Origin of the sequence: Hydrogenophaga flava NBRC 102514, assembly GCF_001571145.1 — a bacterium.
In the GTDB taxonomy this organism is placed as follows: domain Bacteria; phylum Pseudomonadota; class Gammaproteobacteria; order Burkholderiales; family Burkholderiaceae_C; genus Hydrogenophaga; species Hydrogenophaga flava.
On record NZ_BCTF01000002.1, the window covers coordinates 169,728 to 224,366 of the forward strand.

General features: G+C 68.4%; 57 protein-coding genes (2 of these 57 running past the window's edge). 29 read left to right on the forward strand and 28 right to left on the reverse strand.

What is annotated here, in order from left to right; genetic code table 11:
* Positions 1–152, reverse strand: the 5' portion of a protein-coding gene (locus tag HFL01S_RS02540) for an ABC transporter ATP-binding protein (protein WP_066254209.1). Its footprint begins 601 nt before the window's first position; the window shows 152 of its 753 coding nt (coding positions 1–152); it begins with the start codon at positions 150–152; its stop codon lies off the left edge, out of view.
* Complete coding sequence (locus HFL01S_RS02545; RefSeq protein WP_245644724.1) at positions 149–1,117, reverse strand: tripartite tricarboxylate transporter substrate binding protein; 969 nt, start codon at positions 1,115–1,117, stop codon at positions 149–151. Before HFL01S_RS02545 ends, HFL01S_RS02540 begins: the two co-directional genes overlap by 4 nt.
* Positions 1,118–1,325: 208 nt before the next feature.
* Here HFL01S_RS02545 and HFL01S_RS02550 point away from each other — a divergent pair, with 208 nt between their 5' ends.
* The 8 genes from HFL01S_RS02550 to HFL01S_RS02585 all read left to right on the forward strand — a co-directional run bounded on the left by HFL01S_RS02550 (position 1,326) and on the right by HFL01S_RS02585 (position 9,276).
* A complete protein-coding gene (locus HFL01S_RS02550) occupies positions 1,326–2,330 on the forward strand; it encodes a PQQ-dependent catabolism-associated beta-propeller protein (protein WP_066254214.1) in 1,005 nt (334 codons plus the stop codon).
* Between the two features lie 128 nt (positions 2,331–2,458).
* Complete coding sequence (locus HFL01S_RS02555) at positions 2,459–3,616, forward strand: type 1 periplasmic-binding domain-containing protein (protein WP_066254218.1); 1,158 nt, start codon at positions 2,459–2,461, stop codon at positions 3,614–3,616.
* The gene (locus HFL01S_RS02560; protein ID WP_066254221.1) at positions 3,598–4,443 is read left to right on the forward strand and encodes an ABC transporter permease; all 846 of its coding nucleotides are present in this window, start codon (positions 3,598–3,600) and stop codon (positions 4,441–4,443) included. The genes HFL01S_RS02555 and HFL01S_RS02560 overlap by 19 nt, the downstream gene beginning before the upstream one ends.
* Before the next feature lie 21 nt (positions 4,444–4,464).
* Entirely contained in the window at positions 4,465–5,262 is a 798-nt protein-coding gene (locus tag HFL01S_RS02565; protein WP_066254224.1) for a quinoprotein dehydrogenase-associated SoxYZ-like carrier, read from the forward strand.
* Positions 5,259–6,254 carry a quinoprotein relay system zinc metallohydrolase 1 gene (locus HFL01S_RS02570; RefSeq protein ID WP_066254228.1) on the forward strand — a complete coding sequence of 332 codons (996 nt, stop codon included), beginning with the start codon at positions 5,259–5,261 and terminating at the stop codon, positions 6,252–6,254. The genes HFL01S_RS02565 and HFL01S_RS02570 overlap by 4 nt, the downstream gene beginning before the upstream one ends.
* Positions 6,255–6,551: 297 nt before the next feature.
* Positions 6,552–8,243, forward strand: coding sequence for a PQQ-dependent methanol/ethanol family dehydrogenase (locus tag HFL01S_RS02575; RefSeq protein ID WP_066254659.1), 1,692 nt, complete (start codon positions 6,552–6,554; stop codon positions 8,241–8,243).
* A gap of 164 nt (positions 8,244–8,407) precedes the next feature.
* Positions 8,408–8,734, forward strand: a complete 327-nt coding sequence (locus HFL01S_RS02580; RefSeq protein WP_066254230.1) for a c-type cytochrome — start codon at positions 8,408–8,410, stop codon at positions 8,732–8,734.
* The gene (locus HFL01S_RS02585) at positions 8,710–9,276 is read left to right on the forward strand and encodes a hypothetical protein (RefSeq protein WP_066254233.1); all 567 of its coding nucleotides are present in this window, start codon (positions 8,710–8,712) and stop codon (positions 9,274–9,276) included. The genes HFL01S_RS02580 and HFL01S_RS02585 overlap by 25 nt, the downstream gene beginning before the upstream one ends.
* A 42-nt stretch (positions 9,277–9,318) precedes the next feature.
* On the opposite strand, the gene HFL01S_RS02590 is transcribed toward HFL01S_RS02585, so the two are convergent.
* Positions 9,319–10,035 carry a DUF5666 domain-containing protein gene (locus HFL01S_RS02590; protein ID WP_066254236.1) on the reverse strand — a complete coding sequence of 239 codons (717 nt, stop codon included), beginning with the start codon at positions 10,033–10,035 and terminating at the stop codon, positions 9,319–9,321.
* Between the two features lie 253 nt (positions 10,036–10,288).
* Between HFL01S_RS02590 and HFL01S_RS02600 the strand changes: the two genes are divergently transcribed.
* Positions 10,289–10,927 (forward strand): hypothetical protein, encoded by a 639-nt coding sequence (locus HFL01S_RS02600; protein ID WP_157538742.1) that lies wholly within the window; start codon positions 10,289–10,291, stop codon positions 10,925–10,927.
* A gap of 21 nt (positions 10,928–10,948) precedes the next feature.
* On the opposite strand, the gene HFL01S_RS02605 is transcribed toward HFL01S_RS02600, so the two are convergent.
* The 9 genes from HFL01S_RS02605 to pqqA form a co-directional block, all read right to left on the reverse strand.
* Positions 10,949–11,641 (reverse strand): hypothetical protein, encoded by a 693-nt coding sequence (locus tag HFL01S_RS02605; RefSeq protein ID WP_066254243.1) that lies wholly within the window; start codon positions 11,639–11,641, stop codon positions 10,949–10,951.
* Positions 11,638–12,162 carry a hypothetical protein gene (locus HFL01S_RS02610; RefSeq protein ID WP_066254245.1) on the reverse strand — a complete coding sequence of 175 codons (525 nt, stop codon included), beginning with the start codon at positions 12,160–12,162 and terminating at the stop codon, positions 11,638–11,640. The genes HFL01S_RS02605 and HFL01S_RS02610 overlap by 4 nt, the downstream gene beginning before the upstream one ends.
* 20 nt (positions 12,163–12,182) lie before the next feature.
* On the reverse strand, positions 12,183–12,794 hold the full coding sequence (locus HFL01S_RS02615; protein WP_066254248.1) for a DUF2135 domain-containing protein: 612 nt from the start codon (positions 12,792–12,794) through the stop codon (positions 12,183–12,185).
* Complete coding sequence (locus HFL01S_RS02620) at positions 12,769–13,494, reverse strand: hypothetical protein (RefSeq protein WP_174525219.1); 726 nt, start codon at positions 13,492–13,494, stop codon at positions 12,769–12,771. Before HFL01S_RS02620 ends, HFL01S_RS02615 begins: the two co-directional genes overlap by 26 nt.
* Before the next feature lie 4 nt (positions 13,495–13,498).
* A complete protein-coding gene (gene pqqE, locus HFL01S_RS02625) occupies positions 13,499–14,731 on the reverse strand; it encodes a pyrroloquinoline quinone biosynthesis protein PqqE (RefSeq protein ID WP_084383054.1) in 1,233 nt (410 codons plus the stop codon).
* Positions 14,715–14,987, reverse strand: a complete 273-nt coding sequence (gene pqqD / locus HFL01S_RS02630; RefSeq protein WP_066254250.1) for a pyrroloquinoline quinone biosynthesis peptide chaperone PqqD — start codon at positions 14,985–14,987, stop codon at positions 14,715–14,717. The genes pqqE and pqqD overlap by 17 nt, the downstream gene beginning before the upstream one ends.
* Positions 14,978–15,709: a pyrroloquinoline-quinone synthase PqqC gene (gene pqqC / locus HFL01S_RS02635; RefSeq protein ID WP_066254252.1), complete on the reverse strand. Its 732-nt coding sequence runs from the start codon at positions 15,707–15,709 to the stop codon at positions 14,978–14,980. The genes pqqD and pqqC overlap by 10 nt, the downstream gene beginning before the upstream one ends.
* Before the next feature lie 7 nt (positions 15,710–15,716).
* Complete coding sequence (pqqB, locus tag HFL01S_RS02640; RefSeq protein WP_066254257.1) at positions 15,717–16,634, reverse strand: pyrroloquinoline quinone biosynthesis protein PqqB; 918 nt, start codon at positions 16,632–16,634, stop codon at positions 15,717–15,719.
* 72 nt (positions 16,635–16,706) lie between these two features.
* A complete protein-coding gene (pqqA, locus tag HFL01S_RS24550) occupies positions 16,707–16,781 on the reverse strand; it encodes a pyrroloquinoline quinone precursor peptide PqqA (protein ID WP_068167214.1) in 75 nt (24 codons plus the stop codon).
* Between the two features lie 31 nt (positions 16,782–16,812).
* Here pqqA and HFL01S_RS02645 point away from each other — a divergent pair, with 31 nt between their 5' ends.
* Positions 16,813–17,919, forward strand: a complete 1,107-nt coding sequence (locus HFL01S_RS02645) for an alpha/beta fold hydrolase (RefSeq protein ID WP_245644725.1) — start codon at positions 16,813–16,815, stop codon at positions 17,917–17,919.
* Between the two features lie 8 nt (positions 17,920–17,927).
* Positions 17,928–18,920, forward strand: a complete 993-nt coding sequence (locus tag HFL01S_RS02650) for an MBL fold metallo-hydrolase (RefSeq protein ID WP_066254261.1) — start codon at positions 17,928–17,930, stop codon at positions 18,918–18,920.
* Between the two features lie 17 nt (positions 18,921–18,937).
* Here HFL01S_RS02650 and HFL01S_RS02655 read toward each other — a convergent pair whose 3' ends face one another.
* A complete protein-coding gene (locus HFL01S_RS02655) occupies positions 18,938–20,989 on the reverse strand; it encodes a sigma-54-dependent Fis family transcriptional regulator (RefSeq protein WP_084383056.1) in 2,052 nt (683 codons plus the stop codon).
* Positions 20,990–21,393: 404 nt separating this feature from the next.
* Here HFL01S_RS02655 and pedF point away from each other — a divergent pair, with 404 nt between their 5' ends.
* Both pedF and HFL01S_RS02665 read left to right on the forward strand, forming a co-directional pair.
* Positions 21,394–21,879 carry a cytochrome c-550 PedF gene (gene pedF / locus HFL01S_RS02660; RefSeq protein ID WP_066254265.1) on the forward strand — a complete coding sequence of 162 codons (486 nt, stop codon included), beginning with the start codon at positions 21,394–21,396 and terminating at the stop codon, positions 21,877–21,879.
* Between the two features lie 53 nt (positions 21,880–21,932).
* The gene (locus HFL01S_RS02665) at positions 21,933–22,823 is read left to right on the forward strand and encodes a substrate-binding periplasmic protein (protein WP_066254267.1); all 891 of its coding nucleotides are present in this window, start codon (positions 21,933–21,935) and stop codon (positions 22,821–22,823) included.
* Between the two features lie 119 nt (positions 22,824–22,942).
* Here HFL01S_RS02665 and HFL01S_RS02670 read toward each other — a convergent pair whose 3' ends face one another.
* From HFL01S_RS02670 to HFL01S_RS02705, 8 genes are all read right to left on the reverse strand, one after another.
* Positions 22,943–24,049, reverse strand: a complete 1,107-nt coding sequence (locus HFL01S_RS02670) for a helix-turn-helix domain-containing protein (protein WP_066254271.1) — start codon at positions 24,047–24,049, stop codon at positions 22,943–22,945.
* A 133-nt stretch (positions 24,050–24,182) separates the two neighbouring features.
* Positions 24,183–25,256 carry an XdhC family protein gene (locus tag HFL01S_RS02675; protein WP_066254272.1) on the reverse strand — a complete coding sequence of 358 codons (1,074 nt, stop codon included), beginning with the start codon at positions 25,254–25,256 and terminating at the stop codon, positions 24,183–24,185.
* Positions 25,257–25,297: 41 nt separating this feature from the next.
* Complete coding sequence (locus HFL01S_RS02680; RefSeq protein ID WP_066254275.1) at positions 25,298–25,906, reverse strand: SRPBCC family protein; 609 nt, start codon at positions 25,904–25,906, stop codon at positions 25,298–25,300.
* 41 nt (positions 25,907–25,947) lie between these two features.
* Positions 25,948–27,132, reverse strand: coding sequence for a vWA domain-containing protein (locus HFL01S_RS02685; protein ID WP_066254278.1), 1,185 nt, complete (start codon positions 27,130–27,132; stop codon positions 25,948–25,950).
* 11 nt (positions 27,133–27,143) lie between these two features.
* On the reverse strand, positions 27,144–28,076 hold the full coding sequence (locus HFL01S_RS02690) for an AAA family ATPase (protein WP_066254281.1): 933 nt from the start codon (positions 28,074–28,076) through the stop codon (positions 27,144–27,146).
* A gap of 70 nt (positions 28,077–28,146) precedes the next feature.
* Complete coding sequence (locus HFL01S_RS02695) at positions 28,147–28,935, reverse strand: FAD binding domain-containing protein (protein ID WP_066254283.1); 789 nt, start codon at positions 28,933–28,935, stop codon at positions 28,147–28,149.
* Positions 28,936–28,951: 16 nt separating this feature from the next.
* Positions 28,952–31,324, reverse strand: a complete 2,373-nt coding sequence (locus HFL01S_RS02700; protein ID WP_066254286.1) for a xanthine dehydrogenase family protein molybdopterin-binding subunit — start codon at positions 31,322–31,324, stop codon at positions 28,952–28,954.
* An 11-nt stretch (positions 31,325–31,335) separates the two neighbouring features.
* The gene (locus tag HFL01S_RS02705) at positions 31,336–31,806 is read right to left on the reverse strand and encodes a (2Fe-2S)-binding protein (RefSeq protein ID WP_066155692.1); all 471 of its coding nucleotides are present in this window, start codon (positions 31,804–31,806) and stop codon (positions 31,336–31,338) included.
* Positions 31,807–32,247: 441 nt separating this feature from the next.
* Between HFL01S_RS02705 and HFL01S_RS02710 the strand changes: the two genes are divergently transcribed.
* The 11 genes from HFL01S_RS02710 (at position 32,248) to HFL01S_RS02760 (ending at position 43,954) form a co-directional block, all read left to right on the forward strand.
* Positions 32,248–32,721 (forward strand): 4Fe-4S dicluster domain-containing protein, encoded by a 474-nt coding sequence (locus HFL01S_RS02710; protein ID WP_066254289.1) that lies wholly within the window; start codon positions 32,248–32,250, stop codon positions 32,719–32,721.
* A gap of 28 nt (positions 32,722–32,749) precedes the next feature.
* Positions 32,750–34,597 carry an aldehyde ferredoxin oxidoreductase family protein gene (locus tag HFL01S_RS02715; RefSeq protein WP_066254292.1) on the forward strand — a complete coding sequence of 616 codons (1,848 nt, stop codon included), beginning with the start codon at positions 32,750–32,752 and terminating at the stop codon, positions 34,595–34,597.
* A 3-nt stretch (positions 34,598–34,600) separates the two neighbouring features.
* A complete protein-coding gene (locus HFL01S_RS02720) occupies positions 34,601–35,956 on the forward strand; it encodes an NAD(P)/FAD-dependent oxidoreductase (RefSeq protein ID WP_066254294.1) in 1,356 nt (451 codons plus the stop codon).
* Positions 35,957–35,963: 7 nt separating this feature from the next.
* The gene (thiS, locus tag HFL01S_RS02725) at positions 35,964–36,218 is read left to right on the forward strand and encodes a sulfur carrier protein ThiS (RefSeq protein ID WP_066254298.1); all 255 of its coding nucleotides are present in this window, start codon (positions 35,964–35,966) and stop codon (positions 36,216–36,218) included.
* Between the two features lie 22 nt (positions 36,219–36,240).
* On the forward strand, positions 36,241–36,540 hold the full coding sequence (locus HFL01S_RS02730) for a hypothetical protein (protein ID WP_066254301.1): 300 nt from the start codon (positions 36,241–36,243) through the stop codon (positions 36,538–36,540).
* Between the two features lie 158 nt (positions 36,541–36,698).
* Entirely contained in the window at positions 36,699–37,157 is a 459-nt protein-coding gene (locus HFL01S_RS02735; RefSeq protein ID WP_066254304.1) for a hypothetical protein, read from the forward strand.
* A gap of 39 nt (positions 37,158–37,196) precedes the next feature.
* The gene (locus HFL01S_RS02740; protein WP_066254307.1) at positions 37,197–38,153 is read left to right on the forward strand and encodes a LysR substrate-binding domain-containing protein; all 957 of its coding nucleotides are present in this window, start codon (positions 37,197–37,199) and stop codon (positions 38,151–38,153) included.
* A 58-nt stretch (positions 38,154–38,211) separates the two neighbouring features.
* The gene (locus HFL01S_RS02745) at positions 38,212–39,960 is read left to right on the forward strand and encodes an NADH-ubiquinone oxidoreductase-F iron-sulfur binding region domain-containing protein (RefSeq protein ID WP_066254311.1); all 1,749 of its coding nucleotides are present in this window, start codon (positions 38,212–38,214) and stop codon (positions 39,958–39,960) included.
* Positions 39,957–42,776 (forward strand): formate dehydrogenase subunit alpha, encoded by a 2,820-nt coding sequence (fdhF, locus tag HFL01S_RS02750; RefSeq protein ID WP_066254314.1) that lies wholly within the window; start codon positions 39,957–39,959, stop codon positions 42,774–42,776. The genes HFL01S_RS02745 and fdhF overlap by 4 nt, the downstream gene beginning before the upstream one ends.
* 64 nt (positions 42,777–42,840) lie before the next feature.
* Positions 42,841–43,287, forward strand: coding sequence for an OsmC family protein (locus HFL01S_RS02755; protein WP_066254316.1), 447 nt, complete (start codon positions 42,841–42,843; stop codon positions 43,285–43,287).
* A gap of 109 nt (positions 43,288–43,396) precedes the next feature.
* A complete protein-coding gene (locus HFL01S_RS02760; protein ID WP_066254319.1) occupies positions 43,397–43,954 on the forward strand; it encodes an RrF2 family transcriptional regulator in 558 nt (185 codons plus the stop codon).
* 52 nt (positions 43,955–44,006) lie between these two features.
* Here HFL01S_RS02760 and crcB read toward each other — a convergent pair whose 3' ends face one another.
* Both crcB and HFL01S_RS02770 read right to left on the reverse strand, forming a co-directional pair.
* On the reverse strand, positions 44,007–44,390 hold the full coding sequence (gene crcB, locus HFL01S_RS02765; RefSeq protein ID WP_066254322.1) for a fluoride efflux transporter CrcB: 384 nt from the start codon (positions 44,388–44,390) through the stop codon (positions 44,007–44,009).
* Positions 44,391–44,412: 22 nt separating this feature from the next.
* Positions 44,413–45,408 carry a recombination-associated protein RdgC gene (locus HFL01S_RS02770; protein ID WP_066254324.1) on the reverse strand — a complete coding sequence of 332 codons (996 nt, stop codon included), beginning with the start codon at positions 45,406–45,408 and terminating at the stop codon, positions 44,413–44,415.
* A 200-nt stretch (positions 45,409–45,608) separates the two neighbouring features.
* Between HFL01S_RS02770 and HFL01S_RS02775 the strand changes: the two genes are divergently transcribed.
* On the forward strand, positions 45,609–46,313 hold the full coding sequence (locus HFL01S_RS02775; RefSeq protein WP_066254327.1) for a hypothetical protein: 705 nt from the start codon (positions 45,609–45,611) through the stop codon (positions 46,311–46,313).
* Complete coding sequence (locus HFL01S_RS02780; protein WP_157538743.1) at positions 46,310–47,677, forward strand: Tle-like phospholipase domain-containing protein; 1,368 nt, start codon at positions 46,310–46,312, stop codon at positions 47,675–47,677. The genes HFL01S_RS02775 and HFL01S_RS02780 overlap by 4 nt, the downstream gene beginning before the upstream one ends.
* Positions 47,678–47,714: 37 nt before the next feature.
* Here the strand turns inward: HFL01S_RS02780 and HFL01S_RS02785 are convergent, their stop codons facing one another.
* The 4 genes from HFL01S_RS02785 to HFL01S_RS02800 are packed head-to-tail and all read right to left on the reverse strand — an operon-like array spanning position 47,715 to position 50,825.
* Entirely contained in the window at positions 47,715–48,482 is a 768-nt protein-coding gene (locus tag HFL01S_RS02785) for a LamB/YcsF family protein (RefSeq protein WP_066254333.1), read from the reverse strand.
* A complete protein-coding gene (locus HFL01S_RS02790; RefSeq protein ID WP_066254335.1) occupies positions 48,479–49,531 on the reverse strand; it encodes a 5-oxoprolinase subunit C family protein in 1,053 nt (350 codons plus the stop codon). The genes HFL01S_RS02785 and HFL01S_RS02790 overlap by 4 nt, the downstream gene beginning before the upstream one ends.
* Positions 49,528–50,271 (reverse strand): 5-oxoprolinase subunit PxpB, encoded by a 744-nt coding sequence (gene pxpB, locus HFL01S_RS02795; protein WP_066254339.1) that lies wholly within the window; start codon positions 50,269–50,271, stop codon positions 49,528–49,530. The genes HFL01S_RS02790 and pxpB overlap by 4 nt, the downstream gene beginning before the upstream one ends.
* A 5-nt stretch (positions 50,272–50,276) precedes the next feature.
* Positions 50,277–50,825 (reverse strand): winged helix DNA-binding protein, encoded by a 549-nt coding sequence (locus tag HFL01S_RS02800; RefSeq protein WP_066254342.1) that lies wholly within the window; start codon positions 50,823–50,825, stop codon positions 50,277–50,279.
* A gap of 168 nt (positions 50,826–50,993) precedes the next feature.
* Here HFL01S_RS02800 and HFL01S_RS02805 point away from each other — a divergent pair, with 168 nt between their 5' ends.
* Genes HFL01S_RS02805 through HFL01S_RS02815 form a run of 3 tightly spaced genes read left to right on the forward strand, consistent with a single transcriptional unit; the run spans position 50,994 to position 53,777 of the window.
* Positions 50,994–51,968 carry a TRAP transporter substrate-binding protein gene (locus tag HFL01S_RS02805; protein ID WP_066254345.1) on the forward strand — a complete coding sequence of 325 codons (975 nt, stop codon included), beginning with the start codon at positions 50,994–50,996 and terminating at the stop codon, positions 51,966–51,968.
* A 14-nt stretch (positions 51,969–51,982) separates the two neighbouring features.
* Positions 51,983–52,489 (forward strand): TRAP transporter small permease, encoded by a 507-nt coding sequence (locus HFL01S_RS02810; RefSeq protein WP_066254347.1) that lies wholly within the window; start codon positions 51,983–51,985, stop codon positions 52,487–52,489.
* Positions 52,482–53,777, forward strand: a complete 1,296-nt coding sequence (locus tag HFL01S_RS02815) for a TRAP transporter large permease (protein WP_066254350.1) — start codon at positions 52,482–52,484, stop codon at positions 53,775–53,777. The genes HFL01S_RS02810 and HFL01S_RS02815 overlap by 8 nt, the downstream gene beginning before the upstream one ends.
* Positions 53,778–53,786: 9 nt before the next feature.
* Here the strand turns inward: HFL01S_RS02815 and HFL01S_RS02820 are convergent, their stop codons facing one another.
* On the reverse strand, positions 53,787–54,639 hold the 3' portion of the coding sequence (locus HFL01S_RS02820; protein ID WP_066254352.1) for an NAD(P)/FAD-dependent oxidoreductase. The gene runs 416 nt beyond the window's last position; 853 of the gene's 1,269 nt are visible here — the last part of the coding sequence; its start codon lies off the right edge, out of view; the stop codon is at positions 53,787–53,789.

Consider the following 54,639-nt stretch of genomic DNA (forward strand, 5'->3'; position numbering starts at 1 on the left):
TTGCCGGCGCCGTTGGGACCGAGCAGGGCCACCATCTCGCCGGCTTGCATCGACAGGGTGACGCCCTTGAGCGCGGGTTTGCCGTTGTAGGCCTTGTGCAGGCCCTCGGCCTGCAGCACGGAGTCGGAGGCGGGCGATGTGGGGTCGGTCATGAGGCGGTCTTGGCCAGCAGGTTCATGCGCGCGAGCAGCTTCTTCTCGCGCTCGACAGTGGCGAGCACCGCCTGGCGGTAGTCGCGCGTGCCCAGGTAGTCGAGCGACTGATCGTACTTGGCAAGCGCGCCCGCATGGCGTTCGCTGAACATGGCCTTGTGGAACACGTCGTGCAGCTTCTGCACCACCGCGGGTGGTGTGGCGGCCGGTGCGGCCAGGCCCCAGGGGGAGGTGTAGACCGCCTGCGGGTAGCCCAGCTCGCGCATGGTGGGCGCGTCGGGCCAGCGCGGGTTGCGCGCGGCGTTGAAGGTGGCGAGCACGCGCATCTGGCCTTTCTCGACCCAGGGTGCGAAGCCGGTGGAGTTGACGCCCGCCATGATCTGCGCGCCCGCGATGGCGAGCATCTGGTCGGCCGTGCCCTTGTAGGGCACGTGCACGTACTTCACGTTGTGCTGCAGCAGGATCTCTTCCATCGCCAGGTGGGCGGTGGTGCCGACGCCGGTGGAGCCCAGGATGAGTTCGCCGGGGTGCCTGGTGGCCCAGTCGATCAGCTCGGTGACGCTCTTGAACGGGCTGTTGGCCGGCACCAGCAGGCCGAAGCTCACGCCCGAGACCTGCAGGATGGGTGCGAGGTCGGTCACCGGGTCCCAGGGCACGTGGTTCATCAGCGCGTGGCGGTAGACGGTGATGGGCACCTGGCCGATGGTGTGACCGTCAGGCTCGGCCGCCTTGAGTGCGGGCGCCACCAGCGTGCCGGCCGCGCCGGGCTTGTTGACCACCAGCACCGGCTGGCCCAGCAGCGGCTCGGCCTCTTCGCACAGGATGCGGATCGTCAGATCCGTCTGGCCACCCGCGGGCCAGGGCACGATGAGCTGCAGCGGCTTGCTGGGGAAGGGCGCCTGGGCCCTTGCCAGTGGTGCTGCGGCCAGTGCCACACCCCAGCCCAGCCATTGCCGGCGTGTCACACCAGGGTGTGTCGGAATGGAACAGCGAGGGACAGGGGTGTTGCGTCTGGCCATGGCGGCGGGTGTGATGTCTCAGGGTTTTCCCCGGCGCAGAGGGGTGTCACAGGCCGGTTTGGAAGGTCAGGAGGCAATATCCATTCCCAGGGTGGACTGGCATCGAACTTGCGCATTGCAGGCGGTTCGCCAACCACTTCAAGGAGACAAAGACATGGCCCTTCGTGCCACCGCATTCCGCCGTTCCCTGCGCCCCCTCACCGCGGCCCTGTGCGCCGCCGGCGCCTCGCTCGCCTTCAGCCTGCCTGCCCATGCCGAAAGCAAGGTCTACGTGTCCAGCGAGAAGGACAACAAGCTCTACGTGTTCAACACCGCGGGCGAGCGGCAGGGGGCCATCGACGTGTGCAAGCGCCCGCGCGACATGTCGTTCAACGCCGATGGTTCGCAGATCTACGTGATCTGCGGCGACAGCAACGCCATGGGTGTGGTGGACGTGGCCGGCGGCAAGCTGGCCGGCACAGTGCCGCTGGGCGAGAGCCCGGAGATGTTCGACCTCAGCCCCGACGGCAAGACCGCCTACGTGTCGGTGGAAGACGACAGCGTGCTGGGGGCCTACGACATCGCCACCAAGAAGCCGGTGTTTGAAGTGAAGACCGGTGGTGAGCCCGAAGGTGTGCTGGTCACGCCCGATGGCAAGACGGCCTACGTCACGTCCGAGGTGGCCAACGTGGTCCACGTGATCGACCTGGGCACGAAGAAGGTCACCAAGAACATCAAGGTCGGCAAGCGCCCGCGCCGCTTCGTCATGTCGCCCGACGGCAGCGAGCTGTGGGTCACCAACGAACTCGATGCGACCGTGAGCGTGGTCGACACCAAGACCCACACCGAGAAGCAGAAGATCAAGTTCGAGGTCAAGGGCATGCGCCCGGCCGACATCACGCCCGTGGGCATGGCGATCAGCCCCGACGGCAAGAGCATGTGGGTGGGCCTGGGGCGCGCCAACCACGTGGCCGAGGTGGACGTGGCGAGCAAGGCGGTGAAGAACCAGGTGCTGGTGGGCAAGCGCGCCTGGGGCCTGGGCTTCACGCCCGATGGCAAGACCCTGTTCGTGGCCAACGGCCTGTCGGACGACATGACGCTGGTGGACACCGCTGCGGCCAAGGCGATCAAGACCGTTCCCGCCGGTCGCGTGCCACACACCATTCTTGTGAGCAAATGACAGAGTCTGTGGCCCACCCCCATCGCTTGCCCACTTCGTGTGGCCGCTCCGCCCCTCAAGGGGCAATGCCTGCGGCCCGGCAAAGCCGGTTCCGCGGCATTCTGGGCTTGGGTTTGTGGTGTGCCTGCGTGTGGGCGTCGGTGCCTGCTCCAGCGCTGGCCGCCACCAAGGTCACCATCGCGGTGGTGTCGCTGGACGGCGACCCGCGCCACGCGCCGAGGTGGCTGGAGAAGGCCTACCCCGGCCACCCGACCGGGCGCGCCATCGACGGCGTGACGCTGGCGGCCGAAGACTCGGCGTTCGAGCTGGACGCCGCCGGCATCGCGCTGGAGGTCAAGGACGTGGTGCTGCCCAACGCAGCGGGCCTGAACAAGGCCCTGGCCGAGCTGAAGGCCGCCAAGGTGCAGCATGTGGTGGCCGACCTGCCGGCGGCCGAACTGCGTGCGCTGGTGCAGGCCGCGCCGGCCGCGCTGGGCGGGGCCATCGTGTTCAACGCCGCGGCCGACGACGACGCGCTGCGCGGCGCGCAGTGCGCGGCGCACCTGCTGCACACCATCCCCAGCCGCGCGATGCTCAGCGACGCGCTGGCGCAGTACCTGGCCGCGCGCAACTGGCGCAAGGCCCTGGTGCTGCAGGGCCCGCTGCCGGGCGACGCGCCCATGCTGGAGGCCTTCAACCGCGCGGCCAAGCGCTACGGCATCAAGGCCACGTCCACCAAACCCTTCAAGCTGACCGGCGACCCGCGCGAGCGCGACCTGGGCAATGTGCGCCTGCTCACCGGCAGCGACCGTGAACACGAGGTGGTGGCGGTGCTGGACAGCGACGGCGAGTTCGCGCGCACCGTGCCCTATGCCACGCAACTGCCGCGGCCGGTGGTGGGTGCCAATGGTCTGGTGGCCGTGCCCTGGCACCCGCTTTGGGAGCGCAATGGTGGCCCGCAGCTCTCGCGCCGCTTTGCCAAGGACCACAAGCGCCCCATGACCGGCCACGACTGGGCCGCCTGGATCGCGGGCCGTGCAGTGGCGACCGTTCTGGTCGATCTGCCCAAAGCGCCCATCGCGCAGCAGCTCAAGGCGCTGCGCGGCGGGCCGGTGGCGGTGGACGGCTTCAAGGGCCCGCGCCTGTCGTTCCGCGCCTGGGACGGGCAGCTGCGCCAGCCGATCTTCCTGAGCCATGTCGACGGTGTGGTGGGTGTGGCGCCGCTGGACGGCGTGCTGCACCCCAAGGAAGTGATGGACACGCTGGGCGTGGACGAGGCGGAAAGCGCATGCAAACAGCGACCCTGAACGCCCCTGACCCGGCGCCCGCCCTGCTGCCCCACCTGCTGCGCGCCCTGCGCGCAGTGGTGGGCCGCGAGATCGGGCGCTTCCTGCGCCAGCCCTCGCGCCTGGGCTCGGCCCTGGTGCGGCCGCTGCTGTGGTTCGTGGTGTTTTCCGCGGGCTTCCACAACGTGTTCGGCGTGGCGATTGCGCCGCCCTACGAGACCTATGTGGAATACAAGGAATACATGGTGCCCGGCCTGCTGGGCATGGTGGCGCTGTTCAACGGCATGCAGAGCTCGCTCTCCATGGTCTACGACCGCGAGATGGGCGTGATGCGCCTGCTGCTCACCGCACCGCTGGCGCGCGGCTGGCTGCTGGCCTTCAAGCTGCTGGCGGGCACGGCGCTGTCGGTGTTGCAGATGGTGGTGTTCCTGGCGATCGCGTGGGCCTTCGGCGTGGAGCTGCCGCTGCTGCACCTGCCTGCCGCCCTGCTGGCGATGGTGTGTGGCGCGGTGATGCTGGCCTCGGTCGGGCTGGTGCTGTCGGTGTATGTGAAGCAGCTGGAGAACTTCGCCGGCACGATGAACTTCGTGATCTTCCCGATGTTCTTCATCAGCCCCGCGCTCTACCCGCTGTGGAAGCTCGAAGAGTCGGGCGCCTGGTGGCTGCTCAAGCTGGCGCAGGCCAACCCCTTCACCCACGCGGTCGAGGCGATCCGCTTTGCGATGTACGGGCAGTTCAACGCCACGGCCTGGGCGGTGGTGCTGGGCTGCACAGTGGTGTTTTTTGTGGCCGCGCTCTGGGGTTACGACCCTCAGCGGGGTTCGATCAGCAAGAAGCCTGGCGGCTGAGCCAGGCCCGGAGATCCAGTCATGCGCCTTGCTTCCAACCGCCGCCAATGGTTGCTGTCGACCGCCGCGCTGATCGGTGGGTCTGCGCTGGCGCAGGAAGACCAGACCGGCGGCGATCCGCTGGGCTCGATGCAGTACCCCAGCCTGCGCGAGCAGACCATCGGCAAGGCCACAGCGGTGTTCAGCGACGCGGTGATCGTCAAGGGGCCGGCCTTCGCCGACGACGCGATGAACGTGCCGCTGCTGGTGGACGCGCGGGCGCTGTCCGCGGTCGGTGGCGGGGTGGCGCGCATCAAGGTGGCGGTGGACCGCAACCCGGTGCGCCAGGTGCTGGACTTCGAACCGCTGCGCGCGCTGCCCATGCTCGCCTTCCGCATCCGCATGGAACAGGCATCGCCGGTGCGCGCCTTCGTGCAGACGAAGGACGGGCAGTGGCACGTGGGCAGCACCTGGGTGCAGGCAGCGGGCGGCGGCTGCACGGTGCCCGGCCTCACCCGCGCCGACGGTTCGTGGAGCAAGACCCTGGGCCAGGTGCAGGCGCGCTTTTTCAACAACGTGATCGAAGGCAGCCGCCGCCTGCGCCTGCGCGTGATGCACCCGATGGACACCGGCCTGGTGGCGGGCATCCCGGCCTTCTACATCGAGCAGATGGAGCTGCAGGACCCGGGCGGCCAGGCGTGGTGGCGCATCGCGCTGCACGAACCGGTGTCGGAGAACCCGCTCATCACCTTCGAGCTGCCGCCCGCGTCACCACCGGCCTTCCGTCTGCTCGGGCGAGACAACAACGGCAACCGCATCGACGCGGAGGTAAGGGCGTGAAGCGCCTGTCTTGGATGCTGCTGGCGCTCGCAGCGGGTGCGGTGCAGGCGCAGCCGGTGGCCGTGCCGCCGTTCGCTTCAAAGCCCGACCTGGCGCGCGCAGACTACGACCTCAAACCCCGCCAGATCGCGCCAGGCACCTGGGTGATCGAGGGTGAGGTGGCCGATTTCTCGCGCTCCAACGGCTGCAACATCATCAACACCGCCTTCATCGACACTGGCGACGGCGTGGTGGTGATCAACACCGGGCCGTCGCGGCTGTACGGCGAGCAGCAGCGCCGGGCCATTGAACGGCTGACCAAAGCGCCGGTGCGCAAGGTGCTGCAGCTGAACCTGCACCCCGACTACTTCTTCGGCCACCAGGCCTGGGCCGACCGGCCGACCGAAGCGCTGACCGGCACCATCGCCGGCGCGCGCGCCGAGGGTGGCGCCTACGCCGACAACCTCTACCGGCTCTGCGGCGACTGGATGCGCGGCACCGAGTCCACGCCCTCGCGCGAAGCCATCGATCCCAAGGCACTGCCGCAGACGCTGCCACTCGGAACGCACAAGCTGGAGCTGATGCGCCTGCACGGCCACACCGCCGACGATCTGGTGGTGCTGGACACCACCACCGGTGTGCTGTTCGCAGGTGGCCTGGTGTTCACCGAGCGCGTGCCGACCATGCCGCACGCCGACTTCGCCGCGTGGCTCGCGAGCCTGGACACGCTGGAGCAGCTGCTGGCCAGCGGCAAGGCCAGAACCGTGGTGCCCAGCCACGGGCCGGTGCACGAGGGCGCGGCAGGTGTGCGCCAGACGCGCGACTGGCTGCAGTGGCTCACCACGCTCATGCAGTCGTCGGCCGAGCGTGGGCTGGACCTGGGCGAGGTGCTGCGCACGCCGGTGCCCGAGCGCTTCGCGAAATGGGCCGCGCAGCCTGCGGAACTGCAGCGCTCGCTGACCCAGTGGTACCCGCGCTACGAGCAGCGCGTGCTCGCTGCGCCGCCGCGGTGACACATTTTTGAACAGTGTCACAAGGGTGTCCCGGCCACTGTGCCGCGGTTGGCGCAGTTGAGGCCTTCGAGGGCCGCTCCCGGGGCCTTCAGCGGGTCCAAACGTCGGTGTAAACCCTAGGCCTTTCGGGGCCAGCCTGCTGGCACAGATGTTGCCCTTTCCTGCCTGTGATGTGTACGCCAGGCACCGGAGGGTCGGAGCCACGAGCGGTCCGGCGGCACCCACCACAGAAAAGCCATCAACCCTCGAACGAGCAGGAGACCCACAGTGAAACGCACCCTACTGAGCCTTTTGGTCATGGCCGCCACGGCCCACGTCAGCGCCCAGGGCGTGACCGACGCGATGATCGCCAACGACGCGGCCACGCCCGACAACGTCCTGAGCTGGGGCCTGGGCACGCAAGGCCAGCGCCACTCCACCCTGACGGGCATCAACGCCAAGAACATCAACAAGCTGGTCCCGGTGTGGTCCATGTCCTTCGGCGGCGAGAAGCAGCGCGGCCAGCAGAGCCAGCCGCTGGTGCACAAGGGCAAGATGTTCGTCACCGCGTCCTACTCGCGCATCTACGCGGTGGACAGCAAGACGGGCAAGAAGCTCTGGAAGTACGAGCACCGCCTGCCCGAGGGCATCATGCCCTGCTGCGACGTGATCAACCGCGGCGCCGCGCTGTACGACAACCTGGTCATCTTCGGCACGCTGGACGCCCAGCTCGTGGCGCTCGACCAGGACACCGGCAAGGTGGTCTGGCGCGAGAAGATCGACGACTACTCTGCGGGCTACAGCTACACCGCCGCTCCGCTGATCGCCGAAGGCCTGCTGATGACCGGCGTGTCCGGTGGTGAATTCGGTGTGGTCGGCCGCGTGGAAGCGCGCGACCCCAAGACCGGCAAGATGGTCTGGACCCGCCCCGTGGTCGAAGGCCACATGGGCTACAAGGACGGCAAGGAAAACGGCATCACCGGCACCACCAACGCATCGTGGCCCGGCGAGACGTGGAAGACCGGCGGCGCGGCCACCTGGCTGGGTGGTACCTACGACGCCAAGACCGGTCTGGCCTACTTCGGCACCGGCAACCCCGGCCCCTGGAACAGCCACGTGCGCAAGGGCGACAACCTGTACTCCGCCTCCACCGTCGCCATCGACGTGAAGACCGGCCAGATCAAGTGGCACTACCAGTCCACCCCGAACGACGGCTGGGACTACGACGGTGTGAACGAGTTCATCACCTTTGACATGGACGGCAAGCGCGTCGGTGCCAAGGCCGACCGCAACGGATTCTTCTATGTGAACGACGCCGAGACCGGCAAGCTGCTCAACGCGTTCCCGTTCGTGAAGAAGGTGACCTGGGCCACCGGCATCGACCTCAAGACCGGCCGCCCGAACTACGACCCGGCCAACCGCCCGGGCGACCCGACCGCCGCCGGTGGCGACGGCACCAAGGGCAAGTCGGTGTTCTCGGCGCCGGGCTTCCTGGGTGGCAAGAACCAGATGCCCATGGCCTACAGCCCCAAGACCGGCCTGTTCTACGTGCCCACCAACGAATGGGGTATGGAGATCTGGAACGAGCCCATCACCTACAAGAAGGGCGCGGCCTACCTGGGCGCCGGCTTCACCATCAAGCCGCTGTTCGACGACCACATCGGCTCGCTGCGCGCGATCGATCCGAAGACCGGCAAGGTGGCCTGGGAAGTCAAGAACGAGGCCCCGCTCTGGGGTGGCGTGCTGACCGCGGGTGACCTGGTGTTCTGGGGCACGCCCGAGGGTTACCTGAAGGCCGCCGATGCCAAGACCGGCAAGGTGGTGTGGCAGTTCCAGACCGGCTCTGGCGTGGTGGCACCTCCCATCACCTGGACGCAGGACGGCGAGCAGTACGTCTCGGTGGTTTCCGGCTGGGGCGGTGCGGTGCCGCTGTGGGGCGGTGAAGTGGCCAAGAAGGTCAACTTCCTGGAGCAGGGCGGCTCGGTCTGGACCTTTAAAGTGATGAGGTGACCCCCCTGCGCCGCTGACGCGGCTTCCCCCCTGGAAGGGGGGACCACACCTGAGGCCCGGCGGAGCCGGTTCCTCGGTGTGTGCTGGATGGGGCACTTCCTCCTCCGTTGTGCTGGAGAGGGCCCTGTCCATTTTTTCGTCTGTCGTTTTTCTGGTTGTTGATCATGCGCACTCTCCTTCTCCTCCTCTCCTCCGGTGTTCTGCTTGCTTCCGGTGCCGTACACGCGGTCGATGAAGCGGCCGCGATCGAGCTGGCCAAGAACAACGGTTGCCTGTCCTGCCACTCGGCCAAGGAAAAGATCGTCGGCCCCGCTTACAGCGATGTGGCCGACAAGTACAGGAACGACAAGGACGCCGTGGCCAACCTGGTCCAGTCGATCCAGTACGGCAGCAAGGGCAAGTGGGGCCGCATTCCGATGCCACCCCATCCCAGCATGAGTGCGGCCGACATCAAGACCCTCGCGCAATGGGTCATGACCGCCCAACACTGACCGCGCTGGCTGCGGCGCTCTGCATGGGCGCCGCGGTGGCCCAGCCGGTCTTGCCCGAGGGCGAGAAGTCCCTCGTGGTGGTCACGCGCGACGGCCAGCGCACCCGCATCGGCGCCGTCACCTTTGGCGCTGCCAGCGGTGGCCGGTCGAGCTTCCAGGTGAAGATGGACCACGCGGTGATGCGCGACCACTTCCTCTCCATGCGCGAGTTCAAGTGCCTGCCGGCGGCGCAGGAGATCACCTGCTTCGTGCCCTACCCGTACCCACACCCGGGCACGGTGAGCGCCAGCGACCTGGGCTGGCTGGAACACAACCTGCTGTTCTTCTTCAAGCAGCCGGCCGACTTCGGGGCCAAGCTGTGGAACGGGATCATCTTCCGGTTCGTGCCGACACCCACCGGGCTGGTGGGCACGCCGCAGGCGGTGGATCTCAACCGCATCGGTGTGCCACCCGAAAAAGCCGACGAGCCGCCCTACGGCCGCTTCGACCGCGACGACTTCGCACCCGGCGCGCGGTGGGTGCAGGAACTGCGGATCGAGTGACGGTGTGGTGCCGCGAGCGGACCCGAGTCCGCTCGCTGGCGCTCAGTCCTTCTTGCAGTCCGACTTGCCCGCGGTCGCGCAATCCTCGTCATCGTCCCCGTGGTCCCGGTCGTCGTCGCTGCTGCCGTCGTCGTTGTGGTGATCGTCGTCGTTCGCGTCGTCATCGTCGTGGCAGTCGGACTTGCCGGTGGCCGTGCAGTTGTCGTCGTCCGCGCCGTCCTCCCGGTCGCTGTCTTCGATCTTGACCCGGCTGGCCACCAGGACGCCGTTGGCCATGGTGCCGTAGACCTCGACACGCATGCCGACGCTCACGGTGCGCGGGGCGGCGCTGGCGTCGACGGGGATGCCGTCCACGCTGAAGCTGGTGGGGCTGGTGTAGGCCGTCACGCGGCCTTCCAGTTCGTTCGGGTTGGCGTTGTCATCGTCGCGGTCGTCGCTGTCATCAAGTTCGACCTTGTTCGCCTGCAGCGTGCCATTGACCATTTCGCCATGGACTTCCACGCGGCTGCCGGTGCTCATGCCCTGGGGCGTGGCGCTGGAGCCGCTCGCATCCACCGGAATGCCGTCGACGCTGAAGCTCTGCGGGCTCTCGTAGCTGGTCACGGTGCCGGTGAGGGAACGGCCGCTGGCGGTGGTGGTGCTGCTGCTGTCTCCGCTGCCGCCACCACAGGCGGCCAGGCCTGCGACCAGCAGGGACGTGGTGATCAGCCGCCATGCGGACAAGGACAAACGGGTGGGCGTGGTGGGGGCGTGCGTCATGGTGAAGGGTCCTCGGTGTTGTTGTGAATGACGGCCGTGCAACGCGCGCCAGCCGGGTGCGGCGCAGTCGCTCGCGTCGGCGCACAAGATCACCGGCGGGCATTAAGGAAAGCTGAAATGGCAAGGGGTTTTTCAAGGCTTACCTTTGGTTGCGCGGCATCCGGTCGGGGCGCCGGCCTGTAACAAACGGACACCCCGGGCGGTACCCGGGTGGGTAGCATTTCTGCGCCGTCAAAGACACAGGACAACGAACATGAAGACACCCCGCACCACCTCGCTGACCAGTGGCCTTCTGGCCGTCGCCGCGGTGGTCGCCATGGGCGCAGCCTCGGCAGCCGACGTGACTGTGAGCGTCGGGACAACACCGACACCGACCCCCACTGCGCCGACGACCTCGCCATCGGTCCGCCAGCAGGACTTCGTCATGCAGCTGGCCAAGGCCGATCTCAGCAAGCAGGGCATCACCGAGCCGACCACCGAGCAGCTGGCCCTGGCGGCCAGCAATGTGCAGGCCCTGCGCGACAAGGGCCTGGGCTGGGGCGCGATTGCGAACAGCCTGGGCCTGCGGTTCGGGGCTGTGGTCAGCGCGGCCAACCGCGCGGATCAGGCCGAGCAGGCCGCCTTGCGCAAAGCGAAGCCGCACGACACGGTGAGCACCGATGCGCCCGAACAGGGCCGCGTGGGCCTGGCGCTGGGCCGCCCGTCCGACGAGGGCAAGGGCCGCAGCGACGGCGCCGGCTCTTCGGGCAACGCAGGTGGTGGCAAAGGCGGTAGCAGCGCCAGCGGCGGCGGCAACAGCAGTGGAGGCAAGGGCGGAGGCAACGCTGGCGGGAATGGCGGCGGCAACAGTGGTGGCAAGGGGGGCGGCAACGGCGGCAAGGGCAAGAACTGACCCTGAAGCGGGTCGTCCTGCTCAGCGCTGCAGTTCGGCCCGCAGCACGCCGCCGGTCATGAAGCCCTGCGGCACCTTTTCCTCGCGTTCGAGTTTCACCAGCCCCTGGCCCTTGCAGTACCACTCCCGGCTGATCAGGGGCACGTCGGTGAAACCGTGGACCGGGTCGGTGTAGAGGTTCAACCGGGCCTGGCCGACCACGCGCAGACAGGGCTTGAGCTCGCTGCCATCGGCCCGCGTCACCACATCGTCCACCGACTCGATGCGCCAGGTCATCTGGGCCTTGTGCGTGTACTTCAGGTCGCGCGGGTGCTCGTTGCGGCGTTGCAGCAGGTAGGGCACGGTGGCCGTGGTCCATTCGGTGCCCACTGCATAGGGCGCCTTGAGCACCCACAAGGGTTCGGCATCGGCCGTGGGTTGTTCGTCGATGTCGGTGCGGGTCGCGATGCGGCGCACGCCCTGGTCGTCCACCTTCAGGTAGTAGCTCACACCGGCCGAGTGGTGGCGCACTGCGACCGGCTGGTCCTGGAACACCGCAGGCTCGTCCACGCGCATCACCCATTCTTCGGCCTCGCGCGGCTCGTCCATCTGGTACGTGACCGCCAGCGTCTGCTCGTCGCCCGAGCGCAGCGGAAACCATTCGTTGCCCAGGTCGCGGCCACCGCAGGCGGTCAGCAGCGCCAGAGGTGCGCAGAGGAGGAGGTGACGGCTCATTTTTCAGGCAACTGCGCGCGTGGCAAATCTCTGAGCTTGATCTCGACCTTGTCGTTGCTCGCCGGGCGCAGCCAGGGCAGGCTGCCGGTGCCGCGCCTGGGTTCGGTCTCGCCCAGCTGCGTATTGCCGTCGCGCGCCTTCTTGATGCCGTCGCCCAGGATGCGGTGCAGATCTTTTTCGTAGGGCAGCTTGAACTGGCGCGGCATGGCCAGCGGCGCATCGTCCTTCATCGGGTGAACCCAGAGAAAGATCGCGCCTTCGTGGCCACGACCGGGGCTGGGTTCGTCGAACACGGCCGACAGCAGCACGAACTGGCGCGGCAGCTCGTCCTCGGCGGGCCAGCCGGCCAGACCGCGGAAGGTCTGGAACGAGAACACATAGAAGCCACTGACCATCACCACCAGCGTGGCCTTCAGGCCCCAGTGCCAGCGCGTGCCCAGACACAGGATCAGCAACAGGAAGGCCAGCAGCGCGTAAGCGATGGACAGCAGCAGCAACTGGGAAGAGACGGCAGGGATCATGGTTCTTGTTGTGGTGGGGTTCAGAGCCCGGCGCGCTGCACGATGGTCTTGGGCGTGGTGCTCAGCGCCAGCACCTGACCCGCGTCGTCCAGCGTGAAGCGCACCAGGGTGCGTTCGTCGCCCTTGCGTGGGATCTGCTGGGTGCCGGTGTAGACGATCTCGGCCTGCGGGTTGACCTTGACCACCATCACCGTCACCTCTACGGGTTGCTGGTCGCCGCTGTCGTAGTAATGGGCGTTGACCACGTACTCGCCGGGCACGATGCCGCGCAGGGTGACGATCTCCTGCCGGATGGCGCTGCTGATCAGCTTGCCGTTGACCAGCACGCTGTTGTTCTTGGCGCCGCGGTCGTCGCGGTCCAGATGCAGCATGCCGGCGTCGCGCTGGCGGAACCACAGCGTCTTGCCGCCGGGTTCGAGCACCCAGGTGTCCACGTCGTTGGGGTTGTTGTCGGGCCAGGACACCGTGACCATGAACTCGGCCTTGGCCGGCACGTCGCCCGCCTTGCGGGCCTGCGGGTTGAAGGCCAGGATGGCGATGACGAAACAGAAGACGAAGGCGATCAACATGTTGAACAACATGTCGTAGAACGGGTCGGCCTCGGTGTCACGTACCGGCCGGCCGATCGCCATCGTCAGGCTCCGTGGGTTGCAGGGACAGGGCCAGCGCATCGGCCACCAGCGCGTCAGCAAACCGGTCCAGCCGCATCAGCTGCATGCCCAGCAGGATGTTGCCGGTCAGCCCGGTCACCGTCGTCAGCAGCGCGATGCCCAGGCCGCCGGTGAGGCTCCTGAGCAGCTGCGCGCTCTGGCTGGGGTCGAAGCTGTCCATCTGGCCCAGCTCCAGCGCGAGGATGGAAAAACCGATCACTTTGCCCAGCAGGCCCAGCTTGAGCTGGATGCCGTTGAGCCACCAGGCCATCTCGTGCGGGCCGTGCGCACGCTCGCCCAGCACCTGGAGCCAGGACGCGCGGTCGGCGCCGGGACGCGCGGTGCCCTGCAGGAACTCGCCGCTCCAGCCGTGGGGCTGTCCCGCGTCGAGCGCGCTGCGCTGGCGGCCCAGATCCCAGGCGCGGCGCCCGGCCCATAGCGAGCAGCCGATGAACAGCACGACGATCACCAGCGTCAGGTGCGTCGGGTCGGCCTCCACCAGACGGTGCCAGGCGCCTGCGCGCCAGAGCAGCCAGGCCGCGAACACCAGCAGACCCATGTAGGCCAGCCAGAGCAGGAACAGGCCCTGGTCCGCGCGCTCCACGTTCAGCGTGGGCCGCGCGGCACCCGGCAGGCGCCGCACCAGAAGGGCCCCGAACATGCGGTGGGTGGAGGTGTTCATGGGTTCACGGCGCACGGCCGCCCGAAGCCGTGAACGCGCCCTCTTGGGGGGCAGCGACCGCCGCAGGCGCGGAGCGTGGGGGCTCGTTCGGATGCAATGCCTTCGATTCCGCATCGCTGCGGAACACGATGGGGATGTTGCGGCGCTTGGGCGCGTCGCGCACCACGGCCACCACCTTCTGATGGTGGGCCGACTTGCTGCACACCGGGTCGGTTTCGGCCGGATCGCCGGTGAGCAGGAAGGCCTGGCAGCGGCAACCACCGAAGTCCTTGTGGCGCTCGTCGCAGCTGCGGCAGGTCGGCTTCATCCAGGCGTCGCCGCGGTAGGTGTTGAAGGCGTTGCTGCGCTGCCAGATGTCGGCGATGGACACTTCCTTGACGTTGGGGAGCGCCAGGCCGGGCAGGTCGCGCGCGTTGTGGCAGGGCATGGCCAGGCCGTCGGGCGCGATGGAGAGGAACACCGCACCCCAGCCGTTCATGCAGGCTTTGGGGCGCTCTTCGAAGTAGTCGGGCACCACGAAGAGCACGCGGCACTTGTGGCCGTCGGTTTTGGCTTCCTGCTCGGCGCGGAAGGCGTTGACCTCGGCCTCGGCCACGGCCAGTTCCTCGCGCGTGGGCATGAGGTGGTCGCGGTTGATCCAGGCCCAGCCGTAGTACTGGGTGTTGGCCAGTTCCAGGTACTCGGCCTCCAACGCCACGGCCATGTCGATGATCTTGCGCACATGCGGCAGGTTGTGCCGGTGCAGCACGCAGTTCATCACCATGGGCCAGTCGTGTGCCTTGATGAGCTTGGCCACGCGCTGCTTGAGGTCGAAGGTCTTGGTGTGGCTGAGGAAGTCGTTGAGCTCCTTGGTGGAGTCCTGGAACGACAGCTGCACGTGGTCCAGCCCCGCGTCCTTGAGCTTCTGCGCACGGGTGGGCGTCAGGCCCACACCCGATGTGATGAGGTTGGTGTAGTAGCCCAGGCGGTGCGCTTCCTGCACCAGCTCTTCCAGGTCGTCGCGCAGCAGCGGCTCGCCGCCGGAGAAGCCCAGCTGCGCCGCGCCGAGCTTGCGCGCCTGTGTCATCACGTCGACCCACTGCGCCGTGCTCAGCTCGTCACGCACCTGCGCGTGGCTCGTCGGGTTGTAGCAAAAGACGCAGTGCAGCGGGCACTGGTAGGTCAGCTCCGCCAGCAGCCACAGCGGCGGGCCAGCGGGGATGGGGGAGGCGCTCAGAAGATCAGTCGATCCAGCCACGGCGTTGGCCCTCTTCGAGCAGGTTGCGGACTTCAGGGCCGATGCCTTGTGCGTTGAACGCGGCTTCCAGCTCGCTCACGATGGCGTCCACCGTGTGATCTCCATCGCAGCGCTTGAGGATCTCGGCTGCGCTTGGGTTGAGCTGCACCATGCCTTCGGGGTAGAGCAGCACCCAGCGCGACTGCGCCTCTTCGTACTGCAGCCGGAAGCGGCGCGAGAGCTTGGGGTGGTCGGGCAGGGCGGCGCTCATTGACATGCCTTTTCAATCGCATCCAGCATCGTCCAGAGGATGTCCAGCTTGAACTGCAGGATGTCCAGCGCGTGGTGCTGCTGCTCGCGGGTCTGGAAGTGCGCCAGCGTCACGCGCAGGCCGTGTTCCACGTCGCGGCTGGCCAGTGGAATGCGGCTGCGGAAGTAGGCCAGGCCGTTGGATTCGATCCAGGGGTAGTGCGTGGGCCAGGTGGCCAGGCGGTCCTTGTGGATCTGCGGCGCGAACATCTCGGTGAGCGACGAACACACCGCTTCCTGCCAGGGCGCCTTCGCCGCGAAATTCACATAGGCGTCGCAGGCAAAGCGCACCGCCGGCACCACGTGCTGCAACGACCACAGTTCTTCGCGCGAAATGCCCACGGCTTCGCCCAGGCGTGTCCAGGCCTCGATGCCGCCTGCGGCCGAGCCTTGGTGATCACCGTGGCCATCGTGGTCGAGGATGCGCTCGACCCACAGCCGGCGGTGCTCGCGGTCGGGCATGTTGGCCAGGATGGCGGCGTCCTTGCGCGGGATGCAGATCTGGTAGTAGAAGCGGTTGGCCACCCAGCAGCGGATCTCGTCCGGTGTGCAACCGCCCGAGTTCATGCGCACGTTGAACGGGTGGTGGATGTGGTAGCTGCGGCCCTTGTCGCGCAGCTGGGTTTCGAACTCCTGTGCGCTCCACGCGGACAGGCCTTCGTGGGGGCGGTGGTGGCGGGCGATCTCCATGGCGTGCTCAGAAAGAAATGTCCATGCCGTCGTGGGACACCTCGATGCCGTGCTGCGTCAGCAGTGCGCGTTCGGGCGAGTCTTCCACCAGCATCGGGTTGGTGTTGTTGATGTGGATGAGAACCTTGCGCACGCCGGCGGGCAGGCGGTCCAGCTGTTCGATCATGCCGCCCGGTCCGCTCTGCGGCAGGTGGCCCATGTCGAGTGCGGCCTTGGACGAGAGGCCCAGGCGCTGCATCTCGTCGTGGGTCCAGAAGGTGCCGTCGACCAGCACCACGGCGCAGCCGCTCATGAGGTCGATCAGTTCGTCGGTGACCTCGGCCAGGCCGGGCGCGTAGAAGGCCTTGGCGCCGGTGGCCGGGTTGGTGATCAGCAGGCCGATGTTGTCGCCCGGCCGCGGGTTGCCGCGGAATGGTGAGTACGGCGGCGGCTTGGACGAGAGCGAGACGGTGTGCAGCTGCAGGCCGGGCAGGGCGGCGATGTGCACCGCGCTGCCGTCGATGGGCAGCTCCTGCCGCTCGGTGCCGCAGTAGTGCGAGAGGATGCCGGTGATGGGGAAGCCGCTGCCGATGTCCGAGAACACCTCGGGCGTGGCCAGCAGCGGCAGCGGCGTCTTGCGCTCGCGCAGCATCAGCAGGCCGGTGACGTGGTCGATCTGCGCGTCCATCAGCAGCACGGCGGCGATACCGCTGTCGCGGATGGCGCGGGCGGGCTGCAGCTCCGGGTTGTCGCGGATCTGCGTGAGGATGTCGGGTGAGGCGTTGACCAGCAGCCAGTCCTGGCCGTTGTCACTTACCGCAATCGACGACTGGGTGCGGGCGCGCGCCTTGAGCGTGCCGCGGCGCAGGCCGCTGCAGTTGGGGCAGTTGCAGTTCCACTGCGGGAAACCGCCACCGGCGGAAGAACCAAGAACGCGGATGCGCATAGACTGGATTGGGAAGAAAAAAGGCGCACGTGTGGGAGCACCCGTGCGCCTGAGGTCGCTCGTCGCCGGTGGTCAGCGGTTGGCGATGTACATCGTGATTTCAAAACCGAAACGCAGGTCGGTGAAGGCGGGGGTTGTCCACTGCATGTCTTGTCTCCAGTTGGGGTTGGCATGAATCGTGACTGCTGACCTGCCTGCACTGTTGCAGTTCAAGCCGCACCCGATGATCAGCAAAAACGATGCCACCGGACAAGGCCCCTGGCGACGCCAGCGCGACTTTGACGTCGGGTCGCCGCACCGCATGGCTTGGCACCTGGGTGGAAACCCTGAGGGCGAGCCCTGGCTGCTGATACACGGCGGTCCGGGCAGCGGTGCGAACCCGGGCCTGCTGGCGCCGCTGGATCTGCACCGGCAGCGCGCGATTGCGCCCGACCAGCGCGGCAGCGGCGGCAGCCGCCCGCGCGGCAGCACGCTGCGCAACCACACGGCGGCGCTGGTGTCGGACCTCGAAGCCCTGAGGCGCCACCTGGACCTGGAGCGCTGGTCGCTGCTGGCCGGTTCGTGGGGCACGGTGCTCGCGCTGGCCTACGCGCAGGCCCATCCGCAGCGGGTGCAGCGGCTGGTGCTGCGCGGGGCCTTTGCGCTGTCGCGGCGCGAGATCGGTGGTCTGCTGCAGGGCGTGGCATCAGGGAAGACCCTGAGTGTTCCTGGGGCCGTCTGGCCTGCCTCGCGCAGCGTGGCACTGCCCGCGCTGCTGGCCCGTCTGCGCCAGTTGCTCCAATCCGGTACACCCGCTGTTGCAGGTCTGCGCGCGGCGCGGCGCTGGGCCCTGCTCGAATCGCGCGCGGCGGCCCGTGGCATGTGGCGCGCGCTGCTCCGTACCGAACGGCCCGCGGCTGGGGCCCGTGCGGTCTGGGCCAGCCAGCGGCGGCGCGAGCGGCGTCTGGCGGCCGGGTTCCAGCGCAGGGGCGACCGCGCCGACCGCACGGACCGGGCGCTGCGGCGCAAGTTCAGCATCCAGTCGCACTACCTGTTGCGGCGCGGCTTTGTGCGTCCGGGTGGCCTGGACCGGGCGGTGCGCGGGCTCGCGCTTGCGGGTGTGCCGGTGAACTGGGTGCACGGTGCGTTCGACGCGGTGTGCCCGCCGCGGAACAGCCGGCGCTGGCAGGCGCTGATGGAGCGCCTGTCGCCCGGTCTGTCGTCGCTCACGCTCACCCGGGCCGGCCATCTGGGGCACGAGCCACAGACGCTGGCGGCGCTGCGCGAGAAAGTGAGGCGGTCGTGACGGTTGGCATGAAGGCGTGGTGTCGCCGGGCGCTGGCCGCGCTGCTGCTGGGGCAGGCGGTGTCTGTGCTGGCGGCCACGGATTGCAGCAGCCTGGAACCCGTGCCCTGGCGCGCCGTGGCGCCGGGCGCCTGGGTCTGGCTGCCGCCGGACGGAGGCGATGTGTCACCCGCCAACGCCGGCCACGTGGTGCCCACCAGCGTGCTGGTGTCGGGGCGCCAGGCGCTGGTGATCGACCCCGGGCCCAGCCACCGGCACGGCGAGCGTGTGCGGCGTTCGCTGGCCTGCCGCTTTGGCGCGCAGGTGCGCTGGATCGTCAACACCCATGCGCATTCCGAGAACGTGCTGGCCAACTCGGCGTTTGCCGCGGACGTTGCGGCCGGGCGCACGCAGATACTCGCGACCGCCCCGACCCGCGAAGGCATGGCGCTGCGCTGCCCGGACTGCCTGGCGAGCCTCACGCAGCGTGTGGGCGAAGGGGCAATGGCCGGCACGCGCATCGTGCTGCCCACGCGCACGCTGTCCGAAGGCGAGGTGCTGCGCCTGGGCCGCTGGCGGCTGCGCGTGATGCGGGTGGAGCATGCGCACACCGAGGGCGATCTGGTGCTGTGGGATGCGCAGCACCGCGTGCTGTGGGCCGGTGGGCTGGTGTACCAGGGCCGTGTGCCGGAACTGGCACAAGGCCACCTGGACGGCTGGATCGCGGCGCTGGACCGCCTGCAGGCCCTGGGTCCCAGGCAGGTGATCGCCACCGCATGGTCGGTGGCCGACGGATCGGCAGGGCCTTCCGCACTGCAGGACACCCGCGCCTACCTCGCCGCGCTGCGCGAGAAGACCCTGCAGGCCATGGACGCCGGCGCCCAGCCGCAGGAAATCGACCGCGTCGCCTTGCCCGCCTTCCGCTCCTGGGCGGGCTACGAGGCGCGGCACGGCTTCAACGTGCTTCGCGCCTGGCGCGAACTGGAGCCGGTGTGGATGGACCAGGCGAAACCCGCCAGATGATCCAGCGGCGCAGGGGGTCAGCCCAACAGATCTGGAGGCAGCAGGTGCTTCTTGCGGTAGATCGTGTTGCGCGAGACGCCCAGCGCCTTGGCCGCGGCGGACACGTTGCCGCCGTGCAGGCGCAGCATCTGCGCCATGGCGCTGATCGCCACGTCCTGCAGCTTCTGGCCGTCCAGCGTGGGTTCGGGCATGGGCGGCGCGCTGGGCACTTCCGGCAGGGACATGTCGATGGTCGGCACCGGTTTGCTCAGGCGCTGCGCCACCGGGTGCGGCAGGCCGTGTTCCAGCTCTTCGAGAAAGTCGTCCGGCAGGTGCTCCATGTCGATCATGCCGGCGCAGCCGACCATCACCACCGCCGTGCGCAGCAGGTTGTGCAGCTGGCGGAAGTTGCCCGGCCAGTGGTAGCGCTTGAAGATGTCCATCACCCGCGGCGCAATGCCGATGTTCTGGCCGTTCTCGCACAGCGACTTGACGATCTTCTGCACCACCAGGTCGAAGTCGGTGCGCTCGCGCAGCGCCGGCAGGCGCACCACCAGACCGTTGAGACGGTAGTAGAGGTCTTCGCGGAAGTCGCCACGCGCGATCATGTCCTTGAGGTTCTTGTGCGTGGCGCTCACGATGGCCACGTCCACATCGACCTCCTTGCCAGCACCCAGCGGGCTGACCCGCCGCTCCTGCAGCACGCGCAGCAGCCGCGCCTGCAGGTGCTTGGGCATGTCGCCGATCTCGTCGAGGAACAGGGTGCCGCCGTTGGCCTGCAGGATCTTGCCGATCGAGCCCTTCTTGCGCGCGCCGGTGAAGGCGCCTTCTTCGTAGCCGAACAGCTCCGACTCGATCAGGTTGTCCGGGATCGAGGCGCAGTTGACCGACACAAACGGCTGGCCCGAGCGGTTCGAGTCACCGTGGATGGCCTGTGCCAGCAGGTCCTTGCCGGTGCCGGTCTCGCCCAGGATCATCACCGGGATGTCCTTGCCCGAGACCATGCGCAGCTTGTGGATCACGGCCGAGACCTGCGGGTCGCCGGTGTCCAGGTACTGCAGCGTGGAGAGGTGCGGCTTGCGCGGCACCACCTTGGCCACCGCAGGCGACGGTGTGGCGGCCGCCTGCTCCTCGGCCTGCTGCGGCGTCACCGGCATGGGCCGGCCCGCATTCCAGGGGTTGGCCGCCTTGATCTTGACGCGGCACCACACGGCCACGCCGTTGTGCAGCACCAGTTGTTTGGGCGTGGGCAGGGTGCCATTGAACAGGTCGACCAGCGAGGAAATCGGGATGCCGAACAGGGAGGAGAAGGTGTGGGCCTTGAGCGCAGCAAACGGCAGCCCGATCTGGGACTGCGCGCTGCGGTTGGCCGAGATGAAGCGGCCCTCGGGCGAAAACACCGCGATGCCTTCGACCAGCGTGCCCAGGAATTCGGAGCGCGTGTGGAAATGCACCCGGATCGCCTTCGGGAAGATGTCGGCGAACATGTGGTTTTCGATCATCTGCGCCGACATGCGCACCAGCGCCAGCGTGTGCTGGTGGAAGCTGCGCTGGTCGCCCGTCACGTCCAGTGCACCGATCACCTGGCCGTAGGGGTCGAAGATCGGCGAGCACGAGCAGGTGAGGAACTTGTTGGCGTTCAGGAAGTGCTGGTTGCCGTGGACGGTGAGTGCTTCCTCTTCGGTCAGCGCGGTGCCGATCGCGTTGGTGCCCTTGGTCTGCTCGGACCAGTCCATGCCGGGCATCAGTGCCACGCGCGAGGCTTTTTCCAGGAAGTCGTTGTCGCCCAGCGAGTGCAGCACCATGCCCTTGGCCGAGGTCAGCAGCACCATGCTGTGGGTGTTGGCGATCTGGTCGTACAGCGTCTCCATGACCGGTGCCGCGTGCTGGAACAGGAAGCGGTTTTCGTCCAGGGCGCTGGTCAAGTCGCCACGCAGCGGGCTGGAAAAGTCGGGTTCGCTCTGTTCGGTGATGCCGAATGCACGAGAGCGCTGATGCGACTGGCCGATCGGATCATGTCCGGCCTCGTGCGGGGCAGAAGGCATGTTGACACGCTCTTGGCCGGGTGGCGTGTACATGGCGGCATTCATGTTGTCTCCAGGGTCCGGGGGAAGGCCTCCCCAGTAATCCATCGACCAGTGTGGCTCGATGGGGCCGAACTGAAGGGGATCGTGGTCGTTGCTATCCTGACTCATGTGATTTTCTTCATATCTGTGCCACGAATCAACAGTGGGAAATCCCTGAATGAAACAAGCTGTGGCGGGTGCCTCCTTCCGGTACATAGCAAGTCCCCGGCCAGCCCGCTGCGGCCCGGTGTGCCCGTTCGGAATGGGACAGTGGTGGGGGTGTGGGACAACGGGGTGGTTCAATTTGGAACACATGGGCGTTGCAATCGGGTCAGGATGCGGGTGGCACAAGGGCGGTTCTTTTTGTGGCCCGCTTATTGCTGACCGGGTGTCAGAAGCCTCTTTTTTCTGAACCTGGAGACAAGCCCATGAACATCCGTTTTTCCCTCGCATCCCGACGCGCCGTCGCCCTGCTGCTGGCCGGCCTGACCGCCACCGCGGTGTACGCCCACGGCGACGTGGTCCCGCAGGCCGTGGACACCAGCACCCTGCCTCAGCTGGGTGCCAAGTGGCTCGATGCCAACCCCTACAACGAGCAGAGCCCGGCCCGCAAGGAAGCGCTGCGCATCGGCACTTCGGCCTACAACCAGAACTGCGCCCGCTGCCACGGCCTGGAAGCCATCTCCGGCGGCATCTCGCCCGACCTGCGCAAGATGGACAGCGACTGCTCCGGCCTGGCCGACGCGGCCAAGAAGGCCTCCTGCATGAAGGAGATGGACGACTACTTCATCTCCACCGTGCGCCGCGGCCGCGTGCGCGACGGGCGCGTCTACATGCCGCCGTTCGAAGGCACGCTGACACAGGAAGCGATCTGGACCATCCGCACCTACATCGAGACCCGTCGCGAACCCTGAGCCCGGGCCATCGGCCGGGCCGTCAGCCACAACATCACAGAGAGACAAGACCCATGACCGATTCCACACAGAAGCTTTCCAGGGGCCTGCGCCGCCGCGAAGCCCTGGCGCTGCTGCCGGCCGCGCTGGCCATGCCCTGGCCGGTGCTGGCGCAGACCGACCTGAGCGACCTGGCGCGCATCCGCGCGAACGGGGCGCTCAAGGTCGCGGTGTACAAGGACAACGCGCCGTTCTCCAGCGGCCCGGCCACGGACATGACCGGTCTGGACGTGTCGCTGGCCGAGGGGCTGGCCCGGCAGATGAACCTCAAGCTCTCGCTGCTGCCGTTCGACGCGGGCGAGAACATGAACGACGACCTGCGCAACATGGTCTGGCGAGGCCACTACCTGGGCTACGGCCCGGCCGACGTGATGCTGCAGGTGCCAGCCGACCGCTTCCTGGCCAACGGCAATCCGCAGGTGACGATCATGGCGCCCTACATGCGCCAGTCGAATGTGCTGCTGCACGACAGCCGGCGCCTGGCCTCGGCCGCCACGCCCGAAGACCTCAAGGGCCTGCCGCTGGCGGCCGAGCGCGGCGCGGGCGCGGCCAGCGTGCTCATGGGCTATGGCGGTGGCCTGCTGCGCAACCAGGTGTCGATCTACCCCTCGGGCGTCGAGGCCGCGCAGGCGGTGATCGACGGCAAGGCCGCGGGCGCGTTCGTGCTGCGGGCGCAGGCCGAAGCCGCGCTGTTCCAGCGCAAGGCCTCGGTGGAGCAGTTCCCGCTGTCCAAGCTCAACTTCAACAACGGCATCGCCGACACCGGCTGGCCGGTGGGCATGGCGATCAAGGCCGCCCACAAGGACCTGGCGGCCGCGCTGGACACAGCGATGAAATCGCTGCGCGAGAGCGGTGAGCTGCTGGCCATGTTCAAGCAGCACGGCTTGACCCTCACGGCTCCTTGAGGGCAACGCAGCCGGAGCTCGTGCCCCAAGTCCAGTCGCCCCGTGGGACCGGCTTTGCCGGACCACAGGGGCGGTCCCCCCGCGAAGCAGGGGGGAAGCCGCGCAGCGGCGCAGGGGGGTTACTTCTTTTTCGTCAACTTGCGGTAGACGGTTGCGCGGCTGATGCCCAGCGCGCGGGCCGCTTCCATCACGTTGCCGCGGGCGTCTTCCACCGCGCGGCGGATCAGGGCGGCTTCCACGTCCTTGAGCGGCACGCTGTGGCTGGCCGGGCGCGGCGAGCCGGAGACCCGGCCCGGTCCCTGGGCCAGCAGCTGCAGCCGCAGGCCAGACCACAGCGGCACCTCGAAGGCGGGACGCTGCCCGCGGGCAGCGTCGAACAGGCTGTCGGTGGGCACCGCGAAGACTTCGCTGCAGTGCATCGCGCCCTGCTGCGGCATGAGGCCCAGCATGTCGGAGGCGGCGCGGTTGGCGCCGGTGATGCGGCCGTCGTCGTCCACACACACCAGGCCGTCGTTGTCGTCGCCCAGCACGCGGCCCGGCCAGTTCAGGCGCAGCAGCATGCGGTGCGGGCGCGAGGTGGTGAGCGCGTTCTCGATGCTGCGCGCCGACTGCGTCACCAGGTGCTTGAGGGCGGGTTGTTCCGCCACGTCGATGCCGGTGAGGTCCAGCATGCCGACGCAGTGGCCGTCCGGCCCCCAGATCGGCGCACCAGCGCAGCTGAAGGCGCCGTTGTCGTGGAAGAAGTGTTCGCCGCGGTGCAGCCACACGGGCTCGTGGTCGGTCAGCGTGGTGCCGATGGCGGTGGTGCCGACGGCCCGCTCGGAGAGGTCGACCCCCACGCGCGCGATGGCCGCGGCCCGCGGGTTGTTGCGGTCGACCGGGCCGTCCACGTCGATCACCGTGCCGCGCGCGTCGGTCAGGATGGCGAAGTAGCGGGTGTGCACCATCGCTCGCGAGAGCGACCGGATCACCGGCGCGGCGGCCTGGATCAGGGGCTGGCTCGCTTCAAGCGCCTGGCGCACGGAACCGGCCGACACCGGCTCGAAGGCCACGCGCTGGTGCGGGTCCTGTCCCATGGCCAGACAGCGCCGCCAGGAGCGCTCGATGGGTGCGGCCAGCCAGGGTGAGGGGGCGCTGTCGCGCGCCTCCAGCACCGACAGGCGTGCACGTTCGATCAGGGCCAGACGCTGGTCAGGGAGCAGGGGGGCATGGACGGTGGTGGTCACATTGGCCTCGGCGTTCGTGGGCGGAACAACAGTGTTGCAGATTGAGACAGCGCCCGGGAAGGCCCCCGGACAATGCACCTCTTTTGCAGTCAACCGCAAGTCACATGCCACGCCGCGGCCGGGACGGCGGCGCTCAGGCCACGCGCGACGCGCTGAAGCAGACGGCGCCGCCTTCGTCCGCGCTGCGGGGCTGGAGCTGGTCCTTGGCCGGGCCGACCTGGGCATCGCGCGGCAGCGCCACGCCGTTCTTCACCGCCAGCACCTCGGCCATGATGCTGACCGCAATTTCCGACGGCATCTTGCTGCCAATGTAGATGCCGATGGGGCCGCGCATCGCGGCCAGGCTCTCTTCGGTCTGGTCGAAGTGTTCGATCATGCGCGCGCGCCGGGCCTCGTTGTTGCGGCGCGAGCCGATGGCGCCGACGTAGAAGGCCTCGGTGCCCAGGGCTTCGAGCAGGGCCAGGTCGTCCAGCTTGGGGTCGTGCGTGAGCGCGATGACGCAGGTGCGGCGGTCGACACCGAAGGCCTGCACCACGTCGTCGGGCATGCCGGTGAGCAGCTTGGCGCCGGGCACGTTCCAGCTGCCGCGGTACTCCTCGCGCGGGTCGCAGACCGAGACCGAGAAGCCGCAGAAGATCGCCATGGTCGAGAGGTACTCGGCCAGCTGGCCGGCGCCGATCAGCAGCATGCGGTATTCGGGCCCGAAGGTGTTGCGCAGCACGCGCCCGTCGTCGCTCAGCGCCTCGGGCCGCTCGCAGGGCGTGACCGTGACCCGGCCGGTGGCCAGGTCGGTGCTGCGCTGCATCAGCCGCCCCTCGCCCAGCGCGGTCACCAGCGCCGCCAGTGCGTCGGTGTCGGGGTTGAACTCCAGCATCAGTTCCAGCGTGCCGCCGCAGGGCAGGCCGAAGCGGTGGGCCTCGTCGGCGCTGACGCCGTACTTCACCCGCTCGGGCGGTCCGTCCGGGATGTCGTGGGTGGCCGGGCCGGCCGCACCGGCCGCGCGGCGGTAGCGGTAGATCAGGTCGTCCTCGATGCAGCCGCCCGAGACCGAACCGATCACGGCGCCGGTCTCGCACAGCGCCATGATCGAGCCGACCGGGCGGGGCGAAGACCCCCAGGTGCGGATCACCGTGGCCAGCAGCGCGCGCTGCCCTTGCTGGCGCCACTGCAGCAGCTGCCGCAGCACCGTGATGTCGAGGTTTTCCATGGCTTCTCCAGTACAGGCGGCAATTGTGAGCGGAGCAGGCCTCAGCGGCTGAACCACCACAGGGCCAGCAGCACGACACCACCCGCGATCCAGACCCAGGTGGGAATGCCCCCCCCGCTGGGGGCAGTGGTCTCGGCCACGGCCACCGGTGCCTCGCCCGCCGCAGCGGCCTGCGCCGCGGCATCGCGTGCGGCGTAGGCCTCGGGGTGGGCCTGCTGCATGGCTTCGTCGAAGCGCTTGAAGAAGTCTTCGGCCATCGACTTGGCAGTGCCGTCGATCAGGCGCTGGCCCAGCTGCGCCACCTTGCCGCCGACGGTGGCGTGCACGGTGTAGTCCAGCGTGCAGCCGCTGCCGTCGGGCGTGAGCTTGACCGCAGCGGTGCCTTTGCCGAAGCCGGCCACGCCGCCCTGGCCTTCGAAATTGATCTTGTAGGACTCGGGCGCGACGATGTCCGAGAGCAGGATCTTGCCGGCGAACTTGGCCGCCACCGGCCCGATCTTGACCGCCATGCCCACCGCGTACTGGTTCTCGCCCGTGGCCTCGACCTTGTCGCAGCCGGGGATGCAGGCCTTGAGCACGGCGGGGTCGTTGAGTGCGTCCCAGGCCTGCTGCTGGGTGACGGCCAGGGAGCGGTTGCCTTGCATGTCCATGGTGGTGTGTCCTCTTTCTTGTGGGAGTCTGAATGAAGGGGTCAGCGCCGCAGCACGGCCGCGATGCTGGCGGCCAGGTCTTCGAGCTTGCTGAGGTTGTGCACGGCGAGCATGCCGTGCGCGTTTGAATGCAGTGCGGCGGCACCCCGGGCGAGCGGCGCGTAGCCCTCGAAGCGCAGCAGCGGGTTGAGCCAGAGCAGGCGGCCGCAGCGCCGGCGCAGCCAGGCCAGCGATTCGGACAGCGCCTCGGGCTCGCCGGTGTCCAGGCCGTCGCTGACGATCAGCACCAGGGTGCGGCGGCCGACCAGGCGGCGCGCGTGGTCCTGCTGCAGCGCCTGCAGCGAGGCGCCGAGCTGGGTGCCGCCGGCGAAGTCGGCGATCAGTTCGTTGGCGGCCACCAGCATGTCGTCGGTGTCGGCGAGCCGGAAGGCCGGCGTGAGGTCGGTCAGCCGGGTGCCGAAGGCGAACACGTCGCGGCGCCGGTGGTGGCGCGTGGCCGCGTGCAGGAAGGCCAGCAGCAGCCGGGTGTAGCGCTCCATCGAGCCCGACACATCCACCAGCACCATCAGCGGCAGCGGCTGCTCGCGGCGCGAGAGCTGCGGCAGTTCCATCAGCTCGCCGCCGTGGCGCACCGCGCGGCGCAGAGCGCGCTGCCAGTGGGGGCGTGTGCCGCCGGGACCGGGCCGCGTGCGGCGCGAATCGTAGGTCGGCAGCGGCAGGTGGATGTCGCGCGCCAGCCGCTCCACCAGCCGGTACTCGGTGCCCGACAGCGTGTTGAAGTCCGCGTGGTGCAGGCGCCGGATGTCGCTGGCCGTCATGGCGGCGTCGAACTCGACCTTCTGGTCTTCCTGTTTCGGCTTGGCTTGTTGCCCGAAGCTCTTCTGCGGCGACAGCGCTTCGCGCACGCGCGGCCGGCGCTTGCTCGGCTCGGCCTTGCCCTCGGCGCTGGGCAGCAGCTGCGACAGCAGCTTCTGCGCGATCTCGGGGTTGCGGAAGTAGGAGTCGAACAGCTCGCGGAACACCATGCGGTCCTGCTCGCGGGTCACGAACACCGCCTCCATCGCCGCGCTCACGTCCTCCTTGCGTTCCAGGCCGACCGCCATGGCGGCGCGCGTGGCCAGGGCGATGCGCGAGCTGTCCACGCGCACGCCGGCGCGTCGCAGCGCGCGGCCGAAGCCGGCGATGTTGTCGGCCAGTTTGCCGGTGCGGGAATCTCCGAGCTGCATGAGCGGCGAAATCAGGCGGGCGTGTCGGCCGGCTTGAGCAACTCGGCGGCCATGTCGCGCGTGAGCGCGGCCACGTCCTCGCGCTGCTTGAACAGGATGCCGGCGGTGTCGCTCAGCACCTCGGGGTCGACCGCCAGCGTGTCCAGGGCGACCAGCGCCTTGGCCCACTCGACACTTTCGGCGATGCCGGGTGAGCGCTGGAAGGCGTTGGCAAAGGGCTGGCTGCGCAGGCGCTGCACCACGTCGGCCACCTGGGTCGCCAGTGCGGCCGAGGCCTGCGGCACCTGGGCGCGCACGATGTCCAGCTCGCGTTCGCGCTCGGGGTAGTCGAGCCAGTGGTAGAGGCAGCGGCGCTTGACGGCGTCGTTGAGTTCGCGCGTGCGGTTGCTGGTGAGGATGGTGACCGGCGGGCAGGCGGCGCGCACCGTGCCGAACTCGGGGATGCTGACCTGGTACTCGCCCAGGTACTCCAGCAAAAAGGCTTCGAAGGGTTCGTCGGCCCGGTCGACCTCGTCGATCAGCAGCAGCGCGCCGGGCTCGGGAGCCTGCAGCGCCGCCAGCAGCGGCCGCTTGATCAGGTAGCGCTCCTGGTAGACCTCGCGCTCGATGCGCGCGACCTCGTCGTTGCCGCCATCGATGTGGGCGGCCTCCAGCCGGGTCTGTGCCGCTCGCATGTGCAGCAGCTGCGCGGCGTAGTTCCATTCGTAGAGTGCCTCGCGCTGCTCCAGCCCGTCGTAGCACTGCAGGCGCAGCAGGGCGCGGCCCAGTGCCACCGAGAGCGCCTTGGCCAGCTCGGTCTTGCCCACGCCCGGTTCGCCTTCGAGCAGCAGCGGGCGCTGCAGCTTCAGGGCCAGGAACACGGCGGTGGCCAGGCGGCGGTCGGCGTAGTAGCCGGCCGACTGCAGGGCTTGCATCAGGGCGTCGATCGAGGCGAAGGCACTCATGGGAATGTTCTGTGAAGGAAAAAGGGCCCCGGGTCGGTGAACGCGGGGCCCTGGCGGTGACAGCGGGAAATCAGGCCAGCTGGGCCACGGCGCGCTGGGTCAGCACGCTGATCAGGTTGGCGCGGTAGGCCGCGCTGGCGTGCAGGTCGGCGCTGCAGTCGTCGGCACTGATCTTCACGCTGGCGGCCGACTGCGGCGTGAAGCTGGCGTTCAGCGCGGCTTCCAGACCGGCGTGGCGGAACACGCCGTTGCCGGCGCCGGTCACGGCCACGCGCACGCCGCCGTCGGTCTGTGCCACGAACACGCCGATCAGCGAAAAACGCGAGGCCGGCTGGTTGAACTTCACGTAGGCCGCCTTCTTCGGAATCGGGAAGCTGATCGCGGTGATCAGCTCGCCGTCTTCCAGTGCGGTGGTGAACATGCCCTGGAAGAAGTCGTCGGCGGCGATCTTGCGCTTGGTGGTGTGCACCGTGGCGCCCAGGCCGAGCACGGCGCTGGGGTAGCAGGCGGCGGGGTCGTTGTTGGCGACCGAACCACCCATCGTGCCCATGGCGCGCACCTGCTTGTCGCCGATGTGGCCGGCCAGGTGGGTGAGGGCGGGAATGGCGGCGGCCACTTCGGCGCTGGTCGCCACGTCGATGTGGCGCGTCATGGCACCGATGACGAGGGCGTTTCCTTCGCGGCGGATGCCGGCCAGTTCCTTGACGCCACCGAGGTCGACCAGGGTGCCCGGGTCGGACAGGCGCAGCTTCATCGAGGCCAGCAGGGTCTGGCCACCGGCCAGGGGCTTGGCGCCCGCGGCAGCGGCTTTCTGGGCGTCGGCGAGGGAAGCGGGTTTGTCGAGCGTGAATGCGTACATGGTGTCCTCCTCCCGGTCAGGCCTTGGCGGATTGAATGGCTTCCCACACGCGCCCCGGAGAGGCGGGCATGTCGAACTCGGTGACGCCCAGCGGTTTCAGGGCGTCCAGCACGGCGTTGATGACGGCCGGTGGCGATCCGATGGCGCCGGCCTCGCCGCAGCCCTTGGTGCCCAGCGGGTTGTGGGTGCAAGGGGTGCAGATGGTGCCGATCTTGAATTCGGGGAAGTCGTCGGCGCGCGGCATGGCGTAGTCCATGAACGAGCCGGTCAGCAGCTGGCCGCTTTCCTTGTCGTAGACGCAGTTCTCCAGCAGCGCCTGGCCGATGCCCTGCACGATGCCTCCGTGCACCTGGCCCTCGACGATCATCGGGTTGATGATGGTGCCGAAGTCGTCGACCGCGGTGAACTTGTCGACGCGGGTCTTGCCGGTGGCGGGGTCGACCTCGACCTCGCAGATGTAGGTGCCGGCCGGGAAGGTGAAGTTGGTCGGGTCGTAGAACGCGGTTTCGTTCAGGCCCGGCTCCAGCTTGTCCAGCGGGTAGTTGTGCGGCACGTAGGCAGTGAGCGCGACCTGGCCGAAGGTGACCTTCTTGTCGGTGCCCTTGACGGTGAACTCGCCGTTGGCGAACTCCACGTCGGCGTCGCTGGCCTCCATCAGGTGGGCCGCGATCTTCTTGGCCTTGGTCTCGATCTTGTCCAGCGCCTTCATGATGGCGGCGCCGCCGACCGAGATGGAACGCGAGCCGTAGGTGCCCATGCCGAAGGGCACGCGGCCGGTGTCGCCGTGCACCACATCCACCGCTTCGACCGCGATGCCCAGACGGGCGGCCACGACCTGCGCAAAGGTGGTCTCGTGGCCCTGGCCGTGGCTGTGCGAGCCGGTGAACACGGTCACGCTGCCGGTGGGGTGCACGCGCACCTCGCCGCACTCGAACAGGCCGGCGCGCGCACCGAGCGCACCCGCGATGTTCGACGGCGCGATGCCGCAGGCCTCGATGTAGGAGCTGTAGCCGATGCCGCGCAGCAGGCCCTTGGCCGCGCTGGCGGCCTTGCGCTGTTCGAAGCCTGCCACGTCGGCCATGTCTTCGGCCTTGGTCAGCGCGCCCAGGTAGTCGCCCACGTCGTACTGCAGGGCCACCGGCGTCTGGTACGGCCAGCTGTTGATGAAGTTGCGCTTGCGGATCTCGGCCTGCGACAGGCCCAGGTCCCAGCCGCAGCGGCTGACCAGGCGTTCCAGCAGGTAGGTGGCCTCGGGGCGGCCGGCGCCGCGGTAGGCGTCGACCGGCGCGGTGTTGGTGAACCAGGCGTCCACTTCCACATAGATCTGCGGGCAGGTGTACTGGCCGGCCAGCAGGGTGGCGTAGAGGATGGTCGGCACCGCGGACGCGAAGGTCGAGAGGTAGGCGCCCATGTTCGCGTCGGTGTGCACCCGCATCGCCAGGAACTTGCCGTCCTTGTCCATCGCCATCTCGGCGTGGCTGATGTGGTCGCGGCCGTGCGCGTCGGTCAGGAAGGACTCGCTGCGCTCGCAGGTCCACTTGATGCTGCGGTTGGTCTGCTTGGCAGCCCAGGTCAGGGCAACGTCTTCGGCGTACAGGAAGATCTTCGAGCCGAAGCCGCCGCCCACGTCGGGCGCGATCACGCGCACCTTGTGCTCGGGCAGGCCCAGCACGAAGGCCGTCATCAGCAGGCGCTCGACGTGCGGGTTCTGGTTGGCGACGTAGAGCGTGTATTCCTCGGTCGCGCGGTTGTAGCTGCCGATGGCCGCGCGCGGCTCCATGGCGTTGGGCACCAGGCGGTTGTTGGTCAGGTCGATCTTCGTCACGTGCGCGGCCTGCGCGAACGCCGCGTCCACCTGGCCCTTGTCACCGATGGCCCACTTGTAGCAGTGGTTGTCGGGCGCGGCGTCGTGCAGGGCGGGGCCCTTGCTGGCTTCGCGCATGTCGATCACGGCCGGCAGCACGTCGTAGTCCACCTCCACCGCCTCGGCGGCGTTCTTGGCCTGCTCCAGCGTGTCGGCGATCACCATCGCCACCTGGTCGCCCACGTAGCGCGCCTTGCCGATGGCGAGGATCGGGTGCGGCGGCTCCTTCATTGGCGTGCCGTCGGTCGAGGTGATGAGCCAGCCGCAGGGCAGGCCGCCCATCTTGCCGTCGATGTCGGCGCCGGTGAACACGGCCACCACGCCCGGCATGGCCTTGGCGCGGCTGGTGTCGATGCCCTTGATGGCGGCGTGCGCGTGGGGGCTGCGCACGAAGACCGCGTAGGTCTGCGCGGCCTGCGTGATGTCGTCGGTGTACTGGCCGGCGCCGGTGAGGAAGCGGTAGTCCTCCTTGCGGCGGACGGCGGCGCCGATGTGCGGCAGGTTGCTGAAGTCGGATGCACCCATGTCGTGTCTCCTCAGGCCGAAGCCATGTCGGCCTTGCCCTTGAGCACGGCCTTGACGATGTTCTGGTAACCGGTGCAGCGGCACAGGTTGCCTTCGAGCAGCTCGCGGACTTCCGTCTCGCCGGCCTTGGGGTGGTGCTTGCACAGGTCCACCGCGCTCATGACCATGCCCGGGGTGCAGAAGCCGCACTGCAGGCCGTGGCATTCCTTGAAAGCCGCCTGCATCGGGTGCATGGCGCCGTCGGCGGCGGCCAGGCCTTCGATGGTGGTGATCTCCGAACCGCTGACCTGGGCGGCCAGCACGCTGCACGACTTGATGGCGCGGCCGTCCTTGATGACGGTGCACGCGCCGCACTGCGAGGTGTCGCAGCCGACGTGGGTGCCGGTGAGCTTGAGGTGCTCGCGGAGCACCTGGACGAGAAGGGTGTTGGGCGGAACGTCGACCGACCGTGCCTGGCCGTTGACCGTGAGCTGAACCTGCATCTGTGTCTCCTGATGGTTGGGGCCTCTTGGGGTCCTCAAACAGTGAAACATCGCGCCGCCGCCGTGATTTGAGTGTTAACCCTCAAATGGAAATTCCGGCCTGAAACATTCTCAAATTGAGACGCCAAAAAAGGCGTTGAAATGCATTGATTTCAAAAGAAATTTGTGAAATCAAGTGTATTTCTAGCCTATGTATTCACTTTCCCATCTGAGGGCGATGGGTTCGGTGGAATCTGGGCGCTTGTTTCAACAATTCCGTTTGAAATCAAGGTGTTGTGCACAGCAGCATGAGCCCGTCTCAATCTGAGACTTTCTGTGGGTGGGGTGAGGCTTTCCGGGTTAACCCTGAAGAAGTGGTTGTGCTTCACGTCAACAATCGTATGAACACATGGTCATAAGCCTGCCGATAGCCCATGTGTGCCCCACCACCGGAGAAACTACATGCAGAAAACACTCCACATCAACGCCGACAAGTGCACCGGCTGCCTGCCGTGCGAAATGGCTTGCTCTTTCGAGAACTACGGCACTTACGCCACCTCGAAGTCGCGCATCAAGGTCTTCGACTTCCACCACACCGGCAAGAAGGTGCCCTACACCTGCACGCAGTGCGACGAGGCCTGGTGCCTGCACGCCTGCCCGGTGGAAGCGATCACGGTGGACAAGGCGACCGGCGCCAAGGTGGTGAACGAAACCACCTGCGTGGGCTGCAAGGTCTGCACCATCAGCTGCCCCTTCGGCACCATCAACTACGTGCAGGAAACCGGCAAGGTCCAGAAGTGCGACCTCTGCGGTGGCGAGCCGGCCTGCGCCGACGCCTGCCCGACCGGCGCCATCACCTTCGTGGACGCCAACTGGACCGGCATGGACAAGATGAAGCAGTGGGCCGACAAGCTGGGCAACCAGGCGGCCGCCTGATCCCCCAACACATACAAGGAGCATCAACATGTCTTGGGCTGGAAAAATCCTCCGCGTCAACCTGACTGCGGGCACCGTCACCTCCGAACCGCTGAACATGGAGTGGGCCAAGGCCTACCTGGGTTCGCGCGGCCTCGCCACCAAATACCTCACCAGCGAGATCGACCCCAAGGTCGACCCGCTGTCGCCTGAGAATAAGATCATCTGGGCCACCGGCCCGCTGACCGGCACCATGGCCTCCACCGGCGGCCGCTACACCGTGGTCACCAAGGGCCCGCTGACCGGCGCCATCGCCTGCTCCAACTCGGGCGGTTACTGGGGTGCCGAGCTCAAGATGGCCGGCTGGGACATGGTCATCTTCGAAGGCAAGTCGGCCAAGCCGGTCTACCTCTACATCAACGACGACGTGGCCGAGCTGCGCGACGCCGGTCACCTCTGGGGCCAGAGCGTCTGGAAGACCGAAGAGATGCTCAAGACCAGCCTGCAGGACCCGCTGCTGCGTGTGTCAAGCATCGGCAAGTCGGGTGAAGTCGGCGTGCTGTACGCGGCCGTGGTGAACGACCTGCACCGTGCGGCCGGCCGCTCGGGCGTGGGCACCGTGATGGGCTCCAAGAACCTCAAGGCGATTGCGGTGCGTGGCACCAAGGGCGTGGGCAACGTGCGCGACCCGAAGGCCTTCATGGCCGCCGCCAAGGCCGCCAAGAAGGTGCTGGCCGACAACGCTGTCACCGGCCAGGGCCTGCCCACCTACGGCACCCAGGTGCTGATGAACGTGATCAACGAGATCGGCGGCCTGCCCACGCGCAACCACCGCGACGTGCAGTTCGAAGGCGCCAAGGACATCTCGGCCGAAGCCATGGCCACGCCGCGCGCCACCGACGGCAAGAAGCACCTGGTGACCAACCAGGCCTGCTTCGGCTGCACCATCGCCTGCGGCCGCATCTCCAAGATCGACGAAGGCCACTTCTCCGTGCAGAACAAGCCCGAGTACTGGGGCGCCAACGGCGGCCTGGAATACGAGGCGGCCTGGGCCCTGGGCGCTGCCAACGGCGTGAACGATCTGGAAGCCCTGCAGTTCGCCAACCTGATCTGCAACGAAGAAGGCATGGACCCGATCAGCTTCGGCGCCACCATCGGCGCGGTGATGGAGCTGTATGAAATGGGCGTGCTGACCAAGGAGCAGATCGGCATCGAGGCGCCGTTCGGCTCGGCCAAGGCGCTGTGCGAACTGGCGGTGATGACCGCCCGCGGCGAAGGCTTTGGCAAGGACATCGGCCTGGGCTCCAAGCGCCTGACCGCCAAGTACGGCCACCCCGACCTGTCCATGAGCGTCAAGGGCCAGGAATTCCCGGCCTACGACGGGCGCGTGATCCAGGGCATCGGCCTGGCCTATGCCACCTCCAACCGCGGCGCCTGCCACCTGCGCGGCTACACCATTGCGTCCGAAGTGCTGGGCATTCCGGTCAAGACCGAGCCGTCCGAGAGCGCGGGCAAGCCCGAGCTGGTCAAGGCCTTCCAGGACGCGACCGCCGCCTTCGACTCCGCCGGCATCTGCATCTTCACCAGCTTCGCCTGGACCCTGGCCGACGTGGCGCCCCAGGTGCAGGCCGCCTGCGGCGAGGAGTTCACGATGGAACATCTCAACCACATCGGCGAGCGCATCTGGAACATGGAGCGCGAGTTCAACAACGCCGCCGGCTTCACCAAGGCCGATGACAACCTGCCCAAGCGCCTGATGACCGAAGCCGCCAAGACCGGCCCGGGCAAGGGCACCGTGAGCAAGCTCGGCGAGATGCTGCCCAAGTACTACGAGGTGCGCGGGTGGGACACGGAAGGCCGTCCGACGGCGGACACCAAGGCGCGTCTGGGGCTGTAAGGCATGACCCACCACGTCATCCTGGGCGCCGGCCCGGCCGGCGTCATCGCGGCCGAGACCATCCGCAAGCACGCGCCTCGCGACCAGATCACCGTCATCGGTGACGAGAACGAGGCGCCGTACTCGCGCATGGCCATTCCCTACCTGCTGATCGGCAAGGTGGGTGAAGAGGGCACGCACCTGCGGCACACGGCCGGGCACTTCGAGCAACTGGGCATCACCGTGCGGCGCGGGGTGCGCGCCAGGGTGCTCGACCCGGCCAAGCGGACCGTCGAACTGAGCGACGGCAACACCATCGCGTTCGACAAGCTGCTGATCGCCACCGGCTCGTCGCCCGCAACGCCGCCGATTCCCGGCATCAACGGTCCCGGTGTGCACAGCTGCTGGACCCTGGCCGACGCGCGCGCGATCGCCAACCTCGCCAAGCCCGGTGCCAAGGTGCTGCAAATGGGCGCCGGCTTCATCGGCTGCATCATCATGGAAGCGCTGCAGCAGCGCGGCGTCGAACTCTCCGTCGTGGAGATGGGCGACCGCATGGTGCCGCGCATGATGGGACCCACGGCCGGCGGCATGATCAAGGACTGGTGCGAGACCAAGGGCGTGAAGGTCTACACCGGCGCCCGGGTCGAGGCCATCGAACGCGGCGCCGGTGCGGAAAAGGGCCTGCTGGGCAAGATCGCCGAGGTGGTCGGCATCGGCCAGAGCGCTCCCGCCGACGGCCGGATGACGGTGCGCCTGTCCACCGGCCAGCAGCTCGAAGCCGACCTGGTGATCAGCGCCACCGGCGTCAAGCCCAACATCGGTTTCCTGGAGAACTCCGGCGTGCGCTGCCTGGTCGGTGTATTGACCGACGAGCACCTGCAGACCAACGTGCCCGGCATCTACGCCGCCGGCGACTGCGCCGAGGCCTTCGACAAGGTCAGCGGCAAGACCATCGTCAGCGCCATCCAGCCCAACGCCGCCGAACAGGCGCGTGTGGCGGCGCTGAACATGGTCGGCCAGCCGGCCGAGCTGATGGGCGTGACGCAGATCAACGTGCTCGACACCCTGGGCCTGATCTCCAGCAGCTTTGGCAACTGGGAGGGTCTGCCGGGCGGCCAGCACGTGGAGTTGACCGACAAGGCCAACCACCGGCACCTGAGCCTGCAGTTCAAGGGCGACCAGATGGTGGGCTGCAACAGCGTGGGCTGGACCGAGCACGTGGGCGTGATGCGTGGCCTGGTGGAAGGGCAGGTGAAGCTGGGCGAGTGGAAAGACCGGCTGATGGCCGACCCCACGAAGCTGATGGACGCTTACCTGTCCGCTGCGCAGGGCCAAGGCCACTGGAGCGGTGCGGCCGACGATCGGCGCAGGGCATGATCCGGGCATGAAGATCACCTTCAAGCTCTTTGCCACGCTCACCGACCACCTGCCGCCCGAGGCCCGGCGCAGCAACCAGATTGAACTGGATGTGGCGCCCGACGCGCCCATCAGCCAGATCATCGAACCCTTCGGCCTGCCGCCGAAGCTGGTGCATCTGGTGCTGGTCAACGGCCGGTACGTGGCCCCCGAGCAGCGCCTGAGCACGACGCTGAGCGAGGGCGACGTGCTCGCCATCTGGCCGCCGATCGCCGGCGGCTGAGCGCCGCTGCCGGCCAAACCCCATGCAGTCGGACTACCCCGAGCGCTTCGAGCGCGACGTCGGCTGCAGCGAAGCCGAATGGCTGGGCTGGATGCCGCGCGCTCTGGGGGTCCATGTCTGGCGGCGCGAAGGACAGCGCATCACCGTGGACATCCCCCCGGGCGCGCTGGACATCGCCTGGGAACCGCTGCCCGAGCGCCGCATCGCGCTGCTGCGTATGCAGCGCCTGAAGGTGGTGTTCACCTTCCGCGGGCTGGATGCAGACCAGCGGCGGACCTTCATGAAGCCCTTTGATCTGAGCCTTCAGCGCGGCGGCGGTTGAACTTTGGTGTCAGCACCAGCAGGGCCCTGAACACTTTGGGATGTGTTGTAAGGCTTTGTTTTTGCCGTGAATTTTTTCTCTTTTGCGTCGATGTACTCCATAGACCCGGGTCGCTGACCGGGGTTGGTACCGAAGTCCAACGCTCGAAAGGGAATGACATGAAGCTCTCGACCGCGATGCTGTCTGCAGGCGCCCTCCTGGCGCTGACCGCCTGTTCCACCGCACCCGTGACCACCACGGCGACGCCGGCCCAGCCAGTGTTCCAGGCGAAGGTCACCGAATTCCAGCACCCCGAGGTCAACGAAGCCGCAAGTGCCTTCGTGTCCCACTACAAGCAGACCGTCGAGCAGAGCCTGCAGACGGGCAAGTACCAGAGCGAACTGGCCGCCCGTTACCTGAACGCGGAGTCCTGCTTCGAGAGCCGCGCCAGCCGCCTGCTGGACAAGCCACTGACGGCGGAAGCAAAGACCGGCCTGCTCAAGGCCTATGTGCCGGCCGAGAAGCGCAAGGCCTACGAGACCCTGGCCCGCGGGCACGTGGTGCGCGCCAATGGCCTGGAGACCTTCTCCTGCGAGATCGCCGGGCTCGCCATCGACCGCAGCAACGTCCGCTACTGACCCCGCGCAGAGGGGGCGGTCCTGCTAGGCTGCAGGGCCATGAACCTGCTCACCTCCATGCGCTACCTGGTGGCCCTGCACGACCACCGCCACTTTGACCGCGCCGCCAAAGCCTGCCACATCACCCAGCCGGCGCTGTCGAATGCGCTGCGCGCGCTTGAACGAGAGCTGGGCACGCCCATCGTGCGGCGCGGCCGCACCTACTCGGGCCTGACGCCTGAAGGCGAGCAAGTGCTCGCGTCTGCCCGGCGCATGCTGCGCGAACACGAGGCGCTCCAGCAATCCCTGGCCAGCCAGCAGGACCAGCCCGTGGGCAGCCTGCGGCTGGGGGTGGTGCCGTCGGCCGTGCCGGTGGCCACGCGGTTCTGCGCGCTGCTGCAGGCGCGCCACCCCGGCATCGCGCCGGTGCTTCTGTCCCTGCCGTCGGGCGAGATCGAATCGGGCCTGAAGGCCTTGACGCTTGACCTGGGTCTGGGCTTTCTGGAGCGCGTCAGCGCCCGTGGCAGCGGCTTCCAGGTGTTTCCCCAGTACCAGGAGCGCCTGTACCTGGTCACGCAGGCGCCCCGTGCGGCACGCGCCAAGTCACTGCCTCCCAGCCGCATCGGCGAGCCGCTGGCCTGGGCCGACACGGTCGGGCTCGATCTGTGCCTGCTGACGCCCGACATGCACAACCGCAGCATCGTCGATGCCGCGTTCGCCCGCGCCGGTGTGGCGGTGAAGCCGGTGATGGAGACCAACTCCGTGCTCTCGCTGGCGCTGGCGGTGCGCACCGGCCCGCTGGCGAGCGTGATGCCTGGTGCCCTGGTGGCCAGCCTGCGCGAGCAGCCGGGTCTGCTGTTCCGGCCCCTGGTGAAACCCGAGGTGCAGACCCCGGTTGGCTTCCTCGTGCGCCGCGAGGTGGCGCCCACGCGCACGCAGGAGGCTGCGCTGGCGCTGGCCCGCGATGCGGACTGGCGCGCCGAGCTGGCCGCCACCAGCGGTTCATTCAAGACGTGAATGAACCCATGTCCCAAACCAATTTGACGGCGCGCTGCGCAACCGACACAGTGCGGCGATGAGTTCGTCCGCCTTCCGCACCATCCCGATCGTTCCTTCGAGCAGCCCCGCCGACGCACGTCCGCAAAAGAGGGCCCGCGACCGGCTCAAGGGCCGCCAGGCCACGCCCGAGGCCCTGCAGGCGCTGCGCGCCCTGATCGGTGAGCGGCCTGCGGCAGGCCACCGCCGCGACCTGCTGATCGAGCATCTGCACACCATCAACGACGCGCACCACGGCCTGCCCGAGGCCCTGCTGGTGGCGCTGGCGCAGGAGATGAGGCTGCCGGTGGCCGAGGTCTACGAGGTGGCGAGCTTCTACCACCACTTCGAGGTGCTGCGTGGTGGCGAGGCGGGTCCTGCAGTCACCGTGCGGGTCTGCGATTCGCTCAGCTGCAGCCTGGCCGGCGGCGATGCGCTGCTGCAGCGCCTGCGTGAGCGGATGGGCGAGGGCGTGCGTGTGCAGGCCGCGCCGTGCCTGGGGCGCTGCGCCCAGGCGCCCGTGGCGCAAGTCGCGCAGGCGGCGGTGCCGCACGCCGACGAGGCAGCGGTCGAGGCGCTCGCGCAGCGGGTGCTGGCGGGCGAGGCGCTGCCGCGCGAGCGCGTGCCCGACCTGATCGATCTGGCGGCCTACCGCGCCAGCGGCGGCTACCGGCTGGCGACGGCGGTGGCGCAGGGCGCGCACGACCCCGAGGCGCTGATCCAGACGCTGGAACACGCCGGCCTGCGCGGTCTGGGCGGCGCCGGTTTTCCGGCCGGCCGCAAGTGGCGCATCGTGCGCGGCTTTGCGGCGCCGCGGCTGATGGCGGTGAACATCGACGAGGGCGAACCCGGCACCTTCAAGGACCGCCACTACCTCGAACGCGACCCGCACCGTTTCCTGGAAGGCGTGCTGATTGCCGCGGCGGTGGTCGGCATCGACAAGGTCTACATCTACCTGCGCGACGAATACCACGACTGCCGTGCGCTGCTGCAGGAACAGCTTGCCGCGCTGCAGTCCGACCCGCCGTACCCGCTGCCGGCCTTCGAGCTGCGCCGCGGCGCGGGGGCCTACATCTGTGGCGAAGAGTCCGCGATGATCGAGAGCATCGAAGGCAAGCGCGGCGAACCGCGCCTGCGCCCGCCCTACATCGCCGAGGTCGGCCTGTTCGGCCGGCCCACGCTGGAACACAACTTCGAGACGCTGTACTGGGTGCGCGAGATCGTCGAGCGCGGTGCCGACTGGTTCGCCTCGCACGGCCGCCACGGCCGCAAGGGCCTGCGCAGCTTCAGCGTCAGCGGCCGGGTGCGCGAGCCCGGCGTGAAGCTGGCGCCCGCCGGCATCACGCTGCAAGAACTCATCGACGAGTTCTGCGGCGGCATGGCCGAGGGCCACACGCTCCACGCCTACCTGCCCGGCGGCGCCAGCGGCGGCATCCTGCCCGCCAGCATGGCCGACATCCCGCTGGATTTCGACACCCTGCAGCCGCACGGCTGCTTCATCGGTTCGGCCGCGGTGATGGTGCTGAGCCAGCACGACCGCGCGCGCGACGCCGCACTCAACGTGATGCGCTTCTTCAAGGACGAAAGCTGCGGCCAGTGCACGCCCTGCCGCGTCGGCACCGACAAGGCCGCGCGCCTGATGGCGTCCGACATCTGGGACCAGGATACGTTGCGCGACTTGGCCGACGTGATGGGCGACGCCTCGATCTGCGGCCTGGGCCAGGCCGCGCCCAACCCGATCCGCTCGGTGCTGAAGCACTTTGCGCACGAAGTCGGAGGTGCGGCATGAACCGCCCGCTGAGCCCCGAGCAGCTGATGCCAGCCAAACTGAGCTTCGAGCTCGATGGCCGTGCGGTCGAAGCCTACGAAGGTGAGTCCATCTTCGACGCCGCGAAGCGCCACGGCACCGAGCTGCCGCACCTGTGCCACAGCGACCCGCTGCGCCCCGACGGCAACTGCCGCGCCTGCGTGGTCGAGGTGGCGGGCGAGCGCGCCCTGGCCGCCAGCTGCTGCCGCAGCGTGACGCCCGGCCTGAAGGTGCTGACCGACAGCCTGCGCGCGAAGAAGTCGCGCCAGATGGTGCTGGAGCTGCTGCTGTCCGACATGCCCGACCAGGGCCACCAGTGGTTCGACGCCGACGGCCGCCAGCCGCATGGCGAGCTGAGCGACTGGGCGCAGCGCGAGGCGGTGTCGGTGCGCCCCGCACTGCAGGCGCTGCGGCGCGAGCAGCCCGCGCCCGACCTCTCGCACCCCGCGATGGCGGTGAACCTCGACGCCTGCATCCAGTGCCGCCGCTGCGTGCGCGCCTGCCGCGAGGAACAGGTCAACGGCGTGATCGGCTTCGCCGGCCGTGGCGGCCACGCCGAGATCGTGTTCGACCTGGGCGACGCCATGGGCGCGAGCAGCTGCGTGGCCTGCGGCGAGTGTGTGCAGGCCTGCCCGACCGGCGCGCTCTCGCCCAAGAGTCTGGTGGGTTCGCAGGCGGTGGACAGGTCGGTGGACTCGGTCTGCCCGTTCTGTGGCGTGGGCTGCCAGCTCAGCTACAAGGTACGCGACGGCAAGATCGTGGCGGTCGAGGGCCGCGACGGCCCGGCCAACCGCGGCCGCCTGTGCGTCAAGGGCCGCTTCGGTTTCGACTACGTGCACCACGCGGGACGCCTGACGGTGCCGCTGGTCCGCCGCGAAGGTGTGCCCAAACACGGTGACGCCATTCCGCCGCGCGACGCCGACTGGCGCGACACCTTCCGCGAGGCCACCTGGGACGAGGCGCTGGCGCTGGCCGCAGGAAAGCTCAAGGCGCTGCGCGACACCCACGGACCGAAGAGCCTGGCCGGTTTCGGCTCGGCCAAGGGCACGAACGAGGAGGCCTACCTGTTCCAGAAGCTGGTGCGCACCGGCTTCGGTTCCAACAACGTCGATCACTGCACCCGCCTGTGCCACGCCTCCAGCGTCGCGGCCCTGCTCGAAGGCGTGGGCTCGGGCGCGGTGAGCAACCCGGTCAACGACGTGGCGCACGCCGAGCTGATCCTGGTGATCGGCTCCAACCCCACAGTCAATCACCCGGTGGCCGCGACCTGGATGAAGAACGCCGCGCAGAACGGCACGCGCATCGTGCTGGCCGACCCGCGCATCACCGACATCGGCCAGCACGCCTGGCGCACGCTGCCGTTCCGGCCCGACACCGATGTCGCGCTGCTCAACGCGATGATTCACACCGTGATCGACGAGGGCCTGGTGAACCAGGACTTCATCGCCCAGCGCACCTCCCACTACGAAGAACTGGCGCAGAGCGTCGCGCGCTTCAGCCCAGAGGCGATGGCGCCGGTCTGCGGCATCCCGGCCGAGACCATCCGCGAGGTGGCGCGCGCGTTCGCGACCGCGAACGCCGCGATGATTCTCTGGGGCATGGGGGTGAGCCAGCACGTGCACGGCACCGACAATGTGCGTTGCCTGATCGCGCTGTGCGCCATCACCGGCCAGATCGGCAAGCCGGGCAGCGGGCTGCACCCGCTGCGGGGCCAGAACAACGTGCAGGGTGCTAGCGACGCCGGCCTGATCCCGATGATGTTCCCCAACTACCAGCGGGTGGACAACGCCTCGGCCCACGCGTGGTTCGAGGACTTCTGGGGTACGCCGCTGGACCGCGCGCCAGGCTACACGGTGGTCGAGCTGATGGAGAAGGCGCTGGCCGAGGAGAGCGACCCGCACAAGCTGCGCGGCCTCTACATCATGGGCGAGAACCCGGCCATGAGCGACCCGAACCTGAACCACACACGGCACGCGCTGGCCTCGCTGGAGCATCTGGTGGTGCAGGACATCTTCATGACAGAGACCGCCTGGCTGGCCGATGTGATCCTGCCCGCCAGCGCCTGGCCCGAAAAGACCGGCACGGTGAGCAACACCGACCGCATGGTGCAGCTGGGCCGCCAGGCGATCGACCCACCGGGTGATGCGCGCGCCGATCTCTGGATCATCCAGCAGATGGCGCAGCGCATGGGTCTGTCGTGGCGCTACGAGGGCGAGCACCACGGCGTCGCCGCGGTCTACGACGAGATGCGCCAGGCCATGCACGCGGCCATCGGCGGCATCCGCTGGGAGCGGCTGGAGCGCGAGGGCAGCGTGACCTATCCCTGCCTCAGCGACGACGACCCGGGCCACCCCATCGTCTTCATCGACCGCTTCCCGACCCAGGATGGCCGGCTGCGGCTGGTGCCGACCGAGCTGGTGCCGGCCGACGAGACGCCCGATGCGGACTACCCGATGGTGCTGATCACCGGCCGCCAGCTCGAACACTGGCACACCGGCAGCATGACGCGCCGCGCGACCGTGCTCGACGCGCTGGAGCCGGAGGCCACGGCCAGCCTGGCCGCGGCGGACCTGGCACGGCTGGGCGTGCGGCCGGGCGAGCGCATCACCGTGCGCTCGCGCCGTGGCGAGGTGACGCTGCGCGCGCGGCAGGACGACGGCACCGCTGCCGGCTGCGTGTTCATTCCGTTCGCCTACTCGGAAGCTGCGGCCAACCTGCTGACCAACGCCGCGCTCGACCCGTTCGGCAAGATCCCGGAGTTCAAGTACTGCGCGGTGTCGGTGCAGAAGGCAGGGTGATGCTTCATACCCCGGGGAGAATGGCTAAGATGAAGCGACTTGTCCCACTTCATCGGAAAACGCCATGAGCGACAACGCCAGTGTCACCATCACCCGCCAGTCTGGCTACCAGTTCCTCGTCGACTTCGGCGAATCCCTCCCGCACCTGCTGGCCGACGAGCCCGCGCCGCTGGGGCAGGGCGCCGGGCCCGCACCCGACCACATGCTGCTGGCCGCGGTGGCCAACTGCCTGAGCGCCAGCCTGCTGTTCGCACTGCAGAAATTCAAACAGGACCCCGGCGCGCTGATCGCCACCGCCACGCCCGAGATGGGGCGCAACGAGAACAAGCGCCTGCGCATCCAGCGCATCCACGTGCAGCTGGAACTGGGCAAGACCGCCGCCGAACTGGAGCACCTGGACCGCGTGCTCGCGCAGTTCGAAGAGTTCTGCACCGTGTCCATGAGCGTGCGCCAGGGCATCGCCATCGACCTGCAGGTGCGCGACGGCGCGGGCGCCGTGCTCAAGGGTTGAAACCGGCAGGTGCGCTTCATCAAGTGATCGGGCGCCAACGGCCCGGACAATCGGGGTAGAGTGTTGTTTCAGGCTACCCCGGCCTGTATCCGAGCGAGATGGCGAACCGATGCGACTGACCCAGTGGACCGATTACAGCCTGCGTGTGCTGATGTATTGCGCGGCCTGCGAAGGGCGCGCCCAGCCACCCACCGTCAGCGAGATCGCCGAGGCGCACGGCATCTCGCGCAGCCACCTGACCAAGATCGTGATGATCCTTGCCGGCCACGGCTGGCTGGCCACGACCCGGGGCCGGGGCGGTGGCCTGCGGCTGATGGCCGACCCGCGCCGGCTGACCCTGGGCCAGGTGATCCGGGAGACCGAGCCCGACCTGAACCTGGTGGAGTGTTTCGACGCTGCCAGCAACACCTGTCGGCTCGACGGCTACTGCCGGCTCAAGGGCGCGCTGGGCCAAGCCATGCAGGCATTTCTGACCGCCCTCGACGGCGTGACGCTGTCCGACCTGCTGGCGCCCACGGCCCGGTCGGCCGCGGTGGCGGGACAGCTGCCGCACCTGATCCCGATCCAGATGGTGGCGCTGCAGCGCCCGGCGGCCAAGGCCGCGCCCGCTACGAAGAAGCCGGTCAGCCCGGCGCCCGCCCGCAAGACGGCCAAGAGACCTGTCTGAGCCGGATCGTTCGGCAGCCTTTTGAGCAGGGACCTCCACCCAAGAAGGTCGACTAGGTTGATCCCCACCACGCGCCGGCCATCTTCATGCCCAGCAGCGTGAGCGCCAGCGAGCCCAGCAGGTGCAATGCCGCGGAGCCGAAGGCCAGCAGGTAGCGCCCGTGCTGCAGCATCGAGACCACCTCGGCCGAGAAGGTGGAGAAGGTGGTCAGCGCGCCGAGGAAACCGGTGACCAACGCGAGGCGCCACGCTGGGTCCAGCTGGGTCTGGCTCTGGAAGAACACCACCGCCACGCCCACCAGCCAGGCCCCGATCCAGTTGGCTGCCAGCGTGCCCCAGGGCAGCACGGCGTGGCCCTGGTTGAGCCACAGGCTCAGCTGCCAGCGCGAAAGTGCACCAACGCTGGCACCGATGCTGATGGCGATGACGTGCAGCATGGATCAGGCGTGCGGTGGACGATCAGAACGGCGCGTCGCCATCGCCCACGGCGGTGACGGCTTCCTGCTTGGGTTTTGCCGGTTTCTCCGCCGGCGCACCGGGCAGTGCCGCACCGGGCTCGATCTCGCCGCCCAGCGCCCCGATCAGGGCGGGGATCAGCTTGCTCAGTTCGCCAGTGGCGAGGGCCACATCGGTGTCGAAGCCGCTCTCGTCGTCGTTGGGTCGGTCATCGAACACGCCTTCCAGGAAGGCCAGCTTCTTGAGCTGCATGGACTCGGTGAGCGTGAAACCGATGCGGCCCTCCCAGCTCATGGCCAGCCGTGTGGGCAGCTTGCCTTCGGTGAGGTGCTTGCGCACCTCGTCGGTCAGCAGGTGGTGGCGCGTGAACTTGACGGCGGACTTTTCTTCGTCGGCCGATTTGAGTTCACACTCGCGCTCGACGTTGAAGCCCTCGGGCCAGTCGTTCTCGGGCTCGGTGGTGGCCAGCCATTGCGTCATGGCAGTTTGCGGCGTCATGGCGGTCTGGAGCAGGGTGAGCGCCAGGCCATCGAACGCGCGCACCAGCGCGGTCACGACTTCGTCGTTCTTGCCCTGGCTGCCGGCGTCGGTGACCAGCAGTCCGCGCTGAAGGTCGAACCAGATCCAGACGCTGCCGCGGCGCGGAAAGGCCTGGGGCAGCAGGGCCTGCAGCGCGTCCTCGCGCAGCTCCTTGGTCTCTTTCTTGCCGGGCTTGCGGCCGGTGGTGGCCTCGATGTGGTCGGCCGCTTCCTGCGCCTTTTCCTTCACCACACTGCCGGGCACGGCCTTGGTCTCGATGACCAGCTTGAGGATGCGCTGGCCCGCCACGGATTCGACCAGCGGGCCATGCTCTTCACCGCGTGGTTCGGCCCAGCCGACCGACTTGTCCTGCGAGGCGCCGCAGGGCACGAAACGCGCCGCGTCCAGCGCGGCCTCCATCGACTCCAGCGTCGCCTCCCAGCCGGGCGCGATGCGGTAGATCGTCACATTCTTGAACACGTATTTCCTTGGGTTGCAGGCCGTCAGCGGCCGACCGCCCCTGCCGCCGGCAGGAGAGGGTTGGGATCTGGGCGTTCGATGATACCGAGCCGGTTGGCGTGCCCGGCGTTTGCCTATACTGCCGGCGGAACAGACCGGGCAGGGCGGCAAACACACATAGGCACCAGCGACCCTGCCAGCAAAACATCAAGGAGGTGTGTGTGCATGAGTTGCCTTTCAACCGCGGCGCCCGTCTGGCCTGCGCCACCGTCATGTGGGGGGCTCTGATGGCCTGCCAGCCCACCGCCCCTGCCGCGCCCGCTTCGGGCGCATCCACTGCGACCGACCAGCCCACCGGCGCGCAGAAGAACGACCGGTCGGAGCAGGCCCATCTCTTCAAGCTCAATCCGGCGCCCCGCCGGGTGTTCGACGTCACGTTCGAGATCCACGATGCGCCGGGGCCGCTGATGGCCGTGCGGGGAAGCGCCGGGTACAGCGCGCCGCAGGTGCCCAACTGCACTTTCGTCACCAACGCCTGGGCGGGCACCTGGGGCACGCCGTTCAAAGGCCTGAGTGTGCCCGTCACGCCCATCGGCCCGAATCGCTTCGTGATGACGGTGGCGCTTGATGCCATGCTGGACGAGGACTACTACGGCAAGGGCGTGTGCCGCTGGGAGATGGGGGAGGCGGGGGCGGGCTTCGCGGCCAGTGCGTCGGAGGACGACACCCAATATGGCTTCTCCCTGGATGCCAAGGAACTGGTGGACGGAGCGACCTACCGGCAGTACTTCTGGAAGGGTGACTATCCGCGGCTTCCTGGGCCCGGGGGGAACAGCTCCGCGGGTGATCGAAGTCCTGAAGGCTTCGGCCCCTCGCACCGTAACAACCTGTTCTCTATCACTGCCCTCGTGAAGGCCAAGCCATGAGCATCACGTCGCAGCAATACGCCGACCTGTCGTTTCATGTGTACAAGGGCACACCTGCTCGAAGCTATGTGAGTAACGACAAAGACGCGCCCTATGTGGATTCGGGTGGTGTTCGGTTTTTTGTGCGAGTCCATGTGGACAACCCCACGACCGGGTACCAGGGCACGATTTACGAGCGCCGCGACACGGGCGAGTTGGTGGTGGCTCATCGGGGAACCGAGTTCGACCGCGAGGCCTTCAAAGACGGAGCTTTGGCCGACGGAGGCATGGTGCTCGCGCGCTCCAATCTGCAGGCGGATGATGCGATTTCATTGACGCGTGACGCGCTCGATATCGCATCCAAGGACTCGTCCAGGAGGGGGTTGCCACCAGCGGCCGTCACCACCACCGGTCACTCGCTCGGCGGCACGCTGGCCCAGGTCAGCGCCCACCACTTCGATCTCAAAGGCGAAACCTTCAACGCCTATGGGGCGGTCAGCCTGAGCCGGCGCATTCCCGAGGGCGGCCATTCGGTCATCAACCACATGATGGCGGGCGATGCGGTGAGCGCGGCCAGTCCGCATTTCGGCGAGACACGGATCTATGCCCGGCCCGAGGAGGTGAAGACGCTGCTGTCCAAGGGCTATGACAACCAGACCCACTGGAGCGACGCGCTGAGGGGTTATTCGCCCATCAATATTGCCACTGGCACCACCCCGCCCAGCACCCTGGGCGCGGCGGTGGCGCTGGGGGGGAGTCACAGCATGCACCACTTCGTGAGGGTGGACGGCAGCGGCCAGACCGACCGCTCCATCCTCGACGATCCGCAGGCGCGCAGCCTGGCGCAGCAGCAGTCGGTGCAGATCGGCGAGTACCGCCGGGACGTGCGCCAGATGCGTGGTGTGCTGACGGCGGTGTCTCGCGGCCTCGATGGCAACGCCCGCGACGCGATCGACGCCATCCGCGGGCCGCTCGAACCGGGTGAACCTGCCCAGCGCGAACCGCGCAAAGGCGCCGCACTGGACCCGGCGGCCTTGCCCGAACCCACCCGGCGATTGCTCGACGACAGCCGGGGTCATGTGCAGCGGCTGGCCGATCAGCACGGACTGCCCTGGGACCAGGGCATGGAGAACACGGTGCACTCGGTGGCGCTGGGCGCGCGGGAGGCCGGTCTGTCGCGCATCACCCACCTGCGGGCGGATGGGGGCCAGATCCGCGTCGCGGAGTTCGATGGCATCGGCTTGAAGGAAGGTGCCGTCGATGCGCGGCAGGCGGCCAACAGGCCCGCGAGTGAATCGTTGCAGCGGCTGGCCGCGGGCGCAGAGCCGGCCGCCGAGGTGGCGGCAGTTCAGCCCCAGGACAGAGAGGCTCCGGTCAGGGCCTGAGCCCTGCCACGCCCACCCTGGTTCTCGGAGGATCTCCTCAGACCAGTTCCTGCAACCCTGCGAGACGATGGCCGGCAGCTTCAAGCGCCGTGCGGATCGCCCGCGCCGCCGCCACGGCCCCGGGGCCGTCGCCGTGCACGCAGATGCTGTGGATGGGCGTGGGCAGGCGCTGGCCGTCGGCGGTGACGATGCCGCCCGCGTCCAGCATGCGCTGCACGTGCTGCACGCAGTCGGCGGCGTCGTGCAGCACCGCGCCCGGCTTCGAACGCGGTGTGAGCTGGCCGTCGGCCTGATAGCTGCGGTCAGCGAACACCTCGCGCGCCACGCGCAGGCCGGCCGCCTCGCCCGCGCGCTCCAGCGCCGAGAGGGCGGGTGCCAGAAGAATCAGCTGCGGGTCCAGCGCCTTCACGGCGCGCGCCACGGTGGCCGCCATGGCCTCATCGGCGCAGGCCATGTTGTTCAGTGCGCCGTGCGGCTTGACGTGCGTGACCCGGCCGCCTTCTGCCGCCGCCATGGCCTGCAGTGCGCCCACCTGGTAGAGGATGGTGGCTTCCAGCTCTTTGGGCGAAAGCTGCATCACCCGCCGGCCGAAGCCTTGCAGGTCGGGGAAGGCGGGGTGCGCACCCAGGCTCACGCCGTTGGCCAGCGCCAGCCGCACGGTCTCGCGCATCACCACCGGGTCGCCGGCGTGGAAGCCGCAGGCGATGTTGGCACTGTTGATCACCTGCAGCAGTTCCGCATCGCTGCCCATGGTCCAGGCACCGAAGCTTTCGCCGAGGTCGGCGTTGAGGTTGATGGGTGTCATGGGGTGTCCTCTCCGGGGTGGGTGGCGAGCATGCCGGAAATCAGGTTGCCGCCGTAGAGCGCGGCCTCGTCGATTTGGCCTGGCGGCAGGAAGGCCTCGCGGCCCGCCAGCCATTGCTGCCAGCGCCTTCGCTGGGCGGTCAGGGCCTCGTGCGCCTGTTCGGCCGTGACGGCCGCGAAGCGCACGCGGGTGCCCGGCCGCAGGTGCGCCAGCCGCGGCAGGTCGGCGGTGATGACGGTGGCGATCTTGGGGTAGCCGCCCACGGTCTGGCCATCGGCCAGCAGCAGGATGGGCTGGCCGTTGGCCGGCACCTGGATCACGCCCGGTGTGACGCCGTCGGACACGATGTCGGCGGCTTCTGCGCTGGAGTGCGCGAGTGCCTCGCCTTGCAGGCGCAGGCCCATGCGGTCCTGTGCGGGTGTGGCCTGCCAGTCCTGCGCGAAGAAGCTCGCCAGGGCCTCGGGCGTAAAGTGGTCGTCCTGCGGGCCGGGCATCACGCGGACTGGGCCGGTCTCCGGCTCCCAGGGCGAGCGGCAGCGCCATTCGCGCGGGTCGGCGCTGCCGGCCTCGCCGCAGGGCAGCGCATCACCCGGCTGGAAGGCTCGGCCCAGCACGCCCGACAGGCCGGCGCGGCAGTAGCTGGCGCGGCTGCCGAAAGCCGGCGGAAGGTCGATGCCACCCGCCACCGCCAGGTAGGCGCAGCCGCTGTCGGCGCTGCCCAGCTGCAGGGTTTCACCCTCGTGCAGCGTGGCGGTCTGCCATGCGGGCAGGAGCGTGCGGGCGCCGTCCTCGCGCACACGCTGCGCGCCGATGCGGCCGGCCAGCGCGACGCGCACGGGTCCGCGCTTCACCTGCAGCACCGTGCCGACGCCGCGCAGTTCCAGCACCGCGGCGTTCAGATCATTGCCCAGCAGGGCGTTGGCGGCCTGGGCCAGTGGGCCGTCCATCCAGCCCGAGAGCGGCAGGCCGTGGTGCCTGTGTCCGGCACGGCCGCGGTCCTGCACCGTGGCGCCGATGCCGGGTTGAAGGACTTCCAGCTGGCCGCTCATGTCGCAGACCCTTTCAGAAAGGTCTCGCGTGGCAGGCCATCGGCGATCTCGCGAGCGAGGCGGTCGTGCGTGGTGCGGTCCACCGCGGTCCAGCGCACCTCGTCGCCCGCGGTGAGCATGGCGGGCTGTTCGGTCTGCGCCGGGTCGAACAGCACCACGGGTGTGCGCCCCAGCAGGTTCCAGCCGCCGGGACTCTCCCAGGGGTAGACCGAACACATGTCCAGCGCGATGGCCACCGACTTCGCGGGCACCTTCTGCCGTGGCGAGGGCAGGCGCGGCGTGACCAGTGCGGGCGGCAGACCGCCCATGTAGGGGAAGCCGGGCTGGAAGCCCAGCATGTAGACGCGGAGGCTGGCGTCCAGCAATTGGTGAATCACCTCGTCGCGGCTCAGTTGCTTCAGCTCGCACACCCGCGGCAGGTCGGGTGCGAAATCGGCGTCGAAGCACACGGGCAGCTGCCACTGGCGTCCTTGAACAGTGGTCTGCTGGCCTTCCTGCGCCATGGCCAGCAGTTTCCGGCCCAGTGCAGTGGCATCGCCCGCCCAGGGGTCGAAATGCACCGTGAGCGAGCGAGAGGTCGGCACCACATCGGTCACCAGGGCCAGCAGTGGATCGTTCTGGCGCGCGGCTGCAAGCCGCCCGGCCAGGCCCATGACGCGCGCGTTGGTTGCCGCGTCGATGGCGTGGCCAAACTCCACCGTCCAGGCGCTGTCGCCCAGGGGCAGCATACGTGGGGTCATGACGCTCACAATGACGCCGCCGACCGGGCGGCTTGGTCGTACATGCCCGAGAGCACGCGCAGCAGGCGCGCCAGCTCGCCGATGTCCTTGTTCAGCGCGTCGTCGGCGTGCAGCGCCTGGATCAGGCACTGCTCGCGGATCTCGCGGTAGCGCTGCACGAAGGCGCTGCCAGACTCGGTGGCTGCGTAGGTCACTTCCTTGCCCGACTTGCTCGATGCCACCACGCCCAGGCTCGCCAGCTTCTTGAGCGAGTAGTTCACCAGGTGCGTGTCCTCGATGTTCATGATGAAGCAGATGTCGGACAGGCGCTTGTCGCGCGCACGGTGCGTGACGTGGTGCAGCACCAGCACGTCCAGCGGCATCAGGTCTTTCAGTCCCGCCGCGGACATGCAGTGCACCACCCAGCGGTGGAAGGCATTGCTGGCCACGATCAGGCCGAACTCGAACTCGCTCATCTCCGCGCTCTGGGGCGAGACCAGGTGCGCGGACGACACGATGGGCGATCGTGGTGCGGTGGTGACTGGCGTGCCGCTTGCTTTGGGTGACTTGGCCATGGGCGTCTTCCGTGTGGGCGAGTGCCCATATTTGACGACAATTTGCCAACGATTTGTTGACGATGAGGGAAAACACTGGTCACAATCTGTTGCCCCTCCCCCTACAGTGCGTGCACCCGTCTGCTGCGGTCGGTGCCGCGGTCCGTTCAACCTGCAACTGGAGCTTTCATGAAACGTCGTGCCTTCCAACTCTCCATGGCCGCTGCCGCCATCGCGCTTTCGACCACGGCCTTCGCCCAGGCCAAGTGGGACCTGGCCACCGCCTACCCGGCGACCAACTTCCACACGGTCAACATCAGCCAGTTCGCAGCCGACGTGGACAAGGCCAGCGGCGGCAAGCTCAAGATCACGGTGCATCCCAACGCGGCGCTGTTCAAGGCGCCGGAGATCAAGCGCGCGGTGCAGGGCGGCCAGGCGCAGGCCGGCGAGATCCTGCTGGTGAACTACCAGAACGAGTGGCAGGTCTTCGGCGCCGATGGTCTGCCCTTCGTGGCCGACAGCTACGACGAGGCGGCCAAGCTGTGGAAGGTGCAGCGCCCGATCCTGGAAAAGAAGCTGGCCGAGCAGGGCATGATGGTCCTGTTCGCCGTGCCATGGCCGCCGCAGGGCGTCTACAGCAAGAAGCCGCTGAACAGTGCGGCCGACCTCAAGGGCATCAAGTGGCGCGCCTACAGCCCGGCCACCGCCCGCATCGCTGAACTGGTGGGCGCGCAGCCGGTGACGGTGCAGGCCGCCGAGGTCAGCCAGGCCTTCGCCACCGGCGTGACCGAAAGCATGATGTCCAGCGGCTCCACCGGCGCCGACGCCAAGCTGTACGAGCATGTGAAGTACTGGTACGACACCCAGGCCTGGCTGCCCAAGAACGCGCTGCTGGTGAACAAAAAAGCCTTCGACGCGCTGGACAAGCCCACGCAGGACGCGGTGCTCAAGGCTTCCGCCGACGCCGAGACGCGCGGCTGGGAGGCCAGCAAGAAGGCCAACACCGAAAGTCTGGACAAGCTCAAGGCCGGCGGCATGCAGATCCTGCCCGCACCCGCGGCGCTCAAGGCCGACATGAAGAAGGTCGGCGACACCATGCTCAAGGAGTGGCTGGAAAAGGCTGGTCCTGAGGGCCAGGCCCTGGTCGACGCGTTCCGCAAGTGAGTGGCGACAGCAGCATGCGGCGCGCGCTCAATGCCCTGTACGACGGTTGCGCCTGGCTCGCGGCGGTGTTCATGATCGGCGTGCTGGTCATGGTGCTGCTGTCGGTGCTGGGGCGCCAGTTCGGTTTCCACGTGCCGGGCACCGACGCCTACGCCGGCTACAGCATGGCGGCGGCCGGCTTCCTGGCGCTGGCGCACACCCTCAAGCGCAACGAGCACATCCGCGTCACGCTGGTGCTCGGCAAGCTCACGGGGGGCGCGCGCCGGGGCATGGAGCTGTGGTCGCTGAGTGCCGCAGTGCTGCTGTCCGGTCTGTTCGCCTGGTTCTCGCTGCGGCTGGTGATGCAGTCGCACGAGTTCAACGACATCTCCACTGGCAATGACGCGACCCCGCTGTGGCTCCCGCAGCTGGGGATGGCGCTCGGAACCTTGGTGCTGTTCATCGCGTTCGTGGACGAGTGGGTGCTGGAGCTGCGCGGCCGGCGCCAGCACATCGGCGGATCGGAGACGCGCCATGAATGAGATGCTGGTCACCGGCTTTCTGATCGTCGCGCTGTTCGCCCTGCTGGGTAGCGGCGTCTGGATTGGCCTGACGCTCGCTGGCGTGGCCTGGATCGGCATGGAGCTGTTCTCCTCGCGCAGCGCGGGCGATGCGATGGCGGTCACCATCTGGGGCTCGGCCAGCAGTTGGACCCTGACGGCCCTGCCACTGTTTGTCTGGATGGGCGAGATCCTGTTCCGCACCAAGCTGTCCGAGAACATGTTCAAGGGCCTGGCGCCCTGGGTCAACGCGCTGCCGGGCCGGCTGCTGCACACCAACATCCTGGGCAGCACCATCTTCGCCGCGGTGTCCGGCTCGTCGGCCGCCACCTGCGCCACCATCGGCAAGATGACGATCCCCGAGCTCACCGAGCGCGGCTACCCGCCGGAGCGCGTGATCGGCTCGCTCGGTGGCGCGAGCACGCTGGGCCTGCTGATCCCGCCCTCGATCGTGATGATCGTCTACGGCGTCGCGGCCGAGGTGTCGATCGCCAAGCTTTTTGTCGCGGGCGTGATCCCGGGGCTGATGCTGGCTGGCCTGTTCAGCGGCTACCTGATGGTCTGGGCGTTGATGAACCCGGACAAGATTCCCGAGGCCGACGCCGGCATGAGCTTTGGCGAGAAGCTGCGCGCGTCCAGCGAACTGATCCCGGTCATCCTGCTGATCGGCGGCGTGATCGGCTCGATCTATGTCGGCGTGGCCACGGCCACCGAAGCGGCGGCCATCGGCGTGGTGGGTGCGCTGCTGCTGTCGGCCTACCAGCGGTCACTCTCGTGGCAGAGCTTCAAGGACGCGCTGCTGGGCGCCACTCGGCTGTACTGCATGATGGCCCTGATCCTCGCAGGCGCGGCCTTCCTCACGCTGTCCATGGGCTACATCGGCCTGCCACGCCACCTGGCCGAGTGGGTCGGTTCGCTGGGCCTGTCGCCAGGGCTGCTGCTGATCGCGCTGGCGCTGTTCTACATCGTGCTCGGTTGCTTCCTGGACGGCATCTCGATGATCGTGCTGACCATGGGTGTGATCGTTCCGACGGTGCAGGCCGCAGGCATCGACCTGATCTGGTTCGGCATCTTCATCGTGATCGTGGTCGAGATGGCGCAGATCACGCCGCCGGTCGGCTTCAACCTGTTCGTGCTGCAGGGCATGACGCGGCGCGAGATCAACTGGATCGCCCGCGTCTGCATGCCCTATTTCTTCCTCATGGTGCTCGCGGTGTGCATGCTGTACTGGTTCCCGCAGATCGTGATGTGGCTGCCGGGGAACATGTGAACACGCTGTTCAGGCACGCAGGAAGCGCTGCGGCCTGAACGGGTGCGGGTCGATGGTGTTCGGCTCGCCCAGCATCAGCTGCGCCAGCAGCTCACCGGTGCCCGGCCCTGTGGAAAAGCCGACGTGCTGGTGGCCCAGCGCCAGCCACAGCGCGTCGTACCCTGGGCATTCACCGATCATCGGCCGGCAGTCGGGCAGGGTGGGGCGGCTGCCTAGCCAGTCGGGGTCGGACGTGCGTTGGCCCAGTGGCATCGCTTCCCGCGCGGCACGTTCGGCGGCTTCGAGTTGCGCCTGGTGGGGCGGCGCGAATTGCGCGTTCAGCTCGACACCGGTTGTCAGCCGCAGACCCTGCGCCATCGGCGCCAGCACGTAGCCGCCGGCCGTGTCATACACCGGGCGGTTCAGCGTGGTGTCAGTGGCGGGCTGAAAGTGGCGGTGCTGGCCGCGTTCGAAACCCATGGGTAGCCTTACGCCAAACTGCCCGCGCAGGAAGTCGCGCGACCAGGGGCCAAGCGCCACCACCACGTGGTCGGCGTCGAGCGCAGGGCCGCCGCGGGTGTGAACCGTCCAGCCGCCGCTGTGGCGTTGCAGCCGCGTGGCCTCGTCCGTAAGCACCGCCCCGCCGAGCGCCTGCAGCCAAGCCGCGTAGCCTCGCACCAGCTCGCCGGGGCTGTCGACCGAGCTGGCGTCCTGCACCCACAGCGCGCGCGGGAACAGCGGCTTCAGGTGGGGTTCCAGCTCGTGCAGCGCGGCAGCATCCAGCACACGCGTGGCCACGCCGAAGCGCGCGAGTGTCTCGCGCCCGAAGGCGCCGCTGTCGAAGGCGGCCTCGCTGCGGTAGAGGAACAGCCAGCCGTCGTCG

Coding starts and splice junctions, on each gene's coding strand:
- HFL01S_RS02550 (WP_066254214.1), top strand. CDS start 1,326: ATGGCCCTTCGTGCCACCGCATTCCGCCGTTCCCTGCGCCCCCTCACC.
- HFL01S_RS02560 (WP_066254221.1), top strand. CDS start 3,598: ATGCAAACAGCGACCCTGAACGCCCCTGACCCGGCGCCCGCCCTGCTG.
- HFL01S_RS02565 (WP_066254224.1), top strand. CDS start 4,465: ATGCGCCTTGCTTCCAACCGCCGCCAATGGTTGCTGTCGACCGCCGCG.
- HFL01S_RS02575 (WP_066254659.1), top strand. CDS start 6,552: ATGGCCGCCACGGCCCACGTCAGCGCCCAGGGCGTGACCGACGCGATG.
- HFL01S_RS02580 (WP_066254230.1), top strand. CDS start 8,408: ATGCGCACTCTCCTTCTCCTCCTCTCCTCCGGTGTTCTGCTTGCTTCC.
- HFL01S_RS02585 (WP_066254233.1), top strand. CDS start 8,710: ATGGGTCATGACCGCCCAACACTGACCGCGCTGGCTGCGGCGCTCTGC.
- HFL01S_RS02590 (WP_066254236.1), bottom strand. CDS start 10,035: ATGACGCACGCCCCCACCACGCCCACCCGTTTGTCCTTGTCCGCATGG.
- HFL01S_RS02600 (WP_157538742.1), top strand. CDS start 10,289: ATGAAGACACCCCGCACCACCTCGCTGACCAGTGGCCTTCTGGCCGTC.
- HFL01S_RS02605 (WP_066254243.1), bottom strand. CDS start 11,641: ATGAGCCGTCACCTCCTCCTCTGCGCACCTCTGGCGCTGCTGACCGCC.
- HFL01S_RS02610 (WP_066254245.1), bottom strand. CDS start 12,162: ATGATCCCTGCCGTCTCTTCCCAGTTGCTGCTGCTGTCCATCGCTTAC.
- HFL01S_RS02615 (WP_066254248.1), bottom strand. CDS start 12,794: ATGGCGATCGGCCGGCCGGTACGTGACACCGAGGCCGACCCGTTCTAC.
- HFL01S_RS02620 (WP_174525219.1), bottom strand. CDS start 13,494: ATGAACACCTCCACCCACCGCATGTTCGGGGCCCTTCTGGTGCGGCGC.
- pqqD (WP_066254250.1), bottom strand. CDS start 14,987: ATGTCAATGAGCGCCGCCCTGCCCGACCACCCCAAGCTCTCGCGCCGC.
- pqqC (WP_066254252.1), bottom strand. CDS start 15,709: ATGGAGATCGCCCGCCACCACCGCCCCCACGAAGGCCTGTCCGCGTGG.
- pqqB (WP_066254257.1), bottom strand. CDS start 16,634: ATGCGCATCCGCGTTCTTGGTTCTTCCGCCGGTGGCGGTTTCCCGCAG.
- HFL01S_RS02650 (WP_066254261.1), top strand. CDS start 17,928: ATGAAGGCGTGGTGTCGCCGGGCGCTGGCCGCGCTGCTGCTGGGGCAG.
- HFL01S_RS02655 (WP_084383056.1), bottom strand. CDS start 20,989: ATGAATGCCGCCATGTACACGCCACCCGGCCAAGAGCGTGTCAACATG.
- pedF (WP_066254265.1), top strand. CDS start 21,394: ATGAACATCCGTTTTTCCCTCGCATCCCGACGCGCCGTCGCCCTGCTG.
- HFL01S_RS02665 (WP_066254267.1), top strand. CDS start 21,933: ATGACCGATTCCACACAGAAGCTTTCCAGGGGCCTGCGCCGCCGCGAA.
- HFL01S_RS02675 (WP_066254272.1), bottom strand. CDS start 25,256: ATGGAAAACCTCGACATCACGGTGCTGCGGCAGCTGCTGCAGTGGCGC.
- HFL01S_RS02680 (WP_066254275.1), bottom strand. CDS start 25,906: ATGGACATGCAAGGCAACCGCTCCCTGGCCGTCACCCAGCAGCAGGCC.
- HFL01S_RS02685 (WP_066254278.1), bottom strand. CDS start 27,132: ATGCAGCTCGGAGATTCCCGCACCGGCAAACTGGCCGACAACATCGCC.
- HFL01S_RS02690 (WP_066254281.1), bottom strand. CDS start 28,076: ATGAGTGCCTTCGCCTCGATCGACGCCCTGATGCAAGCCCTGCAGTCG.
- HFL01S_RS02695 (WP_066254283.1), bottom strand. CDS start 28,935: ATGTACGCATTCACGCTCGACAAACCCGCTTCCCTCGCCGACGCCCAG.
- HFL01S_RS02700 (WP_066254286.1), bottom strand. CDS start 31,324: ATGGGTGCATCCGACTTCAGCAACCTGCCGCACATCGGCGCCGCCGTC.
- HFL01S_RS02705 (WP_066155692.1), bottom strand. CDS start 31,806: ATGCAGGTTCAGCTCACGGTCAACGGCCAGGCACGGTCGGTCGACGTT.
- HFL01S_RS02710 (WP_066254289.1), top strand. CDS start 32,248: ATGCAGAAAACACTCCACATCAACGCCGACAAGTGCACCGGCTGCCTG.
- HFL01S_RS02715 (WP_066254292.1), top strand. CDS start 32,750: ATGTCTTGGGCTGGAAAAATCCTCCGCGTCAACCTGACTGCGGGCACC.
- HFL01S_RS02720 (WP_066254294.1), top strand. CDS start 34,601: ATGACCCACCACGTCATCCTGGGCGCCGGCCCGGCCGGCGTCATCGCG.
- thiS (WP_066254298.1), top strand. CDS start 35,964: ATGAAGATCACCTTCAAGCTCTTTGCCACGCTCACCGACCACCTGCCG.
- HFL01S_RS02730 (WP_066254301.1), top strand. CDS start 36,241: ATGCAGTCGGACTACCCCGAGCGCTTCGAGCGCGACGTCGGCTGCAGC.
- HFL01S_RS02735 (WP_066254304.1), top strand. CDS start 36,699: ATGAAGCTCTCGACCGCGATGCTGTCTGCAGGCGCCCTCCTGGCGCTG.
- HFL01S_RS02740 (WP_066254307.1), top strand. CDS start 37,197: ATGAACCTGCTCACCTCCATGCGCTACCTGGTGGCCCTGCACGACCAC.
- HFL01S_RS02745 (WP_066254311.1), top strand. CDS start 38,212: ATGAGTTCGTCCGCCTTCCGCACCATCCCGATCGTTCCTTCGAGCAGC.
- fdhF (WP_066254314.1), top strand. CDS start 39,957: ATGAACCGCCCGCTGAGCCCCGAGCAGCTGATGCCAGCCAAACTGAGC.
- HFL01S_RS02755 (WP_066254316.1), top strand. CDS start 42,841: ATGAGCGACAACGCCAGTGTCACCATCACCCGCCAGTCTGGCTACCAG.
- HFL01S_RS02760 (WP_066254319.1), top strand. CDS start 43,397: ATGCGACTGACCCAGTGGACCGATTACAGCCTGCGTGTGCTGATGTAT.
- crcB (WP_066254322.1), bottom strand. CDS start 44,390: ATGCTGCACGTCATCGCCATCAGCATCGGTGCCAGCGTTGGTGCACTT.
- HFL01S_RS02780 (WP_157538743.1), top strand. CDS start 46,310: ATGAGCATCACGTCGCAGCAATACGCCGACCTGTCGTTTCATGTGTAC.
- HFL01S_RS02785 (WP_066254333.1), bottom strand. CDS start 48,482: ATGACACCCATCAACCTCAACGCCGACCTCGGCGAAAGCTTCGGTGCC.
- HFL01S_RS02790 (WP_066254335.1), bottom strand. CDS start 49,531: ATGAGCGGCCAGCTGGAAGTCCTTCAACCCGGCATCGGCGCCACGGTG.
- pxpB (WP_066254339.1), bottom strand. CDS start 50,271: ATGACCCCACGTATGCTGCCCCTGGGCGACAGCGCCTGGACGGTGGAG.
- HFL01S_RS02800 (WP_066254342.1), bottom strand. CDS start 50,825: ATGGCCAAGTCACCCAAAGCAAGCGGCACGCCAGTCACCACCGCACCA.
- HFL01S_RS02805 (WP_066254345.1), top strand. CDS start 50,994: ATGAAACGTCGTGCCTTCCAACTCTCCATGGCCGCTGCCGCCATCGCG.
- HFL01S_RS02810 (WP_066254347.1), top strand. CDS start 51,983: ATGCGGCGCGCGCTCAATGCCCTGTACGACGGTTGCGCCTGGCTCGCG.
- HFL01S_RS02815 (WP_066254350.1), top strand. CDS start 52,482: ATGAATGAGATGCTGGTCACCGGCTTTCTGATCGTCGCGCTGTTCGCC.